Here is a 57,233-nt window from a genome sequence, read left to right as displayed (position 1 = left end):
GTGGCCGGTAAAATCCAGTGGGACAATCTATTGCTGGGGAGACAGTTTAACCCAGGGGGCATCGGGTAGCAGTTTCGGCAGCATACTGGCTGATATATCAGGTAGGAGTGTTTCGGTACAGGGTCTTGGAGGTCAGGATAGCACAGGCATAGCAGCCAGACAGGGCGGCCGGCATGCTGTAGTTGTATCATCGACTGGGCAGATACCGGCATCTGGCGCAGTTGCTTTAACAAGTGTCACCCCGGCATTATTAACAGCGCCAACAACGCTAGGCAGTTCAATATCATTAACGGGTTATATCGAGGGCGTACACGGCACATTAAATAAAAACGCATCCGACGCGTATACGTTTACCCGCTCTGAAGCCGGGAGTGCTGTAGTATTGTCGGCTTCGTCGTATTTTGTTGCTGATAATGCAATAGCAGGTCAAACAGGTACCGCCATTTTTTGGGTTGGCCGCAATAATGCTGGCGCGGCTGCGACAATCGTATCTGATTTGCGGTCGATGGTTGACTACATCAAGCCATACATTAAAAATATCATAATAATCGGGATCACAAATACCGCAGCGGAAATATCAGGTAGCAGTGGGTATAATCAGGTCGCAACAACAAATTCGGCTATCCTCTCAGCATTCCCGAATTACTATTTTGACTGGCGCTCGCTGTGGGTCGGTGGATATGATCCAGCTCAAGCTCAGGACGTAATAGATCACGCCAATGACGTACCGCCCACATCATTACGCCGCGACGACACGCACGAAAATCTAGCCGGTAGAACGCTCCTGGCTAATAAATTATTGATTGAAATTAATGCGAGGGGTTACTAATGAGCGAAACACTCGGCGTTTTATTAGACGGTTCATTTCCAGACGACAATCCGATTTTGTTTAATGATAATTTAAATTCGTGGGACCCGTCTGCATTAATGATTGTTGATGCACTTGATGATTATTCGTGGGCCGGTGGTCCAGCGGTAAATGGCTCAGCGCTGAATAATCTGGTCGATGGCCGAGCCGGTGCAGCTGCGAGCGGCGCAATCAGTGTAGACGCGAACGGCTGGTTTAATGGCGGGGCTGTGGAGGGGTATTTCAATACGAATGCCGCCGGGATGTCCCTGGCGACTACAACGCCATCATTTTTGTTTTTGATGTGGGTAAAGGTAAAATCCGGCAATGCATTCCCTGGTACCGGCTCTACATTTTACGGCCTGGGCGGTTACGCCGCAAACACATCATCGCTATCGGCATTTGCGCTAACTCTGCAATTACAGGGCGCGGCCAGCTCGGCGTTTGCGATTAATATTTCAGGAACGACACTGAATATTGGCCCAGCCGTTATCGGTGAGGCAACACAAATCGCGGGATCGGCAGTTTATAACGGAACAAATTACACAATAAAAGCGTTCCGCAATGGCGTTCAAACGAACGCAGCTACGGCGGCGTACCCGCTGAAAGACCCCGGCAATGCGAACTATGCACGCCTCGGCCGCGTCGTTGGGTTATCCGTGGGCGAGTTCTCATATGCGAGGGCTGCACTGTCGCAGTTGTCCGACGATGTGGATCCGGCCGCGGTCATCGCGAGGGATTGGGCCGAAAACGCCGCGAGATTCGCATAAAACTAAATCTCCCCATCCCTCAACGTCCTACGATTTTCCGTCCCCGTCTCACTTCACATGCTCATGATTGCGTGCTTATACTGTATAAAACTACAGTGTATAGGTAACAATTATGGGCTTTCCTTCTCCCGCACAGGACTACGTTGAGGCACCGCTCAGCCTGGATGAGCTGTGTATTCGGCGTAAAGCCGCAACCTACATGATGCGCGCTGACAGTACGATGCTGCACGCCGGTATATTCAAAGATGCGATATTGGTTGTTGATGCCAGTCAGAAGGCTGTACACGGCAGCATAGTGGTCGCGGAGGTGGATGGTTGCCGGTACATCAGGCGATTGCACCTGTACCCGCAGCCTGGGCTTGAGCGGCTTGATAGCGGATATATTGAGTTGGTCGATATTCAGGATGATGATACAGGAGGGGGTGTGCAGATTTTCGGGGTGGTCACGTTCTGTGTGAACGATATGTGCAGCGGGGAGTTTGATGATACGCCGGTGATGTGAACGTCCCGGCCGGAGCCGGGACGAGTGATCAACCTATACAGCGGCTAAAGGCTAGACGCAGGGCTGCACCGATTTCAGCGGGTGAACTGTCGGCAGGGATGATGACATTATCAGCATCGGTCAGGCCGTCGCCGCTCCACGCATCAAGTTTTTCATGTCTGCTTGGAGATATCCTTAACCTGTCGCTGGTAAAATCGATGCTGCAATTTTTCATGTTTTTAAAAAGTTCAGCTTTGTTTTTATATGAATAGATTTCAATTAAATTATTTACCCACTTATTATAATTAGCTGATGATATTTCTCTGTCGTATAAGTCGGGATCGAACGTAGCCTCTGGATGAATCCATACGCCTTCTCGCGGCTCTGCTAGTACGAATCGACTTTTAGATAGCGTATCTAGTAATAATTTACCTAAATCAGCATCACTTACCGAATGGGCCATTAGGTGTTGAACACCTTTAGGATCTAGCTTTGTACTTCTGTAGCCAGAATGCGTATCAAGGCAAATGAAATCATTGTTCATTTTTGCAGTTGCGAAAGCCATTTTTACTAAATTATGCATTTTAATCCACCAATGTTACGAATACCTTTACACCGACTGATTCACCATACTGAATGGCACGTTCCAATTGCTCAAATTGCTCTGCGGTGGTCGTTTTGGGTATAGCCAATTGCAAGTGACGCTCATTAATCCACTCAGCCTTAACGTGGTCAGGTCCTAGGCTATATTCTTTGAATTTAATAGTTTCATCAATATATGATTTCGTTTTTTTGTAAATTTCTTTGGGCGCTGAAATTCTTGCTACCGTTGCGCTGTTAAAGGTTTTAGCACTAGTAGCTAAACCAGTTACGCCATCAAAAAAATCAAATGTTTTGAAATCTGGTACGAGCCTGGATTTTGGCGCAAGTTTAGGTTCAAGAAAATCTTCCCATGGTAGACCCTGCTTTGAAATGTCACCACCCCATTCTATCTTTGTATCTGCAAGCTTAACAGTAGGGTACTTAGGTGACGGCGCGAATAATGAGCTAAGTTTTTCACCGATCTTACCACTTGCAGATACCCCGGCCTTCGCTACTCCTATCCCCCCGAAAATGCCACTTAATACCTCAGCATTAAGCTTTGATTTTTCAAATCCAGCGGCAAACGCTCCGGGAATGGTGCCTTTATTTTCCTCAAGCTTTATATGAGCAAATATGCCAGTTAAGGCTGCGTCAGCTTTTTTGAGCTTATCGTCAGTAGTTGCCAAATTATAAACCGATTTGACTGCACCTATCGGATCTTCAACCGCTTTCTTTATCCCGACGATGGTTTCGAGTCCGGCGACAGCAACTCCTGCCGCCTTACCTGCCGTGCTTGCTATATCCTGGCCGACTAGATTAATAGTCTGCTTAACTTGGGCCTTTACTTCTTGTGCTGATTTGCTGAGTGTTTCTTCTTGTGAAATATTGGTTGATTGCGTGACAGAGGTATCTGATTGAACGGCGCCAATAATATCTGCTAGTTGCGCTTGAGCGTGAAGTTTTTTGTCATGGGCAATGCGCATCCGTTGGTCGCAGGATTCGATAAATATTTTTCTATTACTAATTTCATTATTCTTTTGATTTATTTCTTGTGATTTGGCGGTAACATTTTTCCCGTGTTTTACTTTGGCTTTATCTCGAAAAGTACCTTGCCAGAATCTAGGTTGGCCGTTGGCCTTGCCTAAATCTCTAATAAGGGTATTATTAGCTTCGTCGATTTCATGAAGAAGCGAGTTGATCTTTTCATTATTTTCATTGATTAAACGTTCTGCATTTTTTTTATCGCTAATAATTTTTTGCAAGAGACTTTCAGCCTCATTAACAGCCATTTCAGCGGCCTCGAGAGGATGACTTGCCGCCCATTCTGCTAGCGCTTTCAGACGCAATTCATCATCAGGCTGTAGGCGTGCTGATTCTTGCTCCATATGCTGAAGATTTACGTCTTGATTTTGACTGGAGTGAGTCGCTTGTGAATGACTAATGCCATTACCTCCTGCTCCCCCACCGCCTAGCGGTGCTTGATTTGCAGGAGATGGATTTGATGTTTCGACACAAGCGGGGTCTCCATAATAAACTCCATTGCTTGTTACACCTCTTATTAAACAATGAGCGGGTAATTTACTAGGGGAATTAGACTGACTGCCTCCATTGCTGCCACCACCGGACAATCCTGCCCAGCCAGGGCCAGGGGCATTATCATTTTTATCACATGCACCTCCGATGCATATTTGTGGTCCACTATAATTATTTACGGAGCTTACTCCGCCACTCCAATCACCACCGCCGCCACCGCCGCCAGTCCTTCCGCCCCAGCCTCCAGACGGCCCCCCACCACTTATTCCGCTACTCCTGCTACCACTTCCACAACTGCCAGATGAGGAAGTTCCACAACTATTATTACTACAGGCTGATTTTCCGCAGTTCCCTATTGGCATATATATTCCTTGAGTTTATTGTGAAAGAAACTATTGGTTTTTTCATATAAATAACTCGTTAGTCGTTAACATGACAGATGAAAAAACAATAACCAATAAACCACAGGGAAAGTGACAAAATGTTAAACAGCGATGAAAGGGGATGAAATTAAATGTATGAAACTAAGAGTTCAGCCATGTTTCTAATTAATAATTTCATGCTGGCGTTAATTACATGGTTCGACTCTATAATAGATAATTATTGATTTTATCAATTAACGATTTATTGTCATTGTGGATATTACCCACGGATTTACTGACAGGGTGAAACGAAAACTCATAATCCGGTATAGAGAAACCATGCGCCAACTCTCCCGCGCGTTCCGGCGTTGTCTCGGGCGAAAGCCATTCAAGGGAAGCCTCTCTCGTCATGACTAGCGGCCGGCGGTCATGGATATCGACCAAGCCCTTATCGCTCGCGGCAGTGACGATAACAAAGCCGTCGTCCTCCGGCGCGTCCAGTGCGTCAGGATGAAAGCGACTTAACGCGGCGAAGAATATCGGTTCCTTACTTTTGTGATAAATGAAATAAGGCTGTTTTATCTTCGCGTCATCCGGATCTTTTTTCCACTCATACCAGCCGTCGGCCATAACGAGTGCTCGACCGTTTTGCCATAACGGTTTAAACATACGGCCACTGGCTGCGGTCTCGACACGCGCGTTTATCAGTGGAGGGCGGCCGGTTTCTTTGGCCCAGGATGGTTGATATCCCCACATGACCGGATCGAGGTGCAATTTGTCGTCGCGCTGGTTCAGCAACAGAACGCGGGTGCCTGGGGCAACGTTGTAGCGGCCGATAGGTTCGCCATCCAGGGCGCCGACAAACTCAACGTCTGGCTTCAAGGATTCGAGATATTGTTCTCTGGTTTCGATCTGAGCAAATCGGCCGCACATGATGGTCGTCTTCGTTACAGGGAGATCTTAAGTATAGGAGGGAATTGCGAGGATACTCCGGTGATGTGATGGGGTGGTGACATATTGGTGACGTAACTAGACCGTCAGAGTAGCGTCAACGATATGTCAGTGTTCGCCTAATGTCACTTGTGAATGCAGATTAGGCCAGTTAAAACAATGTGTTATTTGTACCCCGACGTTCTTCTAAGCCGTAGGTCACTGGTTCGAATCCTGTAGGGGCCAGATGGGCACATCGGCGCATCATCTCTATACTCTCCCAGCCGCCCATTTCCGGCAAAACAAATATTGTCACCCCGGACTGAGCTAGCCAGCCCGGCCATGCATGATTCACGTCGTAGAAATGGGAATGTTTTACTCGGGCTGTGGCCATAGCCCTGTACCGATCGCTTGTCAGGGCGGCCCTGAAAAATTAAATACAGCTTCTTTCCATCATTATCGCTCAAAAAAATCTTCGACCAAAAGCACATAAGGGGAGACAATTCTACAATCCGTCACGGTGGTAATCAACGAGTAGTAGAAAATGCGCATATTAATTATAATGATTCAAAACTAATTTATGCATTGTATTATTAGACCTTACTTTATATTAATATTATTAAAGTTAATTTTTAGTCTAAACTTTAGGCCAGTAGTTAGCAACTCCTCGCGGTGATAAAGTCTTTTGAATATCACCAGTGGGAGAAATTTATAATGAGTAATGACAAATACAAAAACAATATTGTTCCTGAAATTAAAATGGAAAATACAATGCGGTTTGCCTTTGATCAAATTAAAAGTCCGATAGCCATAAGGGACTTATCCGCCAGGCTGGTTTATTGTAATCAGCCGCTAGCCGCATTGGCCGATAAAAAATCGCCTGATGAAATTATTGGCAAATATGACAAAGAATTCGATTGCGCAATCTTAGATTCCGAAGAGGCCATAGAAACATTTGACAAACAATATAAACGTGTTTTTGAAACCAAAAAACCTTTCGCAACGCTGGAGTTACATCCTCATGCTGTGGATTTTCCATTCATATTTCACAAGATCCCCTATTTTAATGACCAGCATGAATGTATCGGTATGATTGGTTACAATACACAGCTCACGGTTTATTCACTCAATGACTTTGTAAAAGGGCATATGCCGGGGTCGTTGCTGCTGAATAAGCCTGATGACACCTTCACTGAACGAGAGTGCGAAGTAATGTTTTATCGTCTGCAAGGCTTGAAGTCAAAGCAGGCCGCCGAACGGTTAAATATTTCGCTAAATACATTTAACAACTATATGCAACGGATTTATACCAAAGTTCATGTGACGGAAATAGGTGAATTAAGGGAATTCTGTAAAACTCGCAATTACCATCGGTATCTTCCCAATAGGTTTTTAAAGAAAGAAGCGATTAATTTCAGTGACTCAATCATTTAACATTTTATAATTAGCCTTGCGCGGTGTTGAAGCCTACTCTTTCCACCGCTCAATGACGTCATAATCCTGGCGTCCGCCGCGTCACAGGCTCAATACACAATGTTTATGGCGTGCAAAACACCGGTATCCTAGGCGCGCCTAATCCCCTTTCCTTCCTCGGCGCAGAATTTTGCAGAATAACTGCTTAATGGGGATAAACTCAAGATCAGTGCACAGCCGCAACTGGTTTTTAACCTCATGTATTCCTTCAATTACTATCATGAAACACTGGGTTTCGGCCTATGGCAAAGAATAGGTGATAACTTTTCATTCATTATTATTTACATTAATCGATATTTAGTTGAATTGAACGCGGCATTGCATAACAAATGCAACAAAAGATCTTATTCTATTATTGTGAAATGCTAAATATTAATATTATTAAAGTTAATTTTTACTCTAAACTTTAGGGCAGTAGTGGTTAATCTCCAATGATGGTAAAGTTTCTAAAATATAATCAATTGGAGTAAATTGTTATGAATAATGACAAACATAACGGTGTAATGGTTCCTGAGGTTAATATACCAAATACAATGCGATATGCCTTTGACCAGCTCAAAACCCCGTATGGCATAAGGGATTTATCTGCAAGACTGATTTATTGCAATCAGCCAGCAGCCGATTTACTCGGTGCAAAATCACCTAATGATATTATTGGTAAGTATGATCGTGAAATTGATAATGCCCTTTTTTCAGTGGAAGGGGTAGTGGAGGAATTTGACGCTCAATATAAAAGGGTTATAAGTACTCAGGAACCATTTTCAACTTTAGAACTACATCCGCATGCGTTAGATTACCCTTATATATTCAAGAAAATGCCTTTTTATAATAACAATCATGAATGCGTTGGCATGTTTGGCTATAATATTGAATTAACGGTATATTCACTGAATGACTATGTGAAGGGGCATATGCCAGGGTCTTTGCTGCTGAATAAACCGGATGATACATTCACTGAAAGAGAGTGCGAGGTTATGTTTTATCGCCTGCAAGGTCTGAAGTCAAAGGAGGCCGCCGAGCGTTTGAATCTTTCACTAAATACATTTAATAATTATATGCAGCGCATTTATATAAAAGCCAAAGTAACAGAAATAGCTGAGTTAAGGGAATTTTGCGAGAAACGCAATTTTAACCATTACCTACCCAAGAGATTTTTAACCAAAGAGTCGATTAATTACAGCGATTCAATCACTTAACCATTATCATTATTGAGCCTCACGCGGTGTTGAAACTCAATTTTCGCCACCGCTCTCAATCACAGAGGACGTCTTGCGTGAATGCTATAACGAGCTTGGCTCTGGGCCGGTTTGTGCCAGATCCATCAGCTTGTGGCATTTTCCCCGCGAGCCAGCCCGGCAGGAAAAGCCGAACGGTGTTTGTCTTGCCGTTATCATCAACGAGCCCTATCGAACGATCTATTTTACTTTGTTATTCCGCTACAAGCACTCTGCAAAATTGATAGGGTTTATATTTCTTACCCATATAAGCTGAATAGACTTTGCAACTTTCAGTATCAAGGTGCCAGCCACGGCTGATGATTTTTTTATTGGCATCGACAATATAATTATGGTTATTGATAATATAATCTTTTTGGGTAGAGGCTGGAATAATAGCGAACTCCTGACTTCCCTTAGCGGTAACCATGGTCTGCTGTTGCCGCATATACTCCGGTGTCTCAGGAAAGTTGCTGGCAACCTGGGTAAAACGCATGGAGGGAGGAAGGGAAGGAATAAGCCAGCCATATACCGGATCGCCGCCTATCAATACTACAACTGTGCTATCGGCCGGGGATACCGCCGGTTGTTCCACGCGAAACGCGCTGCGGTGCCACTTTTCATGCCCCCAGGATGGCGAGCCCCTGAAAACTGAAAAAAGCGACGAAAACAGGATGACTATGGCCGCAGCCGCGGTTATTTTTTTATGGGAAAAAGATGATGCGATGAAATAGCATAATAAGGGCAAAAGCATTTCCATGGGGACAACGTAGCGGAAAATGCTGAACAATCCCATCCACAGGAGGTAGGCGGTCACGGTAAACCAAAGAATCAGGCGTTTGCCGGGAGCGAGGCTGACGCTGACGCCTTTCAGCAGACGGCTGGCTGCGAAGGCAATAGTCAGGATATAGCCGAATATCCACAGCGGTTCAATGACGTTGATTTGCCCCACTTTTTTGGCATTAAAAGTAAAGATAAAGGGCCATAGCAAAAAATCGGTGAGAGTTTTCGGCCTCCATGATTGGTCCATTACCGTAATATTGCCGACCAGATCGCTTTTGAACACCGAGTTCATTTGTGGAAACAGCGGATTGCCAAAAGTATCCCACATCTTCCACAGCCAATATCCGTCAATCAACAGCAAACCGGCCAGGGTACTGAGCGAAAAAACAATCAGGGACCTGAAATGGTATGCAGATAGGGACCTTTTTACCATCAGCAGGGCGAAAAACAACGCGGCGCAAAACACGATATTGGTCAGCTTGAGTCCCGCCGCCAGCCCCAACAGCAAGCCCGATAACGCGATGAACCGCAAACCATTGCCTGGCTTAACCGGTTGGTTGAGGTGCAGCAAGGCGCAATAGATGCCTGCCAGCACGAAAACCGCCGTGGTGACATCGCCCATGCCGTTACCGAGGGAGGAAAGAAAATTGGCGGTTAAACACCCTGCGATGGAAAGCAGGATAAGCACTTTTATTCGTGCTGCCGGCAGTACTGCCTGGGTTATTTTGTACAACAGCGGATAACACAGACCGTGGAAAAGGCCCATAAGAAAGCCGACGGCCGGCGCGGGCAGATAACGATATAACAGCCAGGCGGGGACATCGATCATGGGGCTGAAATAGCTTTGAAAACCTGCGGGAGCCAGGTCAAAACCGACCCGATTATTCAGTAAAGCATAGGGATTATATAAATGATAATTCTGTAGATCCCAGTTTGAATCCTGGCCAAAGGATAAAGAAATCAAACCAAATATTACCGGCATAATCCAGATAAGTCGCCGGGCGGTGGCGGCTGAAAAAAAATTGCTGCATTTATACATCTTGTCCCTCTGCTAAAAGCTCCGGTAGAGTTTAACTTTAGTCATATGTAAAAAAGTGATTTCTGCGCCGAGGGCATCCATGGTTCCTGGAGCCCGCTGGTGGCGCCCAGGTTCGCTATGATGCCATGGTTCAGTCGTCATGCAAAACGGGCATGTAAAAAGGGCGTCAAGAGAGGAGGTTTTTAAGCGTGCCGGCGCATTAGCAACGTCGTCCCGCTTGACCGTACCCAGTGCGGGAGATGTTCACCGGGCTTCACCGGGGGGATGTTTTTTAGCAAGACCGGTGAAGGATTTGCGGGCAGTTCCAGGGGCGACTATGATAAGGATACTGATATTGATGACGCGACTTTTGTTCCTCGGGATATGCTAATGAGCCATTACGCCTTAATACAAAAAGCCTATGAGGACTATATCCTTTCACGTACTCATTATTGGGATAATCTTCACGGGGCTTTAAGCGGTTTTGTGCCGGGATTTCTCGAATTTTTAGGCATTGAATCTAACCTTTTTTATCTTCCCGACGGGTCTGAAGGGAGCTATGTCGCTATCGGAGAGGGCATAAACAAGGAGTTTTTGGTCAAAAATGTTCAGGAGTTAAATAAGTCGAAGGAATTGTCGATTGCTTTTACCATACGCATCGCACTGGAAGACGGCACTGATACAAGGAATAATTCCTATTATTATTTTGTATGCAAGTTTCTGAAAAGGAATAATAAATATTTTTTCTTTTTTACCGATCAATCCATTGGTGAAGTGAATATGGATGTTGCCGCTGAAGGGAGCGAAGAGTTTACCCCCATCTATAAAAAAATAGTTGATAATTTATTAGATAAATTGCATACAAGCACCTTAATTTAAGGCGCCGCTGCGCGAAGAATATGACTGCAAGCCGCGGCCTGGCTCTGAGTGCCCGTACAGCGGGTTCTTTTTTGAGCCATTGCTTCGGGCAGGCCCGACTATTTTTCGCCAACCGCTGGACGCACGGCGCGTAAAAGCGCTTACGCTCACAGTTGACGCCCGCCGGCATATGCTAGAGTCACAACGCGTCGTTATGTTAACCTTCATTATTTTACCCAATGGGTATGCCGACAGGATGTAAAACCGGGAAGCGTACATTATGTATTGCGTTGCTAGTTTGCCAGACTGGATAGCGTTTAATGGAAAACATAAACCAGCATGCCCTGAAAACCCTGAGCTGCTTTTCCGCGGTGACTTTTTATTCAGCCAGTCATCTATGCAATGATCAATGCTTTCTGCATGACAATTTTATGAGCGTGCTGTATTTTTTGTCTGTAATCGCTAAGCCGCTGTTTTTTATCATTATAGGATATATGGATGAAGATCGGGGTATTACCCGTAAATATATATTTTTTAAAATAAAATCCATCGTCTTAATAGTTATTTTTTGGAACCTGTTATTCTTTTTTATCGATTCCTCGCTGTTTCAGCGCGGCTATCTTTTGCAAAATGAAATATTGATGAGCATTGCAATTATTTATTTGCTTCAATCGATGATAAGCCGATTTCTTAACAACCTGACCCTCACCTTGGGCTTCATGTGTTTTTTTATGGCGATATCAATTTTTATCTATCTATGGAATGTCTCCGGCGCGGATTTTACCCAGATTCAGCTATCCGGCTATTTTGATGTCTGGGTATTGATCGCCTACTACCAGTTCGGAAGACTGATGGGTTCCGTCAGCGGGCAAGTCGCGGCGCGGTGCCGGGCAGTAGTGGCGACCGCACGCCTGGGAGTGGCGCCGGCGGCCATGGCATTGTATTTTTATGAGAAATATCTGTCGAGTCATGCGTTCGGCAATATCGTGCCCTGGTTTATACTGGAACATCTGATTGTTATGCTGCTGTGCATACTGTTGTTCACGCTGTTTGAGAATATGGAGATTAAAAAAAAGTTTATCATCAGGTTTGTTGGTTTTGTCAGTCCCACCATGGTGGGGGTCTATATCGTGCATTACAGCGTGTTTTATCTGTTCGCCACCGCCTATGATCTTAACAACGTGACGCTTCGCTTTACATTACTGGTGGCGGTGTTCTTGGTCTCGGTGATTATTTCTCGGCTGTTATTGTTGAATAAGCATACCTCCCGGCTGATTTCCCTTTAGGCCGGTTACCTTTTCACCCACTCGCGCAATCGTTGTATATGCTGATACAGCGCGGGGATGATAATGATGCCGACGGCGGTGGCCATCAGCATGCCGCTAAACACCGTAACCCCGATAATCCGGCGGCTCATCGCGCCGGCGCCGGTCGCCAGCACCAGCGGCATTACGCCGAATATAAACGAAATGGCCGTCATCATCACCGCGCGAAAACGTTGCCTGGCGCCGTCCTGGGCGGCCTCGGCTATGCTGGCGCCTTCCTCGCGCCTGGCTTTGGCGAATTCAACGATGAGTATGGCGTTTTTGGCCGCCAGGCCAATGAGCAGCACCAACCCTATCTGCGCGTAAACATCGTTAGCGAATCCCAGAGCAATCAATCCCGCCACCGCGCCGGCAATGGCAAACAGCACTGATAACATGACCACCAGCGGGATACTCCAGCTTTCATACTGCGCCACCAGGAACAGATAGGCAAAAACCAGCGCGGCGGCGTAAATAAAACCCGCCTGTCCCCCAGCCTGTTGTTCCTGCCAGGACATCCCGCTCCAGGCGTAGCCGTAACCGGCGGGCAACCGCTGGTGCATAATCTGTTCCATGGCGCCCATCGCCTGTCCCGAGCTGACCCCCGTTGCCGCCGAACCGCTGACCGTTACCGCCGGGAACTGGTTGAAATTGGCGAGAAACGGCGCGCCCAGGGCCGGGGAAAGCCGGACCAGGTTTGCCAGTCTCACCAGGGCGCCGTTATCACTGCGCACGGTGATCTGACCGATCTGTTCCTGCCGCTGGCGAAAATCCATATCGTTTTGCAATTGTACGTTAAACATGCGGCCGTTATGGGGAAAATCACCGACGTTCATTCCGCCCAATGCGGTTTGCAGCGTGGTAAAGATGCGGCTCACCGGTACCTGCAGCAGGGCGGCGCGCTCGCGGTCGATACTCAGTCCTATTTCCGGCACCGAGGCGCTGAAGGTGGTAAATACCCGGCTTAACCGCGGATCCCCGTTAGCGGCCAGGATCACGGCGCCGGCTACCTGCGCCAGCGCCTGCGGCGTCTGGCCTTCCAGCGCCTGGATGCGCAAATCGAAGCCGGAGGCGCTGCCCAGGCCGGCGATCGCCGGCGGATTGAACGCCATGATCATCGCCCCGGCTATGGTTGATAGCTGGGCCTGGATAGCCGGCAATACCCGGTCGACATGCTCGCGTTCGCCCCAGGGTTTAAGCAGGACAAAGGCGAAGGCGGTATTGGGCGCGCCGCCGCCGCTTAGCAGGCTGTAGCCGGTGATCTTTATCACATCCGCCACGGCGGGATTCGCCCGTATCAATTGATATGCCTGGTCCATTATCCGTTGCGTTCGGGGCAGCGAGGCGCCGTCGGGTAATTGCACGTTGACGAAGAAAAATCCCTGGTCTTCATCCGGCAGGAAAGAGGTAGACAACCGGCTGTAGCCGAACCAGGTGAGCGCGCCCACCGCCAGTAAAATCACCACGCTGGTTGCGGCATGCCGCCCGGTAAGCCGGGCGAGGCGAACATAACCGTCCCTGATGGCGTTCAGGCCGCGATTAAAACCGCCGAAAATGCCGGTGGTCGGCAGGTCACGCCGCGACAGCAATACGGCGCACAGCGCCGGCGAGAGGGTGAGGGCGTTGATGCTCGACAGGATGACCGCGGCGGAGAGCGTAATGGCGAATTGCCGGTACAGCTCCCCGGTAATGCCGGGCAGGACGGCGATAGGCACAAACACCGCCAGCAGCACCAGCGTGGTGGCGACGATCGGACCGGCGATCTGCGTCATCGCCAGGCCGGTGGCCGCCGCGGGCGTCAGCGTTTCGTCCTGCGACAGTAGGCGCTCCACGTTCTCCACCACCACAATGGCGTCATCCACCACTACCGTCAGCGCAAGGATAATGGCAAACAGGCTGAGCGTATTGGCGGAATAGCCAAACATAAACAACACGGCAAAGGTGCCCAGCAGGGACACCGGAATGGTCAGCGCCACGATAAAGGTCGCGCGCAGGCTTTGCAGGAATAAAAACACCACCACCAGTACCACCAGCAGCGTCAGCACCAGCGAGATCACGATTTCATCGAGGGTGGAGGTGACCGTGACGGTAGAATCGAATTTGATTTCATACACCAGGTCCGGCGGGAAGGTTTGCGCCAGCCGCGCCATTTCCGTCCTGACCGCATTGGCCACGTTCAGCGCATTGGAGCCTGGGGCGGCATACACGCCCATAAACGCCGCGTCGGTTGAGTTCAGCGCTGAATTAACCTGGTAGTTCTGCGCGCCCAGGTCCACCCGCGCCACATCGCCCAGCCGCACCGTGCCGCCCTGTGGATTGGCGCGGATAATGACCTGGGCAAACTGCGCCGCGCCCAGCAGTCGTCCCTGGCCGCTGATGGCCAGGGTGCGCTGCTGGCCGGAAGGTATGGGCGGCGAGCCGATTTGTCCCGCCGCGGCCTGGATATTCTGATCGCGCAGCGCCTGGACGATATCCTGTACGCTGACGCTGAGCGCTTCCATACGCCGCGGATCAAGCCAGATGCGCATACTGTAATCGCGCGCGCCGAAAATTTGCACGTCGCCGACGCCGTTGATACGGGCGATGGCATCGCGAATACGCAGGTTGGTAAAATTGCTGACGAAGAGATTGTCATGGGTGTGTTTAGGTGAAAATACATTAACGCCCAGCAGAATATTCGAAGAGCGCTTACGTACCGTCACGCCGTTATTATTCACTTCGGCCGGCAGCTGCGCGCTGACCTGGGAAATTCGGTTTTGCACCTCGACCGCCGCCATATCGGGATCGGTACCGGTGGCGAAGGTGATATTAAGCTGGTAGCCGCCGCTGTTGGCGCTGTTGGATTCCATATAAAGCATATGGCTGACGCCATTGACCTGGGCCTCGATGGGGGAGGCCACCGCTTCGGCCACGTCGCGCGCGCTGGCGCCGGGATAGGTGGCGCTGACCGAGACCACCGGCGGCGCGATGGTGGGGAATTGCTCCACCGGAATCACGGTTAAGGCGGTCAAACCGATAATGGTAATCACCACCGCGATAACCATGGCGAACTTTGGCCGCCGGATAAAAAAATGCAGCATGGCGCGCCCCTTATCTTGAAATATCGAGTGATGGAGCGGCCAGGGTGGCGTCTACCTCCATGCCGGGCCGTACGCGCTGTAATCCTTCGACGATTACCCGCTCACCCGCGGTTAAACCTTCCTTGATTTCATATTCCTGCTCGAACTGGCCGCCGGTTTGCACCCGGCGCACCTCCACGCGTTGGCGGCTATCGACCAGCAAGACAAAAAAGCCCTCGCGGTCCTGTTGTAGCGCGGCGATGGGCGCCATGACGACCGGCTCTTCACGCTCCGCCACCAGCGCGACGTTTACCACGCCGCCGGGCAGCAGCAAATGGCGGGGATTGGCGAAACGCGCCCGCACGATGATAGTGCCGGTCTGGCTGTCGACCTGGTTATCCACCGATTCAAATACCCCCTGTTCCGCATATTCCTGGCCATCGGCCAGCCGCAGGCGGGGGGTATAGCCGCTGGCGGACAGATCCTCGGCATCGCCGCTTAGCCGGGAGGCAACGGAAATATAATCACGTTCGTTGATGGCAATCGCCACCCGGATGGGATCCATCTGTACGATATGCGCCAGCGCACCGCTCGCCGGGTTAATCAGGCTGCCGGTATTGAAATTACTGTGACCGATGCGGCCGCTGATGGGCGCCAGGATGCGGGTAAAGCCGAGCTGTAGCTCCTGCACGCGTAAATTGGCCTGGGCCTGGGCCAGCGCCGCATTGGCGGTGTCCCGCTGCGCCACCGCCGCATCGACGTCCGCGCGGCTTACGGAGCGCTGCTCACCAAGGCGTTGCAAGCGCGTCAGGTTGACCTGGGCATGCCGCGCGCCGGCGTTGGCGCTGTCCACCTGCGCCTGGGCCTGGGCGACCGAGGCCTGGTGCAGGGCGGGATCGATCTCGAATAACACGTCGCCCGCGGTTATCAACTGTCCATCGGCGAATTCCCGGCGGGCGATAAACCCTTCGGTTCGGGTCATCACATCCACCGATTGGACGGCCTCGATGCGGCCCAGGTAATAATGGGCGCGCTGCGGCGTGCTTTGCGCAATAACCGCGACGGTAACGGCCGGGGGCGGCGCGGCTGATAATGGCAATGACGACATCGCCGTCAACAAAAGAACGGCGGTATTGATAAATCTCGCACCTGGTTTATTACCCATTATGTACACACCCGTTAATTATTAAATTATATTATTTAATATTGAGACGTCATACAGGCTTTAGGGGGGCGTTCTTTTTTTTATAAATAGAAAGCCGCATAAATAGTGAAGAAAAAATTATAATTTTATTGGAAATAATATTTTGCGCCAACCTCTGGCGCGGATGGCGCAATAGGATTTATCTTTGTCAGCCGGCCATTATTATGGCGTGTCCATGGCGATTTTCGCATTTATCCTTTTCAGCATATAAGGGTAAAAAGGATTGGACGCGAGGCGCATTAATGAATCCAAACCCACCACCAGCACCGCGCGTTCGCCGCGGGCGGCAAACGCGCCCAAACTGATGCCATACTGGTCCTTCGGCTGGGGGTAGCGGCCGTATAGCGAGTCGCTCATCGGGAAGGGCAGTGCGACGTGCGACAGGGAAAAAATATCCGCCGGATATTCGATTCCCAGCAGCTCGGTGGTTTCTTGCGTCTGGCCGGCAAGCGTGGTGCGCGCCAGTGTATCCAGGCTGTCGACGGCGACATTGGTGACGATGGTGGCGGTATAGCGGCGCGGCGGCGGCGGCAACAGGCGCGACAGCGCAAGATAGGATGAGGTCCGAAGCAAAGGCCCAAAGCTTTCGGCCTGGTTTAAATCGAACAGCACGACTTCGCTGCCGTTGGCCGGCAGGTGCTCATACAGCGCGGTAATCACCGCGCGGGTGCTGACGGTCGAGTCCATTACCGATTGGAACGTCAATATGGGCGGCAGGGCGTCCAACCGGTTATTGGCGGCATCACGGGTAATCTGCTGCTGTAGCGCCCGAGTCAGTTCGAAGGATTGCCGGCCGCCATTTACCGGGAAAGAGTTATATTTAAACGGGTTGAATTCGGGCACGATCCCAAGCCAGGCCGCCTTGGCGAAGGCGGGGAAGAAGGCGGGCCAACCGGCCAGACCCGCGAAACGGGCAAACCGCGTCACCCCAATCATGGGCGATATCAAAATGACCCGGGCGGGCTTCGCCAGTTGCGCATTGTCGAGCGCGTCGAGCGCGTATTTCATCGCCAGCGCGCCGCCGTTGGAAAAGCCCACGAGATGCAATGGCACATCGCCGCCCAGTAGCCGGGCCTGGCGTACCGCCAGACGGGTGGCCGCCATCCAGTCTTCCCATTTGACGTCGGTAAGCGCCGCGGGCACCGTACCGTGAGCGGGCATACGGATGCCGATGGCCACAAAACCCTGCTGGCGGTAACTTTCGGCGATATGGCGCAGGCTATAAGGCGTGTCGGTCAGGCCGTGCAGCAGCACCACCGCGCCTTTTGGCGTTCCTTCCGGCATCAATACATAAGAGCGGTTCCAGTTAGTGGCGAAGCGCTCGGGATAGATCGGGCTGCCGGAAAAATAGCGGTTTAACGGTGTCTGCTGGCTGATATCAAGCTTATCGGTCACATTTTCCCGCACGGATTGGAAGAGTTTATCCTCGGCGGCGATGTAATCGGCCCATGTCGCCTTGTCAATCTCATCCGCGTGCATATCTTTGGGCACAAACGTATGCCACAGCTGGAGGTCCGGGCCGCGTTCGGTTTCAAGGATCCTGATGGCGAACGCGGCGATAGCCAAAACGATCGCGACCACCAATAAACGAACGGCCCACCGGCGAAAAGCGCGCAAAAGCATAGCGATACTCCCTATTAAACGACATTGCCCCTACGGCGGGACGGTGGCATGGTTAGCGTGGTGAAACCGTTACCCTGCCGCCGCCCGACGCGATGGCGACACGCTGTCCGACAAAAAACTGACTGGTGCCCTGCGCTTGGGCGACAATAATGGTTGAACCGTCGTCGCGACGGACTTCAAGCTCCACGCCCGGACTGCGGTTCGCGGCGCTTTGTATCCCCGCGCCCGCCGCCGCGCCGCCTACGGCGCCCGCGGCGGTGGCCAGTCCGCGCCCGGATCCGCCGCCGATGGTATTGCCCAAAAATCCGCCTATTACGCCGCCGCCGATGGTGCCGCCGGCATTTTCGCCATTACCGCCCTGTATGGTTATGGGCCGTACGGAGACCAATGTGCCGTAGGTGACGGTATGAACCTGCCTGGCCTGCGCGGCGGTGAAGGTATCGCCGGATGAGGTACGGTTGGCGGCGCATCCGCTCAGGACCGCCAATGAGATAGCAATGATAAGAGATATTCTGGTCATCATGAGCCCCTGTTATTCTTGACGTTATCGTGCATAGGCGGATTTATGCGTGGTACTATATTTATATTAAATATTTTTATTAAATGTATAATTGGTTTTCGTCACTCGTAACGGCAGTATAGGGTAGCCAGTGGCATATAAGCGTCCGTGGTGATGTCTTGGCAATAACCAACGCCGGAGAACACGAAAAAAGTCGCCCGGTCGTAGCCCAAGCCGATAATACGGATATTTATATATCAAATTAATTAATAAATAGGGTTGTGTAATTTTCGCCGTTAACGAGAAATGCCCTGGCTTGTCACTATATAAACATTATTTATTACGTGTTTGTGAGATATTGATCAAAATAAGCTAGAGAGATGTTGCAATAATTTAGCCGCTTAAGCGTCCGGGCTCAAAAAGGGTGAAAAACCGTCGATATCGTCGATATCGTCGTTTATCCAGCGAGGCCGGCCGATAATTTGACCTTGCCGCGGCGTCGGCGATAATTTAGAATCGATCGTTATGAAAAGCTTAAAATCCCCTTCCGGCAAGCCGCGCGGGCGGCCCCGTTCATTCGATCGCGAGGCGGTATTGGAGCGGGCGATGCGTCTGTTCTGGCTGCGCGGATATGAGTCCACCTCGATGGCCGAACTGCTGAAGGTCATGCAGGTCACCACGCCCAGCGTTTATAGCGCATTTGGTGACAAGGAGCATCTGTTCCTGGACGCCGTCGCGCATTATATCGACGGCCCGGCCCGTTACCAGGCCGAGGCGCTTAAGGAGAAAACCGCGCGGGCGGCGGTGGAACGCATACTTGACCAGGCGGTCGACAGTATTGCCGATGTCAGCACGCCGCCCGGATGTATGCTGGCATTATCGGTTATCAACTGTTCCGCCGCGTCGGAGTCCGTGCAGAAAATCGTTACCGAGGCCCGGCAAGAGGCGGAACGCGCGCTCTGTCGGCGCATTGGGCAGGGTATCGCCGAGGGCGATGTGCCCGCCCGGACGGACGCCGCCGCGCTGGCCGGCTTTTTTGCCACGGTGCTGTATGGCCTGTCCATTAAGGCCAAAGAAGGTATTTCCGCGCAGGAAGCCCGTGCCGTGGTGGATACCGCCATGCGGGCATGGCCGGTCGACACGCACTCCCTTTAGCTAGCTCGGCGTTTTTTTGCCCACTGCCGGCGGCCGTCAGATTTGCGCCTGACCGCCGTCGACAAAGAGTTCGGCGCCATTGACAAAACTTGCCGCATCCGAGGCGAGGAACACTGCCGCTTTGCCGATTTCATCCGGGTGGCCGACTCTTCCCAGGGGCACCAGCGCCGCAAAGCTGTCCACCAGGGCCTGCTGCTGTTCCGACGCCACCAGACCGAGCAATCCCGGCGTCTTGACCGGACCGGGACTCAGGACATTAACGCGGATATCCTGCCCTTCGAGATCCTGTATCCAGCTGCGGGCAAAGTTGCGTATGGCGGCTTTGGTCGCGCTATAGACGCTGAAGTTTTTGCCGCCGATAGCCGACGTGGTCGAACCGGTCAGGATAACCGACGCGCCTTTTGCCAGCAGGGGCAGGGCTTTTTGTACGGTAAACAATACCCCTTTGACGTTGATATTGAACGTGCGATCGTAGTGTTCTTCCGTGATATCGGCCAGGCCCAGCAACTCGCCGCCCCCGGCATTGGCGACCACGATATCCAGATGTCCCTTGTGCTCTTTGATCCGGGCGAAAAGGCTATCGAGCGCGCCGAGATCGGCGACATCGGCCTGGATGCCCAGCGCATTGGCGCCCAGCTCGGCCAACGCGTCATCAAGCTGCGCCTGCCGGCGCGCGGTGATGAAGACAAAGGCGCCTTCGTTAACAAACTGGCGGGCGATGCCCAGGCCGATGCCGGTACTGCCGCCCGTGACCAGCGCAATCTTACCCTGGAGTGCCTGACTCATGATTTCACCTTGGTTATACAGTTAAGTAAACATTGCCGGCGGAGGTTCCGGCGAATGATATCCAGTAATTTCGTAATCAACATTACGAAATTAAAGGGTGGGGAGGCGGGCGTCAATGTTTTTCATATCAAACGTTATGAAATTAGTGGGAATGCTTTGTTGAAATCAAGGCACATCTTCCCGCCGAGGGCGGCGGGGAGGGGATAAAGAGGAGAAGGCCCGCCTGGGGGAGCAATGTGGCGCCGTCGGCGCGGCGGCTAAGCCGGGGTTGTCGCTTAGCTTTTGGTTTCCCGGGTGACCCAGCCGGCAATTTCCTGATAGGGAACAAACATGGTTTGATTACGTTTCGGATGGGTGGCGGTGAATACCCCAACCACGGCGCCATCCTGCGCATATACCGGGCCGCCGCTCATTCCCGGCACGCCGCCGGCGTCGCTCAGGCCGACCAGGCAACTGGTGCCGGGCTTATCCCACCAGCCGAATTCCTTTAACACGCCGCTCGATGAGGTCGGCATGGCGGTATAGGCGTTATAGCCATACAGGCTAAGCTTATCGCCCTTGCCCGCCGTCTCAAGCTTGGGCAACGTGCGCCCGGTGTTGTCGTGATAAATAATGGCCACATCGCAAAGCGGGTTGTATGCCTTGACCTTGACCATCATCATTTTCGCCACATGTCCGGCGGTAAGGCTGTACTTGGCGGTAAGGGGAAAGCTGGATCCGATGGCTCCCGCCAGCACCGGAATTCCGATAAAATGGAAGTCCGCCTTATTTTCCGCAGTCTGATCAACTTTGTAATGGCCGACACCGGTGCATGCCGATAACAACAAAGGAAATAAAGTAAAAAGGATGTTAATTTTCATCGTTGCCGCTTCATCGCTGTGCTGGTGATAAAATTGATCGGCGGATTGATCAAGCCTGGCTATTATGTGATGCCAGTAGGATTAACGGCCTGGAGCGGGAATTCTTTAGATCGGAAATGGAATTTATTATTTTTTTTCTCCAGGCGCGGTTAAAAAAAATGGGCAGATGGAAAGAATAAATTAAAACATCTTACTTAAGTCAAATAATCGAGTCATCAATCACATCCATTCTGTTTTTAAGCATGATGCATTATTTTTTTATATAAGCATTTGTTTTTAAATATTTTATTTTTTTACAAAAATAAGTTTACCCGGTAATTACACCAAGGGAATCCGCGAGAGATCCGCCGGAGTTCCATTCGGTGGACAAAAGCGTGCCGGTAAGAAAATCCAGCCTGGCATGTTAATAAAATATTACCGAAAAATATCGCTAAAATTCCCGTGGCGGTCAGGATACATCAGCAGTGGCTCATGCTGAATAAAGCTAAATTTATTCCTGAAATTAAGGTGATTGAACAGGTTAAATTAACGCATACGCGAACAATATAACCCTGCTTATTTGTAGGACGAGTTCGCTCGGTAAGCAATGGCAAAGCAGCGTAATGACCCGCCAAGGCGCCGTCTTGTTTAGGGTGGGTTCATGGCGCGGACGTTAAGATTTTCTTTTCACCACGGGAATTATCCATGAGAAAGATATCCATAGCGGGCAAATCCATAGCGTTGGCATTAATCCTGGCCGGTTGCGCCGGGAAAACCGGGCTAACCGATTGCGGTGACTATTGGGTCGATACGTCCGTAACCTCGTTGAATCAGGACGACCGGGTGCGTTATCTGGTTATACATTATACCGCCGTCGACGATCGGGAGTCGCTGGCATTGCTGACCCATGGCGCGGGCAGCGCGCATTATCTGGTGTCGTCCCTTCCGCCGGTTGTCAACGGCAAGCCGGTGGCGCGTCTGCTGGTGCCGGAGGACAAGCGCGCGTGGCATGCCGGGATAAGCGACTGGAACGGGCGCAGCAATCTCAACGATACCTCGATCGGCATCGAGATCGTGAATACCGGTTTTACCGAGTCGGCGGCGGGCAAACGCTGGTATCCCTACGCTCCTGAACAGGTGGAACTGGTGGCGCGGCTGGCGAAAGACATTATCCAGCGCTATCGCATAAAACCCGATAACGTGGTTGCCCATAGCGATATCGCGCCGCTGAGGAAATCCGATCCCGGACCGCTGTTTCCGTGGGCCCAGTTGGCCGAACGCGGCATCGGCGCCTGGCCGGATAAAAATGCCGTGGATAAATATCTGGCGGGCAGGGCGCCGGACGCGCAGGCGCCGGTGGCCGACATCCAGCGCGCATTGGGCCGATACGGCTATCGTCTGCCGCAGCATGGCAAGGCCGATGAAGAAACGACCCGGGTTATCAGCGCATTCCAAATGCATTTCCGTCCGGGTGATATCTCCGGCCGGGCGGACGCGCAAACCGAGGCTATTGCCTTGGCCCTACTGGAAAAATACCGCACATGATCGCCTCCCCGGCCCTTCAGGGCGGGGGACATTGCGAGCCGACACCCTTTGACCAGGATAAAATCCGACCCCGTGGTCTCCCCAAGACGTGGACCGGCGCCCTATTGGCATAATTCTGCGCGATACTTACACAATCACTCACACAAACGGTGTGTAATCAGGTAAAATAGAATGTTGTTTCAGGCGAAAAATGAAAATGCGGAGGTATACCTGTCATGAATTCGAGTAATCAGCAACCCATCGAAGCCAACACCAAGCCAATCACCACAACGCTATCAGGCGTCATTACCAAGTCCCCGAGCCGGATCAAAGGCAACACCGGGCGTCCCATGGTAAAAGCCACCATCCTGGCGGAAAGCGACAAGCGCAGCTCCTATCCCCTCACCGTGGTTGGTTTTGACATCATGGCGCTGGAGCTGATGGCGCATTTGCGCGGTGAACGTTTGACCATTACCGGTCGGATGGAATGGAACGGCGGTTATTCCATCGTCGCTGATCAAATTATCGCGGTCTGATGCGGTAACCTCTTCGGGGGCTATCCTTCAGGTCTGGTAGTCAGTTCTGTTGTCCCTACTGCGTTGGTTATCCTGCAGCAACCTTCAGGCTTCCCCAAAAATGTGCTTATCGCCACAGCGAAACAGGCCGTTTGCCCACGTTCATCGCATTATCTCGTGGCCGGCGATAAATTATTTTTAGGTTGATAATGAGTCATTTGCATGGCCGCACTTTGGCCGGCGTAGTATAAAGATGCAATTATGCAACATTTTATGGGTAAAAAATTAATAATAAAAAAGTGCTTGCTATCACCATCGCCCTATGTGTAAATAGCGACATCGGTTTGTAGTACAGACCTATTTATGAATGTCATTTTAGTAAAGTTGTTCCGGTAAAGACGATATATCAAGATACCGTATCTCCGAGGAATTTCCTTCTCTAGTGCTCCCATAAGTAAATCCTGACAAGCAGACCACAATCGCCTTATGGCGGCCCTATTTAAAAGGAAACAACAATGTCTAATAAAATGACTGGTTCAGTAAAATGGTTTGACGCTGGTAAAGGTTTTGGTTTCATCACCCCTGCTGACGGTAGCAAAGATGTGTTCGTTCACTTCTCTGCAATCCAGAGCAATGATTTCAAAACCCTGGACGAAGGCCAACAGGTCGAGTTCAACATCGAACAAGGCCAGAAAGGCCCGTCTGCAACTAACGTCGTTGCGCTGTAATATACAGCTGAGGCTGTGGTAAGGTTCTTGCGATAGCGATGATGGCCCAGGCCGGAGCAGTCAAGTAACCCTGACCCAACCCAAAGATTATGAACCCCGACTCTGTCGGGGTTTTTTTTTGTCTTCACCGTATTTAATGTTAACATTCCGCCTCGACTTGATAAGGATATGGGTATGACAAAAAATACTGTCTGGGGTCTGCTGGCGTTGTCCCTGAGCGGGTGCGCCAGCTACGTCGACTATCCTGATGCGGCCAGGACCCCCGCGCCAACGGACGTGGCGGGTGTGTGGATGACCTCCGGGCCGCAAAAGGCCCTGGTCGATCCGGCGGCCATCGCCACTTTTATCGTGACCCGGTCGGGGGATACGCTTGATTGCCGTCAATGGCAGCGTACCATCGAGCGCCGAGGCAAGCTGACCTGGCGCGGGGACAAGCTGTACAACATCAATATCAAAAATGAGTACAGTCCGGTCACGGTAAACAATGGCGTCATGCGCTATAGCCGTTTGACGTTGCACCGCGTAGAAAAGCCGACCGTTGAATGCCAGGCCTTTGTCGTCTATCAAAATGGTGATTATATTTTCGCCGATGAGGCCGCGCCCAAGCCGCAGGCGGCTAAACCCCATAAAAAGACCAGCAGCGTGGAAAGAAGACGAAAATAACGCAGATGTTGATGCATCCCATAACGCCCGCGCCGCCGACGCAGGCGTTATGGGTCGATAAATGTAGCGCTGGCACGCCACGTACTTAACCCCTGCGCCTCAACACCCTCCTGTTTTCAACTTCTCCGCGCCGCGCGGTCCAGCCTCGCGCCTTCAGTTTCGCATCATCTAGCCGGACATCGTGGCGAGGGTGATGACCAGCTTGCCGGTGACATGCCCCGCCGCGCTGAGTTTGTACGCCTGCGCGGTTTGTTCGAGGGGGAAGGTCTTTTCCAGGGGAACACGGAAAACGCCTGCCAAATAAAGCCGCGCCGCCTCGTCCAGTGCCCGCTGCGGATTTTTCTGCGCCGCAAAAGAACCCTGGGCGCCGTGCTGTGGCGCCGTGAAATCGGCGATGGAGAGGACGCGTGAAGGATCGCCGACCAGTTGGATAAGCATAGGGATGTCGCCCGCGCCCGCGAGATCGAGTGCCGCATTCACCCCGGCCGGCGCGAGTTCGCCGACCCTGTCAATAAGGCCCGGACCATATGTCGTCGGGATGGCGCCCAGTCCGCGCAGGTAATCATGCTTTGGCGCGCTGGCGGTGCCTATCACGATGATCCCGTGGTAGCGCGCGAACTGGATAACCGCGGTGCCGACGCCACCGGCCGCTCCGTTCACCAGCAGTGTCTGGCCGCGTTTCACGCCAACCTGCGCCAGAATGCGCGTTGCGGTTTCGACCACCACGGGGAATCCGCCCGCCTGGTCGAACGGCAGGCCCTCTGGCTTGCGGGCCCAGTGGGTCAGAACCGCGTATTGCGCCATCATGTTGCTACCATAGCCGAAGACGGCGTCGCCGCGGGAAACGTTGGTGACGCCGTCGCCAATTTCGTCCACCACGCCCGCTCCTTCGACTCCGATGCCCGAAGGCAGCGGAATGGGCCGGTCCCGCCAGCGACCGGATCGAAGCTTCATCCCGTCAGAAGGATTGATTCCGGCAGCGTGGACGGCAATCCGCACCTGGCCGGGACCGGCATGCGGCTCGTCTGCGTCGACCACCCGCAGAACCTCGGGGCCGCCATATTGACTGAATTGAACTGCTTTCATGAAAATCTCCACTGAAAAAATGCAGGAAAGGCGGCGCGTAGTGAAGGGCGCCTTGACCCGCGGGTTCGTTTTCGTTGCCCGGACAGGCACAAATATCGGCAAGGCGTCGCCGCAGCGGCCTTGATGGCTCAGGCGTAAGGCGTGCCCGCCATTGCGGCTCGCAGGCCGGCGGCTCCCTTATCGACAATAGCAAGAAAGACGGCTTGCGCTTCTCCGGTATCCCGCCGCTGCCGAAAGGTGCGGTGCGCCTGGATAAAAGCCACGTTCCACGTCGCCAGGAGCAGGCCGGCCGCCAAATGGGCCACGGGATCGGTAGGTTCGCGCCCCACGCATTCGGATAACGCCGCCGCGACGACCAGCGCCAACTCGTCACGTATCGCCCTGGCCCGGGCCTTCAGGGGTTCGCTGCCCTCAATGGCCGCGAAAAAGCGTTGGCTCGCAGCGGAAAATTCGACGTAAGGGCTCTGTTCCGCGACCATTTGATGTGCGAGCAAACGTAACGTTTCGGCCGGAGTGACGCGGGGATCGCGTTGCCGCAACGCATCGCGCAGGATTTCGCGGCCCTCTTCGTCGCGATCGAAGAACATGTCCTCCTTACGTGGAAAATAATTGAACACGGTCATCCGTCCGACATCGGCCGCCGCCGCAATCTCGTCCACCGTGACCCGATCGAAGCCCCGCGCCAGGAAAAGGCGGGTGGCGGTATTGGAAATGCTTTGTCGCATGGCAAGGCGCTTACGGGATCGGCGATCGGATGGCATTGACATAAAACTCCTGATGGCTTATTTTTATACTGAGTATAAGTTTGTACTTAGTATAGTTATAATTTACGGGAAATCCAATGGGAAAAATGTCTGGCAAAATGCGTTGTCGCGGCGGGAACCCGTCCGGCAACATTCCTGGCCATCGTCGCGCCGACGCGAAACGGCCCCCTGTCATGCGCGCCCGCATCAACCTGAGCTTGCCATGAATAAACCGCTTGTCGTTATCTTCACCACCATTGTCCTTGATGCCGTTGGCATCGGCCTTATCTTTCCGATTTTACCCGCGCTGCTGCGGGAGGTTACCCACGTTGAAAACGTGGCGTTCTCCATCGGCATAATGACGGCCCTGTACGCGGTGATGCAGTTTCTCTTCGCGCCGGTGCTCGGTTCGCTGAGCGATCGGCTCGGCCGGCGGCCGATACTCCTGATCTCGCTCGCCGGCGCGGCCGTCAACTATCTGTTCCTGGCATTTGCGCCCTCGCTGTGGATGCTGCTGCTCGGCCGCGCCATTGCCGGCCTGACCAGTGCCAATCTCTCGGTGGCAACCGCCTATATCACCGACATCTCTCCCGAGGATATGCGCGCGCGCCGCTTTGGCCTTTTCAACGCAATGTTCGGCATCGGCTTCATTATCGGTCCCGTGCTCGGCGGCGCTCTCGGCGATTATTGGCTGCGCCTGCCCTTTATGGCGGCGGCGGCGCTGAACGCCGCTAATCTTCTGCTGGCGTTCCTGATGCTGCCGGAGTCGCGCACACCGACCCGGGGCAAAATCGACCTGGCGGCGCTGAACCCTCTGCGGCCGCTGCGTTGGGTATTCGAGGTAAAAAGCCTGCTGCCCATCACCCTTATCTTTTTCGTCTTCAGCGCCGCAGGCGAGGTCTACGGTACCTGCTGGGCGCTCTGGGGCGGCGATGCCTTTCAGTGGAACGGACTTTGGATCGGCCTTTCACTCGGCGCCTTCGGTGTCTGCCAAACGCTGGCCCAGGCATTCCTGCCCGGCCCCGCGGTGAAGCTCATGGGTGAGCGCGCGACCATTCTGACGGGCGTCGCCGGCACATGCATCGCCCTGATCGTTATGGCCTTCGCCACCCGGAGCTGGATGATTTTCGCCATCATGCCGGTATTCGCCCTCGGCGGAATTGGCGCGCCGGCCCTGCAGTCGCTGGCCACCCGGCAGGTGGATGAGAGCCAGCAGGGGCAGTTCCAGGGCGTGATCGCCTCGGCCTTGAGTCTGGCCTCGATAGTCTGCCCGCTGGGGTTCTCGAGCCTCTATTTCGTTTTCAGGGCGCACTGGCCCGGCGCAATCTGGCTGTCGGTGGTCGTCGTTTACGTGAGCGTGGTGCCCCTGGTGCTCGGCTTGCGATTCAAGAAGCCGGCAGCGGCGTTAATACCCTAGAGCTTGAATTCCGTCAGTAATCGTTATCAATTATGTCCGCCCAGACGGGGCGGGTGAATAACCTCGTGTCATTTTAGGTAAATCTCGACCCGGTATATGGTAATATGGGGGATAATCAGTGGGGTCGCGCCCCATGCTCTCGTCAGTGCGGCTATCTTCCTTCCCAGGAAAAGAATTATCAGAATTTTTCGCTGATAAACGTTGGCGATAAATGGCTTAATAAGTAGGGTTAGAATCATGGCGGGCGTCATAGGGCGCTCCCAACAACATTATGAAGAACCGATGAAATGGCACACCCGCAAAAATTTTCCCTTTCGCTCCTGCATCCCCGCTACTGGCTGACCTGGTTTGGCCTGGGTGTGTTATTCCTGCTGGTGCAGCTACCCTATCCAGTGTTGTACACCCTGGGCGGCTGGCTTGGCCGTTTATCGATGCCGTTTATGAAACGCCGGGCCGCCATAACCCGGCGCAACCTGGAACTCTGCTTTCCCACCATGGATAAAAGAAAGCTCGAGCGGACCATTATCAATAATTTCACTTCCGCCGGTATGGGCCTGATGGAAACCGGCATGGCCTGGTTTTGGCCGGATGCCAGGGTCAAACGCTGGTTTGATGTCTACGGTCTGCACAATCTGCAGCGGGCCAATGAACACAACCAGGGCGTTATGGTTATCGGCATCCATTTTATGTCGCTGGAGTTGGGCGGTCGCGCCATGGGATTGTGCCAGCCGATGATGGCCATGTACCGTCCGCATAATAATAAAGCCATGGAGCTGGTGCAGACCTGGGGCCGCATGCGCTCCAACAAGGCGATGCTGGATCGCAAGGACTTACGCAGCATGGTCCATTCGCTGAAGCAGGGGGAAACGGTATGGTTTGCCCCCGATCAGGATTATGGGCCGCGCGGCAGTATTTTTGCCCCGTTCTTCGCGGTTGATCGGGCGGCCACCACCCGGGGTACCTATACCCTGGCCAGGCTGGCGAAACCCAAGCTGGTGCCGGTGGTGCTGATCCGTAAAAAGAACGGCAGAGGCTACCGCCTGCTGATCCAGCCGCAGTTGGAAAACTATCCGGTGGATGACGAAATGGCCGCTGCCTGCTATATGAATAAAATCATAGAGCAGGAAATCATGCGCGCGCCGGATCAATACCTGTGGATGCACCGTCGGTTCAAAACGCGGCCGCTGGGCGAACTGTCACTCTATAGCTAAGCGTCGCGCGGGCGGCCAGGGCGCCATGGCCTGCCGCCGGCCCCCGCTCATCGCTTGAAATAGCGCCAATTCACCGCTTTCATCTCCCCATAGACTCCTGCGTAATATCTTATACTGTCTGCTTAAATATCATGAGTTCACGGATCCGCGAAAATGCATATTACGCACTATAGGGCCTGGGCACTGGTGTTCCTGTTCAGCGCACTATTTTGGATGACTCTGATAAGCGCAATTTATTTGTTAGTTAAACGTTAAATATTGTGCCGCTCAGGGGATGTTTGTTGCAGGGAAAGCGTAATTGAAAAATATATGCAGTGTTGACAATAAGATAGCTATATTTAGGATTAATCCTAAAAGTTCCGCCCGGTCATCCGCAGGGGATATGTGGACAGGTTTAGCGTGAAAATAATAGAAATCATCATACAAGTATATTGAAAACGCTCATTTTTTTGTTATACGCCGGGCCGGGTGAATCCTCCGCAGCGGCAAAAAAAATGCGGTGCATTAATTTTTGTTACCAATATTACAAAAAATTACCAGTACACCTGCCGTGTCGATTCGTTACACTAACAGCCTTTCGTTACTCGCTGGTTTAAAAACCCCAAAATCATTTGATAGGTAAATTATGTTACGCAATGGCCGCTCTCGGGCAGTATGGCTTTTGACTATCCTGGGAATGTCCCTGGCTAGTTTTTCGACTTTTGCTGATACGGATATCTTTACCGCGCTGGACGATCCTTCCACCGCGAAAAAAACGTTCGACGGCAATCTTCAGGCCGGCTACAACGCACAGTCCGGCAACTCCACCAGCTCTTCGCTGGCGGCAAGCAGCACCATGACCTGGTTCCAGCCGACCAACGCCTACAGCCTTTGGGCTGAAGCGGCGAATAATTCGACCGATGATGAACGGTCTTCGGAAAAATATCAGGCCGGCGCGCGCGCGCGTCATAACCTTGATGACGATAATTTCCTGTTCACGCAGGGTAGCTGGTTAAGCGATCGTTTCAACGGTTATCGCTCGCGTTCCACGCTTGCCGCCGGTTACGGCCGGCAGATTCTGAACGGGCCGGTCAGCCACCTGCGTTTGGAAGCGGGTCCTGGCGTAAGGCATGATGAGTTCCAGGGCGGCGGCAACCAGACCAAGGCGCTGGCCTACGGCGCGGCATCGTACGCCTATCAGTTGACCGACAGCACGCAATTTATCCAAGGGGTTTCCATCCTGGGTAACGAGGATATCACGGCGAACTCCGAAACCGGGCTGAGCGTGGCGATCAATAGCCACTTTGCGTTAAAGATGACCTATGATGTCACCTATAACAGTACCACGCCGGACAGTGCGCCGAAACACACCGATACCAAAACGGCGGTATCACTGGTCTACAATATGCAATAGCAGGTTGTTGCCTGGTTAAAATCTTATTTTGGTTTTTTTTGTCACGTTTTAGCGATCTTGAGCTGGACAAAGAGCTTGCCGCTTGATGTACTATTACCCGACACAGAGCTTGTGTCTATCATTTATATAAAGGTAAGTTTGATGTCTAAGATTAAAGGTAGCGTTAAGTGGTTCAATGAATCCAAAGGATTCGGTTTCATTACTCCTGAAGATGGCAGCAAAGACGTATTCGTACATTTCTCCGCCATCCAGAGTAATGGTTTCAAAACGCTGGCCGAAGGTCAACGCGTAGAATTCGAAATCACTAACGGCGCCAAAGGCCCTTCGGCTGCTGACGTTACAGCTATTTAAGATAGCCAGTTTTTGAAAACCCGCTTAACGCGGGTTTTTTTATGCCTGAAATCCCCGGTCACCATACCGACATACTGCGAATTAAACGGCGCGCGCGCCGGGTTATAACGGCACCGGCGGGCCGAACAGATTCACCAATCCCACCGCCAGCAGCGTCATGGCCAGGGAGCCGACCAGGTTCAGCAGAATGTTCACCCCTGCCCAGAGCATCTGCCCGGTCATCATCAGGGTCACTACCTCCGCGGAAAACGTGGAAAAGGTGGTCAGGCCGCCGCAAAAACCGGTGGTGATAAATAATTTCCAGAACGGGTCGATATGGCTGGTGCGGATAAATAATGCCATGCACAGGCCGATGACAAACGCGCCGGTAAGGTTAACCGCCAACGTCCCGGCTGGAAAAGGAAGACCGCTGCCGCTGAGCTTAAGGCTGAGCCACCAGCGCAACACGCTGCCGATTCCCCCACCGATAAACACCGCTGATAAAAGGGTAAGCATAAAGACCTTTATGATTAATTAGGGTAATGAAAAACTCAGCACGGCGAACATAATGACCACGTCCCCCATATGAGCAGGTAAACGCAGACATCATCAGCCAAAACGGCGGTTAAAGGAGGAATGTCATCTCCTGGCGTAATTATACACCGCTTTCCATTACTGAACAGCGTTGTCGTCGCGGTGGCGGCATGCCAGCGCGATGGCATCGGCCACCAGCTCAACACGATCGGCATCCAGCAGGGACGTCGAGACCCGAATAAAGGCGCTGGGCCCAATGCTATGGCGTTTGCCCGGCATCACCGCGATACCGTGGGCCGCCAGCGTCACCAGGGCATATTGCTCCGACGACACCGGAATCTGGATGCTGAGTCCATCCCGATCGGGCAACGCCACGCCACGCTGCGCCAGCGCGCGCAGCAATGCCCGTCGCCGCTGCGCATAGCAACGCCGGGCGGCGACCAGCGTCTGCTGGGTGGCGTCGTCTTCCATCATCCAGGCCACCGCTTCCTGCAATATCCTGCTGGTCCAGCTGGCGCCGAAGTTACGTACCGACTGGATACGCCGAATGATATCGCTGGAGCCGGAGATAACCGCCAGCCGCAAATCCGGGCCGTATGCCTTGGAAAACGAGCGCACATGCACGGTACGCTGCGGATAAATATTGCCCAGGCTATGGACCGCATGCGCGGAAAGCTCGCCGATACCGTCGTCCTCAATCAAAAGCGTCGCGCGGTCGCGCAGTAAATCCGCCATGTCGTCGGCGCGTTGCCGGCTCACCGTGTGCCCGGTGGTGGAATGGGTGCGTGGCTGGTAGATAAAGGCCACCGGATTACGCTTTAGCGCCGCCGCCAGCCCGCCCAACGCCGGCCCCTGCTCATCGCAGGGGACGGCGATAATATCGGCGCCCACATTGTCCAGCATATCCAGTAACCTGGTGGCGGTCGGATCCTCGATCGCCACCGGCGCGCCGGGCATAATCAGGGTCTGCAGGGTTTGATACATGGCGTCAAAACCGCCGTCGGCCGCCAGGTATGCCTCGGCGGGGTAGGGCCAGCGCGGGGCGATGGCCTGTTGCAGCACCTGGCTTATCGGCTCGCGCCGATAGCTGTTCAGGTTTAACGCCCGTCCTCCCCGCAGCAGCGCCTCGCGCAGATCGGGCAAACAGGCCGGATCCGGCGCGGCCAGGGTCAGGTCGGCCATGATATTGTCGCCAAAATTGCCGATAGCCTCGAACCGCACCGGCCGCGGCGTCAGGATATTTCCGCACACCCACACGCCGTTACGCCCGGTACCGGCAATGACCTTTTGCCGGCGCAACCGTCCCCAGGCGGCGGAAACGGTGGCCGGGCTGACATCCAGCAGGCCGGCCAGCTCGCGCACCGCCGGCAATTGCACGCCGACGGCGATGGCGCCGCTGCCGATAAGCGCCGCGGTCGCCAGGGTAATGCCTTTTATCGACCGATCGACGATGCGCTCGGCCAGCCAGCCGGCATCAACAGCGTTATCCATAAGTATAAACTTTGTACAGTAACAAAGTTAATATTGTACATTGAACTAAGTGGTTTTAGTATCGAAATTAATCAATTGAAGCAATATGGTCTAAAACTGTTAATGTCCGGTAAAAAAAAAGCGCGCCGGACGGGAGAACAACGTGACATACACTATCAGGCTGGCGGTCAGGGACTGGGATTATTTTACTCCCCTGGCATTGGGCGATCTCAAGCCGCAAGGTTTTTCACTGGCAATCCATCGCGTCGGAACGCTGGTGGATAACCTGGCCGAAAGCGCGGACTTCGACGCCGGGGAAGTCTCATTCAGCCGATATGCCCAGGCGGTAGCCCGGGGCGATAATTCACTGCTGGCGCTGCCGCACTTCTTGATGCGCGGCTTTCGCCAGCGCTGCATCATCACCACTAAAGCCAGCCCGCTGACGACGCTTCGGCAGTTGCGCGGCAAGCGTATCGGCCTGACCGGTTGGCAGGACTCCGGTAATACCTGGACCCGTACCCTGCTCAAACGCGAGGGCGTGGGCATTGAAGACGCCACCTGGTTTGTCGGCCGTTTGACCGACGATCATCCGGTGGTCGATCGGCTGGCCGGATTCGGCCGCGCGGGGCGCATCGAGGCGGCACCGGGAGAGCGGCCGCTGCTGACGTTGTTGCGGGCGGGGGAACTGGACGCGTTATTTACTCCGTTTATGCCGAATGGATTTTTTGCTCCCGACTCCGATCTGCGCCAGCTGCAGGTGGATTTTCGCCAGGCGGAGCTCGATTATTTCAGGGCTGTGGGGTATATCCCGGGCATTCATGTCCTGGGCATCAAGCCGGCGCTGGCGCAAGCCCATCCCGAGCTGCCCCGGGCGTTAAGCGACATCATCACCGAGTCGGCCCGCCTGTGGCACGAAAAGCGGGTGAAATATGCCGATACCACCCCCTGGCTGATGGACGATCTGGCGCGTACCGCGCGCGATCTGCCGGCGGACTGGAATCAAAACGGCTTTGCCGCCAACCAGAGAATGGCGGCGGACTTTGCCGGCGAGCTTTTTGAGCAGGGACTGACGTCGCGCCGCCTTACGCCGGCGGAACTCTTTCCCTACCCATTATCATAATCAGCAGGAGGACGAACAATGAAAGTCGCACTTGGACAATTTGCGGTGAGCCGGGAATGGGAAAACAATTTGCAAACCTGCCTCAACCTGATGGAGCGCGCCCTTGCGGGCGGCGCCGATTTACTGGTGCTGCCGGAAGGCATCCTGGCGCGGGACATTGCCGATCCGGATTTGGTGCTCAAATCCGCCCAGCCGCTGGACGGGCCGTTCGTCAGCCGGCTGTGCGCCGCCAGCCGTGATACCGCGCTTACCACCATGATGAGCGTGCACACGCCCACCGGCGACGGACATGCGTTTAATGTGCTGATCGCTATCCGCAATGGAGAAATTATCGCCCGCTATCGCAAATTGCACCTTTACGATGCGTTTGCCGTACAGGAGTCGAAAAACGTCACGCCCGGTACCGAGGTGCCGCCGTTGGTGGAGGTGGCGGGTATGAAAGTGGGCCTGATGACCTGCTATGACGTGCGCTTCCCCGAGCTGGCGCGCCGGCTGGCGCTGGATGGCGCCCAGGTGCTGGTGCTGCCGGCCGCCTGGGTCAAGGGGCCGTTAAAGGAAATGCATTGGGAGGTGCTGGTCACCGCGCGGGCGCTGGAGAATACCTGTTATATGGTGGCGGTAGGGGAGTGCGGCGAGCGCAATATCGGCAACAGCCTGGTGGTGGATCCGCTGGGGGTCGCCATTGCCCATGCCGCGGAAGCGCCGGCGCTGGTGTTCGCCGAACTTGACGCCGAGCGGGTCGCTCACGCGCGGCGGGTGTTGCCGGTACTGGAGAACCGCTGTTTCGCCACGCCGCGACTGCGGGAGCGCGAAGACGCGAGCGGTCATCATCAATAGGCTATCGACATCAGGGGATATAACATGAATGTAATGAAAAAACGGCTGGTCGCCCTGGTCTGCCTGGCGTTTTCGGGCGCCGCGCTGGCGGATGACGCGCTGCCGGTCCAGGTGATGGATGCCGCGCTGCACGCCAAACTACCCCAGGATATCCAGCAGTCGGGGCAAATTATATCGGTAAATAACGGTTCGTTCCCTCCCTATGAAATAGCCACCAGCACCCATTCACTGGACGGCGCCAGCGCCGATTTGGCCCAGGCGCTGGGGCAATTGCTGGGCGTCAAGATCGAACACGCCTCGGTAAGCGGCCTGTCCGGCGTGCTGAGCGGCATAAATTCCGGCCGCTACCAGATGGCCATCGGTCCAATCGGCGACTTTCCCGATCGCGAACAAAAAAATGATTTTATCGATTTTGTTCAGGAATTCGTGGTATTCGCGGTACCCAAGGGCAACCCCGCCGGCATCAACAGCCTGATGGATACCTGCGGCAAGCGCATCGCGGTGATGGCCGCCGGTTCGGCCGAACAGGTTATCCGCAAACAGTCCGCCGCCTGCGCCGCGGCCGGCAAGGCGGAGGTGACCGTCGCCTCCTTTACCGATCAGCCCACCTCGGTGCTGGCGGTACGTTCCGGCCGCGTCGACGCCTTTTTCTCCTCACAGGCGCCCCTGACCTATTTTGTGGCGCAAACCAACGGCCAGCTGGAATTGACCGGCCAGGGCCAGGCCAATGGGTTTGACGATTTATTCCAGGGATCGGTGGTGCCGAAGGACTCGCCGTTCGGCGCGGTGGTGCTGGAAGCCTATCAGAAGCTGTTTGCCAACGGCACCTATGCCGCCATTATGAAAAAATGGCATCTACAGGACAATATGCTCAAGGCGCCGGGTCGCAACCTGGGCGCTCATCCCGGTGCCAAATCATGATTGACCCTTCTACCGATCCCACGCAGGCGCCGCCCAACAGCGAGCGCGACGTGCGTTACGCGCGTCCGCCGGGGCGGCTGGGCCATGCCATCTTGTGGGGCGTGGTGTTGTTGATTGCCGCCGATGTTATCTGGGTGGTCGCCGGCAACAAAAACTTTGAATGGCAGGTGGTCAGGGCATGGTTTACCGAGGCGTCGGTGTTGCGCGGCCTGGGGGTGACGCTGGGACTGACCGTTATCTCCATGGTGCTCGGGGTGGTGCTCGGCCTGCTGCTGGCGGTGGCCCGGCTGTCCGATCACCGGCTGCTGCGCGGCCTGGCGGGGCTGTATATCTGGTTCTTTCGCGGCACGCCGCTGCTGGTGCAGCTGATTTTCTGGTACAACCTGTCGACGCTGTTCCCGCGCGTAACGCTCGGCCTGCCGTTTATCGGCCCGGTCTACGCCAGTTGGAACACCAACGATTTGATTACGCCCCTGACCGCCGCCATCGCCGGCCTGGCGCTTAATGAGGCCGCCTATATGGCGGAAATTATCCGCGCCGGACTGCTGTCGGTGGATACCGGCCAGGTGGAAACCACCCAGGCGTTCGGCATGAGCCGCGGCCGGGCGTTGCGCCGCATTATCATTCCCCAGGCGATGCGGTCGATTATTCCCCCCACCGGCAACCAGCTTATCAGCATGATCAAAGCCACGTCGCTGGTGAGCGTCATCGCCATGGGCGATTTGCTCTATTCGGTGCAGTCGGTCTATAACCGCACCTTTGAAGTGGTGCCGATGCTGATGGTGGCGGTGATCTGGTATCTGATCATCACCTCGGTGCTGAACGTGGCGCAGTCCGCCATTGAGCGCTACTATGCCCGCGGCACCCTGCGCCGCGAAACGATGACCCGGCGGCGTCCGGCTTCACCGGCGGATACCCTGGCGGGAGAAAAATAATGATGCGGCAAACTTCCGTTCCGCTGGTCCGCGCGGTGGACGTGCACAAGAGCTATGGTGAGCATGAGGTGCTCAAGGGCATCGACCTGGAGGTTCATCCGGGCGAGGTGGTGGTGATCCTCGGACCTTCCGGTTCGGGAAAGTCGACCTTTCTGCGTTGTATTAACCATTTGGAGGATATAAACCAGGGATCGATCATCGTCGGCGACCACCAGGTGGGCTATGAGCTGCGCAAGGGGGTGCTGCATAAACTCTCCCCGCGCGCCATTGCGCGCCAACGCCAGGAGATCGGCATGGTGTTCCAGCAGTTTAATCTGTATCCCCACATGACGGTGCTGCAAAATATTATCGAAGCGCCGATCGGCGTACATAAACAAAGCCGCCGCGACGCCGTGCGCTACGCGCGCGAGCTGCTGCAAACGGTCGGATTGAGTGAAAAGGCCGATGCCTATCCGCGCCATCTTTCCGGCGGCCAGCAGCAGCGGGTGGCTATCGCCCGGGCGCTGGCCATCCGGCCCAAGCTGATGCTGTTTGACGAACCGACCTCCGCGCTGGATCCGGAGCTGGTGGGCGAGGTGCTGGCCACCATGCGCAGCCTGGCGGATCAGGGACTGACGATGATCGTGGTGACCCACGAGATAGGTTTCGCCAGGGAGGCGGCGGATCGGGTGGTGTTTATGGATCAGGGCGTGGTGGTTGAACAGGGCGTACCCGGGGAGGTACTGGTTAATCCCCGGCATCCGCGCACCCGCGCCTTTCTCAGCCGGTTTCTGTAACCGGCCGGGCCTTATACGCGGCAATAATGCGCCGGTATGTAAATCTGTTACAGATATCTGTGGTAAAGCGTGGGAAATAGCGTAAAAAGCGATTATTATGTATCAATCGCTGGTTTTATCAGCAAGCATTAATCAAGAAGGTGAGTATGGAAGGTTTAAGCATTACCAAATTGTTAGTCATCGGCGCCTTGATTGTGCTGTTGTTCGGCACCAATAAGCTGCGCAGCCTGGGTGGCGACCTCGGCGCGGCAATCAAAGGTTTCAAAAAGGCGATGGGCAGCGACGATGCGGCGGCCCCGAAAACCCAGGCTGATGAAACCGCGGCCCCGCAGGTTACGGAACGTAAAGACTAAACCGGCTTTGATTGCAGATCCAGACAAAAGGATGGTGCCACACCATCCTTTTTGCTGCCCGTAACCCGCGGTTAACGGGATAGGGCGCCGGTTATTTTACCTCAATGCCCTTGGCCTGCAGATCGGCATGGTATGACGAACGCACGAACGGACCGCACGCCGCGTGGGTAAAGCCCATCGCCATGGCTTCCGCCTTCATTTCGTCGAATTCCTGCGGGCTGACGTAACGCTTCACCGCCAGATGATGACGGCTGGGCTGCAGATACTGGCCCAGGGTCAGCATGGTTACGCCGTGACGGCGCAGATCGCGCATGACCTCGACAATTTCCGCGTTGGTTTCGCCGAGGCCCACCATCAGGCCGGATTTGGTCGGCAGGTCGGGATTGGCTTCCTTGAAGCGCTCAAGCAGTTTCAGCGACCAGTTGTAGTCGGCGCCCGGACGCACCTGGCGGTAGAGCCGCGGCACATTTTCCAGATTATGGTTAAACACATCCGGCGGCGCGGCGTTCAGGATCTCCAGCGCCCGATCCATGCGGCCGCGGAAATCAGGCACCAGCGTTTCAATTTTGATGGTGGGGTTTTTCGCCCGGATGGCGGTGATGCAATCGGCAAAATGCTGGGCGCCGCCGTCGCGCAGGTCGTCGCGATCCACCGAGGTGACCACCACGTAGCGCAGCCCCATATCAGCAATGGTTTGCCCCAGTTTTTCCGGCTCATTGGCGTCGGGCTGGGTCGGCCTGCCGTGGGCCACGTCGCAGAACGGGCAGCGGCGGGTGCAGATGGCGCCGAGGATCATAAAGGTGGCGGTGCCATGGTTAAAACACTCGGACAAATTCGGGCACGATGCCTCCTCGCAGACGGAGTGCAGGCCGTTTTTTCGCATGGCGGCCTTGATACCCTGGATACGCGTGGAGTCCGACGGCAGTTTGATCTTCATCCATTCCGGTTTACGCAGCATTTCCTGACGCTCTACCGCCACGGTTTTAATCGGGATTAGAGCCATCTTATCGGCGTCGCGGTATTTAACGCCGCGTTCCATCTGTATCGGTTTAGTCATAGTCTCGCAGGTCCCGTCCCGAATGTGCCAGCATCAATGTCATCACCAACGCTGTTACGTGATTGTTCAAATAAATTTGATAAAACGTCAAAAATTATAACATGGTTAAGCGCATGCTTTCAGCCCAAAAAAGCGATTATTGCGAAACCGGGTCCAGCTCGGCGGGATAATCCCCGGCGCGCCAGGGCAGCATACGGGTGGGAGGATTGCCCAGCCGTTGCAGAAATACCCTGGTCAGCACCGGCGCCACGTCGTCCACGCGGGTGCCCGCCGCCAGATCGCTCACCTGGGTCATGCGCAACCCGGCGTAGCCGCAGGGATTGATCCGCAGGAAGGGCGAGAGATCCATGGCGATGTTCAGCGCCAGGCCGTGGAACGAACAGCCCTTGCGAATACGCAATCCCAGCGAACAAATTTTATCGTCATTCACATAGACCCCCGGCGCGTCCGCGCGCGCGCGCGCCGCGATGGCGAATTGGCCCAGGGTGTCCACCACCGTGTCCTCCAGCAGCGTGACCAGCTGGCGCACGCCCAGCTTGCGGCGCTTGAGGTTTAGCAGGACGTACAGGATTTGCTGGCCGGGGCCGTGAAACGTGACCTGGCCGCCGCGGTCGCTCTGGATAACCGGAATGGCGCCCGGCGCCAGGATATGCTCGGCTTTGCCGGCCTGCCCCTGGGTGAACACCTGCGGATGCTGGACCAGCCAGATTTCGTCCGGCGTGGACGCGTCCCGGCTGTCGGTGAAGACGTGCATGGCTCGCGCCACCACATCATAGGGCTGCAGGCCGAGCTGGCGGATAATGATGGTTTCCTGTGACACAGGCGACTCCCGGTTTACAGAACCATGCGGACCTGTTCGATATTGCCCAGCTCCTCATAGAGCGCTTCGACCTGCTCGATATGGGTCGCGGTAATGGTGATGGACACCGCATGGTAGTTGCCTTTGCTGCTTGGCTTGACCTGCGGGGTGTAATCGCCCGGCGCGTGGCGCTGTATTACCTCGACCACCTGATCGACCAGCTCCGGACGCGCGACGCCCATCACTTTATAGGTAAACGAGCAGGGAAACTCGAGCAGTTCATTCAATTTGGTTTTCATTGGCGCTCCGGTAGCGTAACTGCCACGCAATGGGATATTTGACGCGGGTTGTGCCCGTGAGCACGGCGTGGTCATAAACCCGCCCCCGCCCGGGCGGGAGCTATCTGTATTATATGGGGGCGGATTTGCCGCCGACAAGCCGTGGCGGCATTAAGCGAACCAATGATGGAACATCAGCTTGATGTAATCCACCAGACGGCTGAAGATATTGCCTTCCTGCACCTGGTTCAGGACCACCAGCGGATGCTGATCGATGGTCTTGCCGTCCAGCTGGAAGTTGATGGTGCCCACCTGCTGGCCTTTGGCCAGAGGCGCATGCAATTCCTTCTGGTTTAAAGTATAGCTGGCTTTCAGATCTTTCATCCGCCCGCGGGGAATGGTCAGGTAGGCGTCGGTTTCCACGCCCAGCTTGACGCTGTCGGTATCGCCGAACCACACCGGCTCGGCGGCGAATTCCTTGCCACCCTTCAACGGCGCCACGGTTTCAAAAAAGCGGAAACCCCAGGTGAGCAGCTTGCGGGTTTCGCTTTCGCGCCCCTTGGGCGAATGGCCGCCCATCACCGCCGAAATCAGCCGCATCGGGCCGTCGGTGGCCGAGGCTACCAGGTTGAAGCCGGCGGAGTCGGTATGGCCGGTCTTGATACCGTCGACGTTCAGGCCGGTATCCCATAGCAGGCCGTTTCGGTTCATCTGCCGGATATTGTTAAAGGTAAACTCTCTTTCTTTATAAGTGGCGTATTCCTCCGGCACATCGCGGATCAGGGCTTTGCCGATCAACGCCATGTCGCGGGCGGAACTGTACTGGCCGGGCGCGTCAAGGCCGTGCACGGTTTCAAACTGGGTGTTTTGCAGCCCCAGCGCTTTGACGTAATTGTTCATCAAGCCGACAAAGGCGTCTTGGCTGCCGGCGACATAATCGGCCATGGCCACGCAGGCATCGTTGCCGGACTGGAGGATAATCCCGCGGTTAAGCTGCGATACCGGCACGCGATCGCCGGGCTTGAGGAACATCAGCGAGGAGCCCTTGAACACCGGATTGCCGGTCGCCCAGGCGTCTTTGTTGACGGTGATGATATCGTTCGGGGTAATTTTGCCCGATTTTATCGCCTGGCCGATGACATAACTGGTCATCATTTTGGTCAGGCTGGCCGGATCGCGACGGGTATCGGCATTCTGCTCCGCCAGTACCTTGCCGGAGTTGTAATCGATCAGGATATAGGTTTCGGCATCAATTTGCGGCACGCCGGGAATCATGGTCTTCAGATTCACATCATCGGCATGGCTATTTGAAAGGGGGATCAGCGCAATAAGGGTGCTTAAGGCTAAGCGCCTGAATAAAAGATGGCTCATTACTTTATTCATGTCGGGACAACAGCATCCGTGGGAGTAAGTTAAAATCGTGCCACACTATAGCAGAAGTAAAAAAGGCCGGCATCAGGCAATCCGTTACCCGTCGGGGAGAACCTTTTAAGAATGTTTCAGCCGGCCCGCACCCCGGCTATTCCGGCGCCGTGGTGACAAACGATTGCTGCTGCGCTTCGCCGGCCAGGCGCTGCTGTACGCCGACGGCCTGCTGCCGGGAGCTGAACGGCCCCAGTTGCACCCGGTACAGCGCGCCGTTGGCGGTGACCTTGCCCGGCACGCCGAATTTCTGGCTCAGGCTTTGCTGCCAGGCGACCGCGCGCTGCCGGTCGCCGATTGCGCCGACCTGCACCACGTAACGGCCGGATGCCGCCGCGGGCGAGGCCGCCGGTGCGGCCACGGCCGTGGTACGCGTCGTCGCGCCCGGCGATGCCGTGGCGCCCGCTGAAACGGGCGGCGGCTGGGTTACGTAGGGCGGGGCGATGGCGGCGTGGGTCGTTGCCGCGCCCGTGGAATAGGATGACGGCTGCGCCGCCGCCGGTGAAGCGATGGCCGGTTCGGGCTGGCTGCTTTCAATCACGCCGGGCGGCAGAGCGGAAGGGGCGCCGAGAAAGCCGCCGCCGCGACCGCCTCCGGCGGCTAACGGCGCGCCGTCGGCGTCATCGTTCGCCGGCGTAGGATCGGCCACCTGGCGAACCGCGCCGCTATCGACCGGCGGCGCGGACGACTGCATGACCGGCGTGCCCATCGCGCCGGTACCCAGGTCGGGCCGCGGCGGCAGCGCATAGTTCTGTTTAGCCACCACGGTGCCGACGGTGCCGGGGCCGGACAGCGTGCCGTCCGGCGCCACCTGGATAAAGTCGACCCGCACCTTGCTGTTATTGGAAATATTCAGGCGGTCGCCCGCCGCGCGCGACAGATCGATAATGCGCCCAGGGGTATAGGGCCCACGATCGTTGACCCGTACCACCAGTTGACGGCCGTTGCTGATATTGGTCACCCGCACATAGCTTGGGATGGGCAGGGTGGGATGCGCGGCGGTCAGGGCGCCGGCGTCGAACTGCTCACCGGTGGCGGTAACGCTGCTGCCGCTGGATTCGGCGTCATACCATGCGGCCAGGCCGGTTTCGCTGTAGTTCTGCGGGTTTTTGATAATGCGATAAGTTTTGCCGTTGACTTCATAGTCCTGGCTGGTGGCCGGGTTGTAAGGCTCGTAGCGCGGCTCCACGCCGCTTATCTCAACCACCGGCCCGTTGTATGCCGCGGCGGGCGCCTGCTGCTGCTGCGTCGTCTCCGTCGTGCTACAGGCCGTGAGCAATAACCCTATCACGCCGATCCAGTGCCATTCCTTACGCATTGCTCACCTCTATAAGTTTTTAGACAACATTTTACGATGAGTATGTATCGACATGACGATACCAAACCCCGCCATCAGTACGATTAATGCCGAGCCACCGTAGCTCACCAGCGGCAGCGGAACGCCGACCACCGGTAAGATACCACTTACCATGCCGATATTCACGAAGACATAAACGAACAAAATCAGCATCAAACCCCCCGCCATAACCCGACCGAAGGTGGTTTGCGCCTTGGCGGCGATCACCAGTCCGCGCATGATTACGCACAGGTATAACCCTAAAAGCACCAGAACGCCAATCAAGCCCAGCTCTTCGCCCAGTACGGCGAAAATAAAATCGGTATGGCGCTCCGGCAGGAATTCCAGTTGGGACTGGGTGCCGTGCAGCCAGCCCTTGCCGCTCAGCCCGCCGGAGCCGATGGCGATTTTGGATTGAATGATATGATAACCGGCGCCGAGCGGATCGGTCTCCGGATCGAGCAGCATCATGACGCGATCGCGCTGGTAGTCATGCATCAGAAAGAACCACAGGATCGGGATAAAGGCCGCCACCAGCAGCGCCGCCACCCCAATCAGCTTCCAGCTCATGCCGGAGAGAAACAGCACGAACAGCCCGGAGGCGGCGATCAGAATGGCGGTGCCGAGGTCGGGCTGCGCCGCCACCAGCAGCGTGGGCAGAAAAATCAGCACCAGGGCGATGGCGGTATTCTTCAGCGAAGGCGGACAGCTGTCGCGGTTGATAAACCGCGCCACCATCAGCGGTACCGCGATTTTGGCGATCTCGGACGGCTGGAAGCGCACAAACCCCAGGTCCAGCCAGCGCTGGGCGCCTTTACTGATCTGCCCGAAGGCGTCCACCGCCACCAGCAGGACCACGCTGATAATATACAGATAGGGCGCCCAGGCCTCGTAAACCCGCGGCGGCACCTGCGCCAACACCAGCATCACCAGCAGGCCCATGAAAATCTGGCCGATCTTGCGCTCCATCATGCCGACATCCTGGCCGCTGGCGCTCCACATGACCATGGCGCTATAGGCCAGCAGCAGCGTAATCAGAAACAGGAAAGGCACATCGATATGGAGCTTATTCCAGAACGCCCCGTTTTGCTGGTTATCGGTCATGGTTAATCACCTTCAGTGCCGGGCGGAGCAGGCTGCTCGGCCGGTAAATCCGTCGTATTGTCGCCCAGCATGATATGGTCCAGGATCTGGCGGGTAATGGTGCCGACCGCCGGGCCGATGCCGCCGTTTTCCAGGATCACCACCACCGCCACCGTCGGTTTGTCATACGGGGCGAACGCGGTCATCAGCTTATGATCGCGCAGATGTTCGGCAATTTTATGGGCGTTATACACTTCATTGGCCTTCAGGCCATACACCTGCGCGGTGCCCGATTTGGCGGCGATTTTATACGGCGAATCGGCAAAACTTTTGCGCGCCGTGCCGTTGGCGCGGTTGGCGACGCCGTACATGCCGTCCTTGGCCACTTCCCAATAACCGGAATGCGGGTCGCCGATCTGGGTATGCTCCGGCTGTTTATAAGGCACCAGTTGGCCGTTCTCCCGGGTGCTGTACAGCAAATGCGGGATACGCACCGCGCCGTCATTAATCAGCGACATCAAGGCCTTGGACATTTGCACCGGCGTGGCGGTCCAGTAACCCTGGCCGATGCCCACCGGGATGGTATCGCCCAGGTACCAGGGCTTTTTAAAGCGCATAAGTTTCCATTCCCGGGTCGGCATCACGCCGGCACGCTCCTCCGACAGGTCGATCCCGGTGTAGGAGCCGTAGCCGAACTTGGACATCCATTCCGATAGCCGGTCGATGCCCAGGTCATAGGCCACCTGGTAGAAAAAAGTATCCGCCGATTCCTCCAGCGCCTTGGTGACGTTAAGCCGGCCGTGTCCCCATTTTTTCCAGTCGCGATAGCGTTTTTCCGAACCGGGCAGTTGCCACCAACCCGGATCGAACAGCGAGTAGCTGCGGTTAATGGTGCCCAGGGTCAGGGCGGATACCGCGATATAGGGCTTGACGGTGGAGGCGGGCGGGTAGACCCCCTGGGTGGCGCGGTTGATAAGCGGCCGGTTTTCGTCCTGCAACAGGTTGCGATAGTCCTTGCTGGTGATGCCGTCGACAAACAGGTTGGGATCATAGCTGGGATTGGACACCAGCGCGCGAATGCCGCCGTCGCGCGGATCGGCCACTATGACCGCCGCCCGGCTGCCGGCCAGCAGTTTCTCGATATAGGTCTGCAGGTGCAGGTCAATCGTCAGGTAGATATCCTTCCCGGCCTGGGGCGGCTGTTCATGCAACTGGCGGATCACCCGGCCGCGGTTGTTGACTTCCACCTCTTCGTACCCGGTCTTGCCGTGCAGGGTGTTCTCGTAAAAGCGCTCGATGCCGAGCTTGCCGATATCATTGGTGGCGGCGTAGTTGGCCAGGATACCGTCCTTGTCCAGCCGCTCGACGTCTTTATCATTTATCTTGGAGACGTAGCCGATGACATGGGTCAGCGCCGAGCCGTAAGGATAATAGCGCCGCTGGTAGCCTTTGACTTCCACGCCCGGGAAATTGAATTGGTTTACCGCAAAGCGGGCCTGTTGCACCTCGGTCAGGCCGACCTTAAGCGGCAGGGAGGTAAACCGGTGCGAGCGGCTGCGCTCTTTTTTGAAGTTGGCGATATCGTCGTCGGTCAAATCGACAATGGGCCTGAGCGCGTCGATGGTCCCTTTCAGGTCGTCGATTTTCTCCGGCATCAGTTCCAACTGGTAAATGGTGCGGTTCAGCGCCAGCGGGATGCCGTTGCGATCGTAGATGATGCCGCGGCTGGGGGCGATAGGCACCAGCTTGATGCGATTTTCGTTGGAGCGGGTGCGATAGTCTTCAAAACGGGTAATCTGCAGGTGATAGAGATTGGCGATCAATATCCCGCTTAAAACCAGGATACCGAGAAATGCCACCAGCGCCCGGCGGACAAACAGTGCCGACTCAGCTGAATAGTCGCGAAAGGGGTTATGATCTATTTTCATTCCGCGGGGTTATTTCACTCTGCACATCTTCACCGGTTTACTCCCGGTGATATGGATGGTTGGTGGTAATGCTCCAGGCACGATACAGGCTCTCCGCGACTAACACCCGAACTAAAGGATGAGGCAAGGTTAACGGCGATAACGACCAGCTTTGCTCCGCGGCCGCTTTGCAAGCCGGCGCCAGCCCCTCGGGACCGCCGATAAGCAGGCTGACGTCACGGCCGTCCTGCTTCCAGCGTTCCAGTTGTTGCGCCAGCAACGGGGTTTCCCAAGGCGTGCCCGGGATATCCAGCGTCACGATGCGGTTTCCTTTGCCAACCGCCGCCAGCATCAGTTCGCCTTCTTTTTCCAGAATCCGGCCGATGTCCGCATTCTTGCCCCGCTTGCCGGCCGGAATTTCATTCAGTTCGAACGGCATATCCTTGGGAAAGCGACGCATATAATCGGTAAAGCCGGTCTGCACCCAATCCGGCATTTTGGTGCCCACCGCGATAAGCTGCAGTCTCACCGGTCAGCTCCAGAGCTTTTCCAGCTCATAAAGATTGCGGCTTTCCGCCTGCATGACGTGGACTATCACGTCTCCCAGGTCGACCACTATCCAGTCGGCGATTTTCTCGCCTTCGACGCCCAGGGGCATCAGGCCGGCGGTGCGGGACTCCTGTACTACGTGGTCGGCGATGGACATCACATGACGGCTGGATGTACCGGTGCAGATGACCATGCAGTCGGTAATACTGGATTTACCGCGTACGTCGATGGAAATAATATCCTGGCCTTTCAAATCATCAATTTTATCAATGACGAATTCTTTGAGCGTGTTACCTTGCAAAGGTTCCCCCTTCGGTGTGCTTTGCCTGCGTTGTCGCGATGGACGCCGCAAATGTAGAGGTTGGCTGTCTGACGGATATGCCAGAACTGACTGACCGGGATTCCGCGGCCGGCGCAGGGACCGGCCCGCCAAAGGCGGCGGGCGGGAAAAAGCGTAAACTTCAGCCGAAGAATTAAGCCGCGCAGTATAGCATGGGCCAAACGCTAGCGATATAAGCCCTGTTCATCAATATAGCGTTGCACCGACGGCGAAAGCATATCGTTGCAGCGCAGTCCGGCGTGGCGGCGTTCGCGAATCAATGAGGCGGAAATTGACAGCTCCGGCGTCGGCGCCAGGTAGATAAGCCCGGCGGGCTGCCGGTGCAGTTGACTGATATCCCCGGTCAACCGGGACTCGAGCCAGGCTTGCAATGCCGGTGTCGCCATCTTACCGCCATATCCCGGCCGGGCGCAAACCAGCAGATGACAGCTATCCAGCAGTTCCAGGCCCCGGTGCCACTGCGGCAGCGTCAGCAGGGAATCCTGGCCGATGATAAAACCCAGCGGCGCTTCGGCGCCGCGCTCCCGGCGCAGGGTTTCGAAGGTTTCCACCGTCCAGGACGGGTTATCGCGCCGCAGCTCGCGATCGTCGATGTCGAACAGCGACCCCGCGGTGTCGGCTATCGCCAACTGCACCATGGTCAGGCGCTGCTGCGCGCTGGCCTCGGGCTGCGGACGGTGCGGCGGTACGTTGTTGGGCAGCAGGGTGATGCGCTCAAGGCCCACCAGCCTGGCGAGGGCAATGGCCGGTTTGATATGGCCGTAATGAATCGGATCAAATGTGCCGCCGAAGATGGCGGTCAGTTGACCGGCCTGCGCGGCGGCGCGCGGCGTGGTGTCGGCGTTGTCAGACATTGAGGGTCTCGGGCAGGGATTTACCGCACAGCAGCAGCGAGAGGGATTCCAGATCGGTCCAGACCGGGTAGCCGTAATCCTGTTTCAAGGCGATTTCCATACTGGTCATCAGGCTGACCGCCTGGTGCAGCTGGCGAGACGACAGGCGTTGCAGCGCTTGGGTCAGCAGCGCCCGGCGGTTTTGCCAGACCTTGTGCTGGTCAAACAGGGCGCGCAGCGGCATGCGCCGCATGTCGCGATGCAACGCCAAGAGCGTTAACACTTCCCGCTGCAGGCTGCGCAGCAGAATCACCGGTTCGCTGGCCTCATGGCGCAACTGCCTGAGAATATGCGCCGCCCGTTTGCTCTTGCCGCCCAGCAGCGCGTCCACCCAGTGAAACGGGGTAAAATGCGCCGCGTCGTTGACCGCCGTTTCCACCCGCGGCAGGGTCAGGCTGCCGTCGGGAAAGACCAGCGACAACCGCTCCAGCGCCTGCGACAGCGCCAGCAGATTGCCTTCATAACAATAGCAAAGCAGCTGGCTGGCGGCATCGTCCAGCGTCAGGTTCATGGCTTTGGCGCGCGTCGCCAGCCAGCGGGGCAACTGGGCCTGCTCGGGGGTGGCGCAGGTGATGAATACCGCTTCCTTGCCCAGCGCCTTGAACCAGGCGCTGTTTTCCTGGGCGCGGGTCAGGCGCGCGCCGCGCAGCATTAACAGCAAATCCGGGTGGAGCAGGGTGGAAAGCAGCAATAATTTTTCGCCGATGGGGGCGCTGGCGCCGTTTTCCGGCAGGATTAACAGCAGGGTCTGGCGATTGGCGAACAGGCTCATCGCCTGGCAAAGACTGAAAATTTCATCCCAATCGGTGGCGGCGTCGAGCGTAATGCTGAAATGTTCGCTGAACTGATGCGATTGCGCCTGGCGGCGAATCGCATCCTGGCTTTCCTGCAGCAGCAATGGGTCGTTCCCGAACAGCAGATAGCAAGGGCGCAGCGTTTCCTTTAGCTGCGCGCCCAGCTGTTCCGGGTAAAGCCTGATCATTGCTCTTCCGTGGCCGCGGTCGGCGTTTCAATCACTTCAATGCCCGAGGCGTCGCCCGGTTTGGCGGCGGTGGTTCCCTTGGTTCCCACGGCATTGGCCTGCGCCGTTTTTTGCAGCTTGGCGTCCACGGCATCGTTGGCTTCAACCGCGGCATGGACCGCCAGCAGTTTGCGCACTAACTGCTGCGCGGCCTGTTCGCGCAGTTCCTGGCGGATAATGTCGTTTTCATTGTCCTTGGCAAGCGCGGTGAGCGGGTTGTCAAAGAACGAACGGAATACCCGGATGCGGATGGGGAAAAGATCCTTGCCCGGCGTCAGCACCTGGGCCTGCACGTCAAGCACCAGCTGGTACTCGGCGGTTTTACCGTCCTGAAACACCGATACCGTCGAACGGCCTTCCGACGAGCCGGTAATGCGCAGTGACGAGAGCTTTTTGGCGCGCGGATCATTGTCCTTGACGATGGTGACGTCGCTGAGCCGCAGCTGCGAGCGCACGGCCCGGGTCAGCGGTCCATAGGGATCGTAGCTGCTAAAGGTTAAGGTCTTTAATTCATTTGGCACTTTTGTGGTGCCGCGCAGATGAAAACCGCAGCCCGCGGTAACCAGCACCGCGAACCCCAGCAACAACGCTATAGTACGATGTCGCACAACGCCTCCTTGTCTTAACCCACAACCAGGTTAAGCAGTTTGCCAGGTACGTAAATCACTTTACGCACCGTGAACCCTTCCAGGTGTTTCGCCACCAGATGTTCCTGGACGGCGCGTTCACGCACCAGCGCCTCGTCGGCGTCGGCGGGAACGGTAATTCTTCCGCGCAGTTTACCATTGACCTGAATAACCACCAGCTTCGCGTCTTCAACCATAGCCGTTTCATCGGCAACAGGCCATGGGGCGGTGTCAATATCGCCCTCGCCGCCCAGCGCCCGCCACAGCGCAAAGCTTGCGTGGGGGGTAAACGGATACAGCATGCGCACCACCGCCAGCAGCGCTTCCTGCAGCAGGGCGCGGTCCTGCGCGGTGTCCTGCGGCAAGCGCGCCAGCTTGTTCATCAGTTCCATGATGGCGGCGATGGCGGTATTGAACGTCTGTCGGCGGCCGATATCGTCGTTTACCTTGGCGATGGTTTTATGCAGTTCGCGGCGCAAATTCTTCTGCGCGTCGTCAAGGGCGGACACATCAAGCCGGCCGGCGGCGCCAAGCTGCGTATGATCGTAGACCAGTTTCCAGACGCGTTTCAGAAAACGGTTGGCCCCCTCGACGCCGGACTCTTGCCATTCCAGCGTCATTTCCGCCGGCGAGGCGAACATCATAAACAGACGCACGGTATCGGCGCCGTATTTTTCCACCATGATTTGCGGATCGATGCCGTTGTTTTTCGATTTCGACATCTTGCTCATGCCGGCATACACCAGCTCGCGTCCATCCTTGCCGACGGCTTTGACGATGCGGCCTTTATCATCGCGTTCAACCTCGACATCCACCGGCGAGATCCAGATTTGTTCGCCGCCGTCGCCCAGGTGATAAAACGCGTCCGCCAGCACCATGCCCTGGCACAGCAGGCGTTTAGCCGGTTCATCGGAACTGACCAGGCCGGCGTCGCGCAGCAGCTTATGATAAAAGCGGAAATACATCAGGTGCATGATGGCATGTTCGATGCCGCCGACATATTGATCCACCGGCAGCCAGTAATTGGCGGCGGCGGGGTCCAGCATGCCGGTATCGTAATGCGGGCAGGTGTAGCGCGCGTAGTACCAGCTGGATTCCATAAAGGTATCGAAGGTATCGGTCTCGCGCAGCGCCGGCCTGCCGTTGACGGTGGTTTTCGCCCATTCGGGATCGGCTTTTATCGGGCTGGAAATCCCGTCCATGACCACATCTTCCGGCAGCAGCACCGGCAGCTGATCGTCGGGGGTCGGGATAACGGTGCCGTCTTCCAGGGTGACCATCGGAATCGGCGCTCCCCAGTAACGCTGGCGCGAAACGCCCCAGTCGCGCAGGCGGTAATTGACTTTACGCTCGCCGACGCCGGCGGCCACCAGCTTATCGGCGACGGCGTTAAAGCCGGCGCCATGATCCAGGCCGTCGAATTCGCCGGAGTTGAACAGCACGCCTTTTTCGGTCATGGCCTGCTGGCCGAGATCCGGCGCGGTGCCGTCGGCGGCCAGGATCACCGCTTTAATCGGCAAATGATATTTCGCGGCGAATTCCCAATCGCGCTGATCGTGGCCGGGCACGGCCATTACCGCGCCGGTGCCGTATTCCATCAGCACAAAATTGGCGACCCATATCGGCACCGATTCACCGCTTAACGGATGTATGGCGAACAGCCCGGTCGCCATGCCTTTTTTCTCCATGGTGGCCATTTCGGCTTCGGCCACTTTGGTATTACGGCACTCGGCGATAAAATCGGCCAGGGCCGGATTGCCGGCGGCGGCCGCCAGCGACAGGGGATGGCCGGCGGCGACGGCCAGGTAGGTCACGCCCATGAAAGTATCGGGACGGGTGGTGTAAACCGACAGCGTTTCCTCGCTGTGCGCCACCGCAAACCGGATCTCCACCCCTTCGGAGCGGCCAATCCAGTTGCGCTGCATGGTTTTCACCTGTTCCGGCCAGCTTTCCAGGGTGTCCAGTCCATACAGCAGTTCATCGGCGTAGGCGGTGATTTTCACAAACCATTGCGGTATTTCCTTGCGCTCGACCTTGGTGCCGCAGCGCCAGCAGCCGCCTTCTATAACCTGCTCGTTGGCCAGCACCGTCTGGTCATGGGGGCACCAGTTGACCGCCGAAGTCTTTTTATACACCAGGCCCTTTTCATACAGCCGGGCAAAGAACCACTGTTCCCAGCGATAATATTCCGGCCGGCAGGTCGTGACCTCGCGGTCCCAGTCATAACCGAAGCCCAGCAGTTTAAGCTGGGTTTTCATATACGCGATATTATCGTAGGTCCAGGGCGCCGGCGCCGTATTGTTCTTGACCGCCGCGCCTTCCGCCGGCAGGCCGAAGGCGTCCCAGCCGATGGGCTGCAGCACGTTCTTGCCCAGCATGCGCTGGTAGCGCGCGATAACATCGCCAATGGTGTAGTTGCGCACGTGGCCCATGTGCAGGCGGCCGGAGGGATAAGGGAGCATGGAAAGGCAGTAATATTTTTCCTTGCCCGTATCCTCGGTAACCTTGAAGGTTTGGTGTTCATGCCAGTGAAGCTGGACGTGGGATTCTATCTCTTCCGGGCGATATTGCTCTTGCATGGCAGCCAGTGGTCCTATAGTGAAAATACAGCTACGCTCGCGTTGTCTACCGAACGTTGATAACAAAAGATCCGCATAGCATAGCTGATAAGCAACGGCGGCAACAACACCCAGCGCCACCCTGAGGCGTATTTCTGCCACATAAGGACGGATCCGGACGAATTAATGCGTTGCGCCATGCTTTATACCGAATGAGTTTACCGTTATAGACTAAAATTATCAGCATGATACCTAATTTGTTCCGGCCAGAAGGCCATTTCGGGTGATGCTGGCGGATTTCAGGAGAAGACGATGGATAAGGTGGCTCAATATTATCGCCAATTGCTGGCCTCGCTAAGCCAACAGCTTGAGCAGGGGGAAAGGAATATCGATACGCTGGTGGAGGATGCGCGCCAGCGTTTGCTGGCCACCGGCGATTTAACGCCGGCGGAAGTGGATAACGTTACCCGGGCGGTACGCCGCGATCTGGAAGAGTTTGCCCGCAGCTATGATGAGAGCCGCGCCGAGGATACCGATAGCGTGTTTACCCGGGTCATCAAGGAGAGCCTGTGGCAGGAACTGGCGGATATCACCGATAAAACCCAGCTGGAATGGCAGGAAGTTTTTAAAGATGTCAGCCATCACGGCGTGTACAGCAGCGGGGAGGTGGTCGGGCTGGGCAATCTTGTCTGCGAACGGTGCCGCCATTCCCTGGCGTTTTATACGCCGGAAGTCCTGCCGCTGTGCCCGGAATGCGGATTTGATCAGTTCCAGCGCCGGCCGTTTCAATAACCGATTACGGCAAGGCCGGAGCCTTACCCGCGGCCGGCGTCCGCTGCCGGTCGGAACGCCTCGCGCCGGAGCAACCCTTCCTCGGCGGCCCGCCATCCTGTGCGCGGACCGCCGTGGGCGCTTAGTGCAGTATTTTCGCCAGGAAATCGCGGGCGCGGTCGGTCTGCGGATCCTGGAAGAATGCTTCTTTGTGCGTATCCTCGACGATCTTGCCTTCGTCCATAAAGATCACCCGGTTGGCCACCTTGCGGGCAAAGCCCATTTCGTGGGTGACCACCATCATGGTCATGCCTTCCTGCGCCAGCTCGACCATGACGTCCAGCACTTCATTGATCATTTCCGGATCCAGCGCCGAGGTCGGCTCATCGAACAGCATCGCCACCGGGTCCATGCACAGGGCGCGGGCAATCGCCACCCGCTGCTGCTGGCCGCCGGAAAGCTGGCCGGGGAATTTGTTGGCCTGGGCGGACAAACCCACCCGTTCCAGTAGTTTCAGGCCTTTCTCGCGCGAGGCGTCCTTATTGCGCTTTAGCACTTTAACCTGCGCCAGCGTCAGATTGTTGATGATCGACAGATGCGGAAACAGTTCAAAATGCTGGAATACCATGCCCACTTTGGCGCGCAGCTGGGCCAGGTTGGTGCGCTTGTCGTTGACGACGATATCATTGACCATGATCTGGCCGCGCTGGATAGGTTCCAGCCCGTTGACGGTTTTGATAAGCGTGGATTTACCCGACCCTGAAGGTCCGCAGACCACGACCACTTCGCCGGTCTGCACTTCGGTCGAGCAATCGTTCAGAACCTGAAAATGACCGTACCATTTAGAAATATTTTTCAGGGAAATCATCAAACCGTCCTTTTCTTCAAATAGTTTACCAGCAGGGAAGCGCTGAGGCTGATAACAAAATATACCGCGCCGGCAAACAGGATCATTTCCACCTGGGTGCCGTCGCGCTCGCCCACCGACGACGCGGTGCGGAAAAAGTCCGCCAGGCTTAATACATACACCAGCGACGTATCCTGGAACAGGACGATACCCTGGGTCAGCAGCAGCGGCACCATGGCGCGAAACGCCTGCGGCAATACCACCAGCTGCATGGACTGCCAGGGCGTCATGCCCAGCGCCAGCGCCGCCGACGCCTGGCCGCGCGCGATGCTGATAATCCCGGCGCGGATAATCTCGGAATAGTACGCCGCTTCAAACAGCGAGAAGGCCACCATGGCCGAAATCAGCCGGATATCGGTCTTGGGCGACAGTCCCAGCACCTTCTGCAAAAAACTGGGAACGACTAAATAAAACCACAACAGAACCATCAAAAGCGGCACCGAGCGGAATAGATTAACGTATAGTTTGGCAAACCAGCTTACCGGCCACAGCGGCGACAGGCGCATTACCGCCAGCACGGTGCCCCAGACAATGCCGACGAACACGGCGGTAAAGGTGATTTTCAGCGTTAGCAGCATGCCCTGCATCATGTAAGGCAGGCTGGGGACAATGGTACTCCAGTCAAATTGGTACATCATTTACCTCCTGCATGACCGGGCAAACGTACTTTTTTCTCCACCAGATTCATGGCAAACATGATCACCGCATTAATGATCAGGTAGCCGATGGTTATCGCGGTAAAAGACTCATACGCATGGGCGGAATAATCCAGCAGCTTGCCTGCCTGCGCCGCCATATCCACCAGGCCGATGGTGGAAGCCACCGCGGAGTTTTTCACCAGGTTAAGCATTTCCGAGGTCATCGGCGGCACTATCACGCGGTAGGCATTCGGCAGCAGCACGTAACGATAGGTTTGCGGCAGGGTCAGGCCCATCGCCAGCCCGGCTGCCATCTGTCCTGAGGCCAGCGACTGGATACCGGCGCGCACCTGTTCGCACACGCGGGCGGCGGTAAACAATCCCAGGCAGACCATGGAAGAGACAAAAAACTGGACGTTCGGATCCAGCCCGGACTTAAACCATGTACCGATGTTGACCGGCAGCAGTTCTGGAACCACCAGGTACCAAATGAAGAACTGCACGATTAAAGGAATGTTACGGAATAACTCGACGTAACAGGTGCCTAAAGCGGCAAGGAAACGGTTTGGAACGGTACGCAGGATGCCGAACAGAGAACCGACCAGCAGCGCGATAATCCAGGCGCATAGCGAGACGGCGATGGTGACTTTGAACCCCGCCCACAGCCAGCCCAGGTAGGTGGTGTTGCCAAAAGGGGCGGCTTCAAAAAAAATGCCCCAGTTCCAATTTATTGACATAAAAAAACTCCGGTAAAAAAGGGTAGCATCGCTACCCTGAAGATTGATGAAGGCCATAGCGGCCGTAGCGCGGGGAACGGCCGCGTCACGTCTGTCTGTCCTGGCCTCCGGCAATCGAGAGGGCGGGGAGTCACCCGCCCTTATTGTCGTTATTAGTTTACGGCTTTGTCGTTAGGGGCCTTGAACAATGCTTTGACGTCATCGGACATGTCGAAATTCATATTCAGGTTTTTCGGCGGAATCGGTTTTTTGAACCAGGTGTCATACCATTTTGCCGCTTCGCCGGAGGTCTGGATGGAAACAATAGTGTCATCAACCAGCTTCTTGAACTGCGGATCGTCTTTACGCATCATGCAGCCATAGGCTTCTTTTGACTGCGGGGTGCCGACGATATCCCACTGATCCGGGTTCTTTGACTTGGCGCGTTCGCCCGCCAGCAGGGCGTCATCCAGCATAAAGGCTTCGGCGCGTCCGGTTTCCAGGGTGCGGAATGAGTCGCCATGATCCTTGGTGGATATGATGCGCATCTTCATTTGCTTTTCGTCGTTCAGCTTGTTGAGCAGCACTTCGGACGTGGTGCCCGCGGTGACAACCACTGTCTTGCCGGCCAGGTCGGAAAAGTCCTTGATGGCGCTGCCTTTTTTAACCGCGATGCGGGTGCCGATCACAAACAGGGTATTGGAAAAATCCACCTGCTTTTGGCGCTCAAGGTTATTGGTGGTCGAGCCGCATTCAAAATCATAGGTGCCGTTTTGCAGCAGTGGAATACGGTTTTGCGAGGAGATTGGCAGATATTTCACCTGCAGGGAAGGCGCGTCAATTTTCTTTTTGATCGCGTCCACTATGGCATCGGAATAGGCCTGGGAATAGCCCACGACTTTTTGCTGGTTATCATAATAGGAAAAAGGAACCGATGATTCCCGATGGCCAACCACGATCACGCCGTTATCTTTGATTTTCTTCAGGGTGCCCGTGAGGTCTTCCGCATGGGCCATGCTGCCGGCCATACCCAGTACCAGTAATGATAAAGCCAATTTGCGCATTTGCATTTTCCAACTCCTTTGCTGTCACTACGGCGCTCAAGGGGTAAGTGCGCCGCAATCATGAGTATCACGTTAAGCTTTGGATCCAGCCTAAAGCGTAAAATCAAAACGGATTACCGTTAAAAAATAGCCGAATGTAAATGTTTTGAAATGAAAAAGTTTTAATTTTGTGAGTTCAAACGCACCAATAGGTGGCGCAAGGTGTCCATTTGCACAATGTGAGTGCGATAGACGCACCATCGCAGCGCATTTATGGCGGAATATTCTCACAATAAAACAGCTTTTGACGACATTCGCTACGTTATACAGCAAAATCCATGCCAGACAAATTATTTGCCTCCGAATGAAGCAGCGGCGGTTTCAGGCCCGCTGCGAGGCTTCGGCCGACAGGGCGACATGGGCTTTAAAGATTTCCAGCGCGCCGGGCAGCAGGGCGGGATCGGCATATTGCGTGTTATCCCACAGTCCGGCGAAGCTGATTGCCCGGCCGCAGTGAATAAATACCTCATCCACGCTGATAATGATCACGCTTTTTGCCGGTTGGCCGTTTTGGGCAAAGCGCAGGCACAGCGCCGGATCCACGGAAATGCGCGCGCTGCCGTTGACCCGAAATCCCTCCATCCAGCCCGGGATCAGGAACAGCATGCCGACAAACGCATTTTGCAGGATATTGCCAAGGCCATCGAGTCGATTGTTGCCGGAGCGATCCGGCAGCAGCAGCGTCTTATCATCCTCCACATGGACAAATCCCGCTTGGCCTCCCTTTGGCGAGCAGTCAATACCGCGCGCGCCCTGGGTGCCGAGGATCATAAAGGGCGACAGGGCAATCAGCCTACGGGCATAGCTATCAAGATGATCGATCTGTTTTTGCACCACCGCTTTATTCGGTTGGGCATAATGCTCGCGCAGCTGGGCGGGATCGGTTAGCAGATAACGGGAATCGGGATTCATACGCAGGCTCTTTAATCAATATGTCACGAGGATGTTACCTGCGGCACGATAACAGCAATGAGAATGATTAACAATAATTAGCCCGCGCAATATATCTGCGAACTTCGAACAAAAGGGGGGCGTTTGCGACAGGATATATGCCGGCTTGGCGGGAGTTTCGCTTGCAGCAGGATATATGCCGGCTTGCGAAAGTTTCGCTTGCCATGCATTGGGTGGCTATATGTATTGCCTGGCGCAGGCAATCGACCAGAGGAACCGTAAACGCACGGTCCCTCTGGACTCCCTGGCGTCCGGCAGGTCGTGCGCCGCTGCGCGGTCCCCGGCATCGCCACATCCCGGCTTTAGGACCGCCCGGCTTGCGCTCCAGGCGCAACCGGACTTTCGCCGCTCCCGGCGGCTCATCCAGCCGCGATGTGCTCTGCCGGCGCACTCTATGCCGGC

Annotated in this window: 56 protein-coding genes and 1 riboswitch (1 of these 57 running past the window's edge); of the genes, 23 read left to right on the top strand and 33 right to left on the bottom strand. The window is 55.4% G+C overall.

The genetic code is table 11. From position 1 onward, the window contains the following. From VGC33_RS02090 to VGC33_RS02080, 3 genes are all read left to right on the top strand, one after another. Nucleotides 1-829 carry the final stretch of a prophage tail fiber N-terminal domain-containing protein gene (locus tag VGC33_RS02090; protein WP_331118534.1) on the top strand. 1,175 nt of this gene lie to the left of the window's left edge, so 829 of the gene's 2,004 nt are visible here — the last part of the coding sequence; its start codon lies beyond the left edge, outside the window; it ends in the stop codon at nt 827-829. After that, the gene (locus VGC33_RS02085; protein ID WP_331118532.1) at nt 829-1,617 is read left to right on the top strand and encodes a hypothetical protein; all 789 of its coding nucleotides are present in this window, start codon (nt 829-831) and stop codon (nt 1,615-1,617) included. The genes VGC33_RS02090 and VGC33_RS02085 overlap by 1 nt, the downstream gene beginning before the upstream one ends. A gap of 112 nt (nt 1,618-1,729) precedes the next feature. After that, on the top strand, nt 1,730-2,119 hold the full coding sequence (locus VGC33_RS02080; RefSeq protein ID WP_331118530.1) for a HumD family translesion DNA polymerase: 390 nt from the start codon (nt 1,730-1,732) through the stop codon (nt 2,117-2,119). Between the two features lie 28 nt (nt 2,120-2,147). Here the strand turns inward: VGC33_RS02080 and VGC33_RS02075 are convergent, their stop codons facing one another. The 3 genes from VGC33_RS02075 to VGC33_RS02065 form a co-directional block, all read right to left on the bottom strand. Then, a complete protein-coding gene (locus VGC33_RS02075; RefSeq protein WP_331118528.1) occupies nt 2,148-2,681 on the bottom strand; it encodes a contact-dependent growth inhibition system immunity protein in 534 nt (177 codons plus the stop codon). A gap of 1 nt (nt 2,682) precedes the next feature. Continuing rightward, entirely contained in the window at nt 2,683-4,575 is a 1,893-nt protein-coding gene (locus VGC33_RS02070; RefSeq protein ID WP_331118526.1) for an endonuclease toxin domain-containing protein, read from the bottom strand. 225 nt (nt 4,576-4,800) lie between these two features. Then, complete coding sequence (locus VGC33_RS02065) at nt 4,801-5,508, bottom strand: SOS response-associated peptidase family protein (protein ID WP_331118524.1); 708 nt, start codon at nt 5,506-5,508, stop codon at nt 4,801-4,803. A gap of 711 nt (nt 5,509-6,219) precedes the next feature. Here VGC33_RS02065 and VGC33_RS02055 point away from each other — a divergent pair. Further along, a complete protein-coding gene (locus VGC33_RS02055) occupies nt 6,220-6,939 on the top strand; it encodes a LuxR C-terminal-related transcriptional regulator (protein ID WP_331118522.1) in 720 nt (239 codons plus the stop codon). Between the two features lie 515 nt (nt 6,940-7,454). Next, nucleotides 7,455-8,174, top strand: a complete 720-nt coding sequence (locus VGC33_RS02050; protein WP_331118520.1) for a LuxR C-terminal-related transcriptional regulator — start codon at nt 7,455-7,457, stop codon at nt 8,172-8,174. Between the two features lie 232 nt (nt 8,175-8,406). On the opposite strand, the gene VGC33_RS02045 is transcribed toward VGC33_RS02050, so the two are convergent. After that, on the bottom strand, nt 8,407-9,957 hold the full coding sequence (locus tag VGC33_RS02045; protein WP_331118518.1) for a hypothetical protein: 1,551 nt from the start codon (nt 9,955-9,957) through the stop codon (nt 8,407-8,409). Nucleotides 9,958-10,278: 321 nt separating this feature from the next. Between VGC33_RS02045 and VGC33_RS02040 the strand changes: the two genes are divergently transcribed. Together VGC33_RS02040 and VGC33_RS02035 are read left to right on the top strand one after the other, a co-directional pair. Continuing rightward, nucleotides 10,279-10,872 carry a hypothetical protein gene (locus tag VGC33_RS02040; protein ID WP_331118516.1) on the top strand — a complete coding sequence of 198 codons (594 nt, stop codon included), beginning with the start codon at nt 10,279-10,281 and terminating at the stop codon, nt 10,870-10,872. Between the two features lie 299 nt (nt 10,873-11,171). Beyond that, nucleotides 11,172-12,137 carry an acyltransferase family protein gene (locus VGC33_RS02035; protein WP_331118514.1) on the top strand — a complete coding sequence of 322 codons (966 nt, stop codon included), beginning with the start codon at nt 11,172-11,174 and terminating at the stop codon, nt 12,135-12,137. Nucleotides 12,138-12,142: 5 nt separating this feature from the next. On the opposite strand, the gene VGC33_RS02030 is transcribed toward VGC33_RS02035, so the two are convergent. The 4 genes from VGC33_RS02030 to VGC33_RS02015 all read right to left on the bottom strand — a co-directional run bounded on the left by VGC33_RS02030 (nt 12,143) and on the right by VGC33_RS02015 (nt 18,561). Next, complete coding sequence (locus VGC33_RS02030) at nt 12,143-15,235, bottom strand: efflux RND transporter permease subunit (protein WP_331118512.1); 3,093 nt, start codon at nt 15,233-15,235, stop codon at nt 12,143-12,145. Between the two features lie 10 nt (nt 15,236-15,245). After that, nucleotides 15,246-16,379, bottom strand: a complete 1,134-nt coding sequence (locus tag VGC33_RS02025) for an efflux RND transporter periplasmic adaptor subunit (RefSeq protein ID WP_331118510.1) — start codon at nt 16,377-16,379, stop codon at nt 15,246-15,248. 201 nt (nt 16,380-16,580) lie between these two features. Continuing rightward, complete coding sequence (locus tag VGC33_RS02020) at nt 16,581-18,041, bottom strand: alpha/beta hydrolase (protein WP_331118508.1); 1,461 nt, start codon at nt 18,039-18,041, stop codon at nt 16,581-16,583. 52 nt (nt 18,042-18,093) lie between these two features. After that, nucleotides 18,094-18,561 carry an outer membrane lipoprotein gene (locus VGC33_RS02015; RefSeq protein WP_331118506.1) on the bottom strand — a complete coding sequence of 156 codons (468 nt, stop codon included), beginning with the start codon at nt 18,559-18,561 and terminating at the stop codon, nt 18,094-18,096. A 504-nt stretch (nt 18,562-19,065) separates the two neighbouring features. On the opposite strand from VGC33_RS02015, the gene VGC33_RS02010 reads away from it, so the two are divergent. After that, nucleotides 19,066-19,695 (top strand): TetR/AcrR family transcriptional regulator, encoded by a 630-nt coding sequence (locus VGC33_RS02010; protein ID WP_331118504.1) that lies wholly within the window; start codon nt 19,066-19,068, stop codon nt 19,693-19,695. Nucleotides 19,696-19,731: 36 nt separating this feature from the next. Here the strand turns inward: VGC33_RS02010 and VGC33_RS02005 are convergent, their stop codons facing one another. Further along, nucleotides 19,732-20,481 carry an SDR family oxidoreductase gene (locus VGC33_RS02005; RefSeq protein WP_331118502.1) on the bottom strand — a complete coding sequence of 250 codons (750 nt, stop codon included), beginning with the start codon at nt 20,479-20,481 and terminating at the stop codon, nt 19,732-19,734. A 275-nt stretch (nt 20,482-20,756) separates the two neighbouring features. After that, nucleotides 20,757-21,341, bottom strand: coding sequence for a trypsin-like peptidase domain-containing protein (locus VGC33_RS02000; protein WP_331118500.1), 585 nt, complete (start codon nt 21,339-21,341; stop codon nt 20,757-20,759). A gap of 684 nt (nt 21,342-22,025) precedes the next feature. Between VGC33_RS02000 and VGC33_RS01995 the strand changes: the two genes are divergently transcribed. From VGC33_RS01995 to VGC33_RS01980, 4 genes are all read left to right on the top strand, one after another. Further along, entirely contained in the window at nt 22,026-22,865 is an 840-nt protein-coding gene (locus tag VGC33_RS01995) for an N-acetylmuramoyl-L-alanine amidase (RefSeq protein ID WP_331118498.1), read from the top strand. Between the two features lie 215 nt (nt 22,866-23,080). Further along, on the top strand, nt 23,081-23,380 hold the full coding sequence (locus VGC33_RS01990; RefSeq protein ID WP_331118496.1) for a hypothetical protein: 300 nt from the start codon (nt 23,081-23,083) through the stop codon (nt 23,378-23,380). A gap of 494 nt (nt 23,381-23,874) precedes the next feature. Next, a complete protein-coding gene (cspE, locus tag VGC33_RS01985) occupies nt 23,875-24,087 on the top strand; it encodes a transcription antiterminator/RNA stability regulator CspE (RefSeq protein ID WP_131864725.1) in 213 nt (70 codons plus the stop codon). 174 nt (nt 24,088-24,261) lie between these two features. Beyond that, nucleotides 24,262-24,750, top strand: coding sequence for a hypothetical protein (locus VGC33_RS01980; RefSeq protein WP_331118492.1), 489 nt, complete (start codon nt 24,262-24,264; stop codon nt 24,748-24,750). A 168-nt stretch (nt 24,751-24,918) separates the two neighbouring features. On the opposite strand, the gene VGC33_RS01975 is transcribed toward VGC33_RS01980, so the two are convergent. Both VGC33_RS01975 and VGC33_RS01970 read right to left on the bottom strand, forming a co-directional pair. Next, complete coding sequence (locus VGC33_RS01975; RefSeq protein WP_331118490.1) at nt 24,919-25,836, bottom strand: NADP-dependent oxidoreductase; 918 nt, start codon at nt 25,834-25,836, stop codon at nt 24,919-24,921. 128 nt (nt 25,837-25,964) lie between these two features. Then, the gene (locus VGC33_RS01970; protein WP_331118488.1) at nt 25,965-26,603 is read right to left on the bottom strand and encodes a TetR/AcrR family transcriptional regulator; all 639 of its coding nucleotides are present in this window, start codon (nt 26,601-26,603) and stop codon (nt 25,965-25,967) included. Between the two features lie 199 nt (nt 26,604-26,802). On the opposite strand from VGC33_RS01970, the gene VGC33_RS01965 reads away from it, so the two are divergent. The 4 genes from VGC33_RS01965 to cspE (VGC33_RS01950) all read left to right on the top strand — a co-directional run bounded on the left by VGC33_RS01965 (nt 26,803) and on the right by cspE (VGC33_RS01950) (nt 30,951). Beyond that, entirely contained in the window at nt 26,803-27,996 is a 1,194-nt protein-coding gene (locus VGC33_RS01965) for a TCR/Tet family MFS transporter (RefSeq protein ID WP_331118486.1), read from the top strand. A 287-nt stretch (nt 27,997-28,283) separates the two neighbouring features. After that, nucleotides 28,284-29,207 (top strand): kdo(2)-lipid IV(A) palmitoleoyltransferase, encoded by a 924-nt coding sequence (gene lpxP / locus VGC33_RS01960; RefSeq protein ID WP_331118484.1) that lies wholly within the window; start codon nt 28,284-28,286, stop codon nt 29,205-29,207. 625 nt (nt 29,208-29,832) lie between these two features. Beyond that, entirely contained in the window at nt 29,833-30,600 is a 768-nt protein-coding gene (locus tag VGC33_RS01955) for a DUF481 domain-containing protein (protein ID WP_331118482.1), read from the top strand. Nucleotides 30,601-30,741: 141 nt separating this feature from the next. Next, complete coding sequence (cspE, locus tag VGC33_RS01950) at nt 30,742-30,951, top strand: transcription antiterminator/RNA stability regulator CspE (RefSeq protein ID WP_331118480.1); 210 nt, start codon at nt 30,742-30,744, stop codon at nt 30,949-30,951. A gap of 102 nt (nt 30,952-31,053) precedes the next feature. On the opposite strand, the gene crcB is transcribed toward cspE (VGC33_RS01950), so the two are convergent. Continuing rightward, nucleotides 31,054-31,446: a fluoride efflux transporter CrcB gene (gene crcB, locus VGC33_RS01945; RefSeq protein WP_331118478.1), complete on the bottom strand. Its 393-nt coding sequence runs from the start codon at nt 31,444-31,446 to the stop codon at nt 31,054-31,056. Between the two features lie 77 nt (nt 31,447-31,523). Next, nucleotides 31,524-31,586: riboswitch (Fluoride riboswitch) on the bottom strand. Nucleotides 31,587-31,602: 16 nt separating this feature from the next. Next, entirely contained in the window at nt 31,603-32,955 is a 1,353-nt protein-coding gene (locus tag VGC33_RS01940) for an aminotransferase class I/II-fold pyridoxal phosphate-dependent enzyme (RefSeq protein WP_331118476.1), read from the bottom strand. Between the two features lie 142 nt (nt 32,956-33,097). Here VGC33_RS01940 and VGC33_RS01935 point away from each other — a divergent pair, with 142 nt between their 5' ends. The 6 genes from VGC33_RS01935 to tatE all read left to right on the top strand — a co-directional run bounded on the left by VGC33_RS01935 (nt 33,098) and on the right by tatE (nt 37,876). After that, nucleotides 33,098-34,054: a substrate-binding domain-containing protein gene (locus VGC33_RS01935; RefSeq protein ID WP_331118475.1), complete on the top strand. Its 957-nt coding sequence runs from the start codon at nt 33,098-33,100 to the stop codon at nt 34,052-34,054. An 18-nt stretch (nt 34,055-34,072) separates the two neighbouring features. Further along, entirely contained in the window at nt 34,073-34,891 is an 819-nt protein-coding gene (locus tag VGC33_RS01930; protein ID WP_331118473.1) for a deaminated glutathione amidase, read from the top strand. Nucleotides 34,892-34,924: 33 nt separating this feature from the next. After that, the gene (locus tag VGC33_RS01925) at nt 34,925-35,812 is read left to right on the top strand and encodes an ABC transporter substrate-binding protein (protein ID WP_331118540.1); all 888 of its coding nucleotides are present in this window, start codon (nt 34,925-34,927) and stop codon (nt 35,810-35,812) included. Continuing rightward, on the top strand, nt 35,809-36,747 hold the full coding sequence (locus tag VGC33_RS01920; protein ID WP_331118471.1) for an amino acid ABC transporter permease: 939 nt from the start codon (nt 35,809-35,811) through the stop codon (nt 36,745-36,747). Before VGC33_RS01925 ends, VGC33_RS01920 begins: the two co-directional genes overlap by 4 nt. Then, complete coding sequence (locus VGC33_RS01915; protein ID WP_331118469.1) at nt 36,747-37,523, top strand: amino acid ABC transporter ATP-binding protein; 777 nt, start codon at nt 36,747-36,749, stop codon at nt 37,521-37,523. Before VGC33_RS01920 ends, VGC33_RS01915 begins: the two co-directional genes overlap by 1 nt. A 146-nt stretch (nt 37,524-37,669) precedes the next feature. Continuing rightward, nucleotides 37,670-37,876, top strand: coding sequence for a twin-arginine translocase subunit TatE (gene tatE / locus VGC33_RS01910; RefSeq protein WP_331118467.1), 207 nt, complete (start codon nt 37,670-37,672; stop codon nt 37,874-37,876). A 91-nt stretch (nt 37,877-37,967) separates the two neighbouring features. Here the strand turns inward: tatE and lipA are convergent, their stop codons facing one another. The 13 genes from lipA to leuS all read right to left on the bottom strand — a co-directional run bounded on the left by lipA (nt 37,968) and on the right by leuS (nt 51,766). Further along, nucleotides 37,968-38,933 (bottom strand): lipoyl synthase, encoded by a 966-nt coding sequence (gene lipA, locus VGC33_RS01905; RefSeq protein ID WP_331118465.1) that lies wholly within the window; start codon nt 38,931-38,933, stop codon nt 37,968-37,970. A 136-nt stretch (nt 38,934-39,069) separates the two neighbouring features. Continuing rightward, on the bottom strand, nt 39,070-39,753 hold the full coding sequence (gene lipB, locus VGC33_RS01900) for a lipoyl(octanoyl) transferase LipB (protein ID WP_331118463.1): 684 nt from the start codon (nt 39,751-39,753) through the stop codon (nt 39,070-39,072). Between the two features lie 14 nt (nt 39,754-39,767). Then, nucleotides 39,768-40,031 carry a DUF493 family protein YbeD gene (gene ybeD / locus VGC33_RS01895; RefSeq protein ID WP_331118461.1) on the bottom strand — a complete coding sequence of 88 codons (264 nt, stop codon included), beginning with the start codon at nt 40,029-40,031 and terminating at the stop codon, nt 39,768-39,770. A gap of 150 nt (nt 40,032-40,181) precedes the next feature. Beyond that, complete coding sequence (dacA, locus tag VGC33_RS01890; RefSeq protein ID WP_331118460.1) at nt 40,182-41,393, bottom strand: D-alanyl-D-alanine carboxypeptidase DacA; 1,212 nt, start codon at nt 41,391-41,393, stop codon at nt 40,182-40,184. A 136-nt stretch (nt 41,394-41,529) separates the two neighbouring features. Continuing rightward, on the bottom strand, nt 41,530-42,750 hold the full coding sequence (gene rlpA, locus VGC33_RS01885) for an endolytic peptidoglycan transglycosylase RlpA (RefSeq protein ID WP_331118458.1): 1,221 nt from the start codon (nt 42,748-42,750) through the stop codon (nt 41,530-41,532). A gap of 9 nt (nt 42,751-42,759) precedes the next feature. After that, nucleotides 42,760-43,872 (bottom strand): peptidoglycan glycosyltransferase MrdB, encoded by a 1,113-nt coding sequence (gene mrdB / locus VGC33_RS01880; RefSeq protein ID WP_331118456.1) that lies wholly within the window; start codon nt 43,870-43,872, stop codon nt 42,760-42,762. 2 nt (nt 43,873-43,874) lie between these two features. Beyond that, nucleotides 43,875-45,779 carry a peptidoglycan DD-transpeptidase MrdA gene (gene mrdA / locus VGC33_RS01875; protein ID WP_331118454.1) on the bottom strand — a complete coding sequence of 635 codons (1,905 nt, stop codon included), beginning with the start codon at nt 45,777-45,779 and terminating at the stop codon, nt 43,875-43,877. Between the two features lie 37 nt (nt 45,780-45,816). Beyond that, nucleotides 45,817-46,287, bottom strand: coding sequence for a 23S rRNA (pseudouridine(1915)-N(3))-methyltransferase RlmH (gene rlmH, locus VGC33_RS01870; protein ID WP_331118452.1), 471 nt, complete (start codon nt 46,285-46,287; stop codon nt 45,817-45,819). Nucleotides 46,288-46,290: 3 nt separating this feature from the next. Continuing rightward, nucleotides 46,291-46,608: a ribosome silencing factor gene (gene rsfS / locus VGC33_RS01865; RefSeq protein ID WP_331118450.1), complete on the bottom strand. Its 318-nt coding sequence runs from the start codon at nt 46,606-46,608 to the stop codon at nt 46,291-46,293. 203 nt (nt 46,609-46,811) lie between these two features. Further along, on the bottom strand, nt 46,812-47,501 hold the full coding sequence (nadD, locus tag VGC33_RS01860) for a nicotinate-nucleotide adenylyltransferase (RefSeq protein ID WP_331118448.1): 690 nt from the start codon (nt 47,499-47,501) through the stop codon (nt 46,812-46,814). After that, a complete protein-coding gene (gene holA, locus VGC33_RS01855; protein WP_331118446.1) occupies nt 47,494-48,522 on the bottom strand; it encodes a DNA polymerase III subunit delta in 1,029 nt (342 codons plus the stop codon). Before holA ends, nadD begins: the two co-directional genes overlap by 8 nt. Next, nucleotides 48,519-49,169, bottom strand: a complete 651-nt coding sequence (gene lptE, locus VGC33_RS01850; protein ID WP_331118444.1) for an LPS assembly lipoprotein LptE — start codon at nt 49,167-49,169, stop codon at nt 48,519-48,521. The genes holA and lptE overlap by 4 nt, the downstream gene beginning before the upstream one ends. 14 nt (nt 49,170-49,183) lie before the next feature. After that, on the bottom strand, nt 49,184-51,766 hold the full coding sequence (leuS, locus tag VGC33_RS01845; protein WP_331118442.1) for a leucine--tRNA ligase: 2,583 nt from the start codon (nt 51,764-51,766) through the stop codon (nt 49,184-49,186). Between the two features lie 291 nt (nt 51,767-52,057). Here leuS and VGC33_RS01840 point away from each other — a divergent pair, with 291 nt between their 5' ends. Continuing rightward, entirely contained in the window at nt 52,058-52,537 is a 480-nt protein-coding gene (locus VGC33_RS01840; protein ID WP_331118440.1) for a zinc ribbon-containing protein, read from the top strand. A 121-nt stretch (nt 52,538-52,658) separates the two neighbouring features. Here the strand turns inward: VGC33_RS01840 and VGC33_RS01835 are convergent, their stop codons facing one another. The 6 genes from VGC33_RS01835 to VGC33_RS01810 all read right to left on the bottom strand — a co-directional run. Beyond that, the gene (locus VGC33_RS01835) at nt 52,659-53,384 is read right to left on the bottom strand and encodes an amino acid ABC transporter ATP-binding protein (protein ID WP_331118438.1); all 726 of its coding nucleotides are present in this window, start codon (nt 53,382-53,384) and stop codon (nt 52,659-52,661) included. After that, nucleotides 53,384-54,058, bottom strand: coding sequence for a glutamate/aspartate ABC transporter permease GltK (gltK, locus tag VGC33_RS01830; protein ID WP_331118538.1), 675 nt, complete (start codon nt 54,056-54,058; stop codon nt 53,384-53,386). The genes VGC33_RS01835 and gltK overlap by 1 nt, the downstream gene beginning before the upstream one ends. Then, nucleotides 54,058-54,798, bottom strand: a complete 741-nt coding sequence (locus tag VGC33_RS01825) for an amino acid ABC transporter permease (protein ID WP_331118436.1) — start codon at nt 54,796-54,798, stop codon at nt 54,058-54,060. The genes gltK and VGC33_RS01825 overlap by 1 nt, the downstream gene beginning before the upstream one ends. A 152-nt stretch (nt 54,799-54,950) precedes the next feature. After that, complete coding sequence (locus VGC33_RS01820; RefSeq protein WP_331118434.1) at nt 54,951-55,847, bottom strand: amino acid ABC transporter substrate-binding protein; 897 nt, start codon at nt 55,845-55,847, stop codon at nt 54,951-54,953. A 354-nt stretch (nt 55,848-56,201) separates the two neighbouring features. Then, nucleotides 56,202-56,792, bottom strand: a complete 591-nt coding sequence (locus VGC33_RS01815; RefSeq protein WP_331118432.1) for an MSMEG_1061 family FMN-dependent PPOX-type flavoprotein — start codon at nt 56,790-56,792, stop codon at nt 56,202-56,204. Between the two features lie 216 nt (nt 56,793-57,008). Continuing rightward, nucleotides 57,009-57,233: hypothetical protein (locus tag VGC33_RS01810; RefSeq protein ID WP_331118430.1), on the bottom strand; the 225-nt coding region annotated here is incomplete at its 5' end.

The sequence above is a fragment of the Acerihabitans sp. genome (genome assembly GCF_036398755.1).
Classification (GTDB): Bacteria; Pseudomonadota; Gammaproteobacteria; order Enterobacterales; family Enterobacteriaceae; genus Acerihabitans.
The sequence above is the reverse complement of the archived record's forward strand: the minus strand, read 5'-3'. Positions and strand labels throughout refer to the sequence as shown.

Coding starts and splice junctions, on each gene's coding strand:
- lipA (WP_331118465.1), bottom strand. CDS start 38,933: ATGACTAAACCGATACAGATGGAACGCGGCGTTAAATACCGCGACGCC.
- VGC33_RS02065 (WP_331118524.1), bottom strand. CDS start 5,508: ATGTGCGGCCGATTTGCTCAGATCGAAACCAGAGAACAATATCTCGAA.
- VGC33_RS02055 (WP_331118522.1), top strand. CDS start 6,220: ATGAGTAATGACAAATACAAAAACAATATTGTTCCTGAAATTAAAATG.
- mrdA (WP_331118454.1), bottom strand. CDS start 45,779: ATGAAAATAGATCATAACCCCTTTCGCGACTATTCAGCTGAGTCGGCA.
- VGC33_RS01835 (WP_331118438.1), bottom strand. CDS start 53,384: ATGATTTCCCTGAAAAATATTTCTAAATGGTACGGTCATTTTCAGGTT.
- gltK (WP_331118538.1), bottom strand. CDS start 54,058: ATGTACCAATTTGACTGGAGTACCATTGTCCCCAGCCTGCCTTACATG.
- VGC33_RS01930 (WP_331118473.1), top strand. CDS start 34,073: ATGAAAGTCGCACTTGGACAATTTGCGGTGAGCCGGGAATGGGAAAAC.
- VGC33_RS02000 (WP_331118500.1), bottom strand. CDS start 21,341: ATGAAAATTAACATCCTTTTTACTTTATTTCCTTTGTTGTTATCGGCA.
- VGC33_RS02050 (WP_331118520.1), top strand. CDS start 7,455: ATGAATAATGACAAACATAACGGTGTAATGGTTCCTGAGGTTAATATA.
- VGC33_RS02010 (WP_331118504.1), top strand. CDS start 19,066: ATGAAAAGCTTAAAATCCCCTTCCGGCAAGCCGCGCGGGCGGCCCCGT.
- VGC33_RS02015 (WP_331118506.1), bottom strand. CDS start 18,561: ATGACCAGAATATCTCTTATCATTGCTATCTCATTGGCGGTCCTGAGC.
- lpxP (WP_331118484.1), top strand. CDS start 28,284: ATGGCACACCCGCAAAAATTTTCCCTTTCGCTCCTGCATCCCCGCTAC.
- VGC33_RS01820 (WP_331118434.1), bottom strand. CDS start 55,847: ATGCAAATGCGCAAATTGGCTTTATCATTACTGGTACTGGGTATGGCC.
- VGC33_RS01925 (WP_331118540.1), top strand. CDS start 34,925: ATGAAAAAACGGCTGGTCGCCCTGGTCTGCCTGGCGTTTTCGGGCGCC.
- VGC33_RS01975 (WP_331118490.1), bottom strand. CDS start 25,836: ATGAAAGCAGTTCAATTCAGTCAATATGGCGGCCCCGAGGTTCTGCGG.
- VGC33_RS01965 (WP_331118486.1), top strand. CDS start 26,803: ATGAATAAACCGCTTGTCGTTATCTTCACCACCATTGTCCTTGATGCC.
- cspE (WP_331118480.1), top strand. CDS start 30,742: ATGTCTAAGATTAAAGGTAGCGTTAAGTGGTTCAATGAATCCAAAGGA.
- mrdB (WP_331118456.1), bottom strand. CDS start 43,872: ATGACCGATAACCAGCAAAACGGGGCGTTCTGGAATAAGCTCCATATC.
- VGC33_RS02030 (WP_331118512.1), bottom strand. CDS start 15,235: ATGCTGCATTTTTTTATCCGGCGGCCAAAGTTCGCCATGGTTATCGCG.
- VGC33_RS02085 (WP_331118532.1), top strand. CDS start 829: ATGAGCGAAACACTCGGCGTTTTATTAGACGGTTCATTTCCAGACGAC.
- VGC33_RS02075 (WP_331118528.1), bottom strand. CDS start 2,681: ATGCATAATTTAGTAAAAATGGCTTTCGCAACTGCAAAAATGAACAAT.
- VGC33_RS02025 (WP_331118510.1), bottom strand. CDS start 16,379: ATGGGTAATAAACCAGGTGCGAGATTTATCAATACCGCCGTTCTTTTG.
- VGC33_RS01955 (WP_331118482.1), top strand. CDS start 29,833: ATGTTACGCAATGGCCGCTCTCGGGCAGTATGGCTTTTGACTATCCTG.
- dacA (WP_331118460.1), bottom strand. CDS start 41,393: ATGAATAAAGTAATGAGCCATCTTTTATTCAGGCGCTTAGCCTTAAGC.
- VGC33_RS02040 (WP_331118516.1), top strand. CDS start 10,279: ATGTTTTTTAGCAAGACCGGTGAAGGATTTGCGGGCAGTTCCAGGGGC.
- VGC33_RS01825 (WP_331118436.1), bottom strand. CDS start 54,798: ATGTCAATAAATTGGAACTGGGGCATTTTTTTTGAAGCCGCCCCTTTT.
- VGC33_RS02005 (WP_331118502.1), bottom strand. CDS start 20,481: ATGAGTCAGGCACTCCAGGGTAAGATTGCGCTGGTCACGGGCGGCAGT.
- VGC33_RS01840 (WP_331118440.1), top strand. CDS start 52,058: ATGGATAAGGTGGCTCAATATTATCGCCAATTGCTGGCCTCGCTAAGC.
- VGC33_RS01915 (WP_331118469.1), top strand. CDS start 36,747: ATGATGCGGCAAACTTCCGTTCCGCTGGTCCGCGCGGTGGACGTGCAC.
- rlpA (WP_331118458.1), bottom strand. CDS start 42,750: ATGCGTAAGGAATGGCACTGGATCGGCGTGATAGGGTTATTGCTCACG.
- VGC33_RS02045 (WP_331118518.1), bottom strand. CDS start 9,957: ATGCCGGTAATATTTGGTTTGATTTCTTTATCCTTTGGCCAGGATTCA.
- VGC33_RS01940 (WP_331118476.1), bottom strand. CDS start 32,955: ATGGATAACGCTGTTGATGCCGGCTGGCTGGCCGAGCGCATCGTCGAT.
- VGC33_RS02035 (WP_331118514.1), top strand. CDS start 11,172: ATGGAAAACATAAACCAGCATGCCCTGAAAACCCTGAGCTGCTTTTCC.
- VGC33_RS01980 (WP_331118492.1), top strand. CDS start 24,262: ATGACAAAAAATACTGTCTGGGGTCTGCTGGCGTTGTCCCTGAGCGGG.
- holA (WP_331118446.1), bottom strand. CDS start 48,522: ATGATCAGGCTTTACCCGGAACAGCTGGGCGCGCAGCTAAAGGAAACG.
- VGC33_RS01995 (WP_331118498.1), top strand. CDS start 22,026: ATGAGAAAGATATCCATAGCGGGCAAATCCATAGCGTTGGCATTAATC.
- VGC33_RS02070 (WP_331118526.1), bottom strand. CDS start 4,575: ATGCCAATAGGGAACTGCGGAAAATCAGCCTGTAGTAATAATAGTTGT.
- VGC33_RS02020 (WP_331118508.1), bottom strand. CDS start 18,041: ATGCTTTTGCGCGCTTTTCGCCGGTGGGCCGTTCGTTTATTGGTGGTC.
- leuS (WP_331118442.1), bottom strand. CDS start 51,766: ATGCAAGAGCAATATCGCCCGGAAGAGATAGAATCCCACGTCCAGCTT.
- nadD (WP_331118448.1), bottom strand. CDS start 47,501: ATGTCTGACAACGCCGACACCACGCCGCGCGCCGCCGCGCAGGCCGGT.
- cspE (WP_131864725.1), top strand. CDS start 23,875: ATGTCTAATAAAATGACTGGTTCAGTAAAATGGTTTGACGCTGGTAAA.
- VGC33_RS02080 (WP_331118530.1), top strand. CDS start 1,730: ATGGGCTTTCCTTCTCCCGCACAGGACTACGTTGAGGCACCGCTCAGC.
- VGC33_RS01990 (WP_331118496.1), top strand. CDS start 23,081: ATGAATTCGAGTAATCAGCAACCCATCGAAGCCAACACCAAGCCAATC.
- crcB (WP_331118478.1), bottom strand. CDS start 31,446: ATGCTTACCCTTTTATCAGCGGTGTTTATCGGTGGGGGAATCGGCAGC.
- VGC33_RS01815 (WP_331118432.1), bottom strand. CDS start 56,792: ATGAATCCCGATTCCCGTTATCTGCTAACCGATCCCGCCCAGCTGCGC.
- ybeD (WP_331118461.1), bottom strand. CDS start 40,031: ATGAAAACCAAATTGAATGAACTGCTCGAGTTTCCCTGCTCGTTTACC.
- tatE (WP_331118467.1), top strand. CDS start 37,670: ATGGAAGGTTTAAGCATTACCAAATTGTTAGTCATCGGCGCCTTGATT.
- VGC33_RS01920 (WP_331118471.1), top strand. CDS start 35,809: ATGATTGACCCTTCTACCGATCCCACGCAGGCGCCGCCCAACAGCGAG.
- VGC33_RS01970 (WP_331118488.1), bottom strand. CDS start 26,603: ATGTCAATGCCATCCGATCGCCGATCCCGTAAGCGCCTTGCCATGCGA.